General features: G+C 61.7%; 52 protein-coding genes (1 of these 52 only partly in view). 25 read left to right on the top strand and 27 right to left on the bottom strand.

Annotated elements, in window-relative coordinates; translation table 11 throughout:
- The 3 genes from IWX87_RS13755 to lspA form a co-directional block, all read left to right on the top strand.
- Positions 1 to 588: the 3' portion of a bifunctional riboflavin kinase/FAD synthetase gene (locus IWX87_RS13755; protein WP_196864094.1), read on the top strand. The gene continues 423 nt to the left of window position 1, outside the view; the window shows 588 of its 1,011 coding nt (coding positions 424-1,011); its start codon lies beyond the left edge, outside the window; it ends in the stop codon at positions 586 to 588.
- Positions 589 to 711: 123 nt separating this feature from the next.
- The gene (gene ileS / locus IWX87_RS13750) at positions 712 to 3,561 is read left to right on the top strand and encodes an isoleucine--tRNA ligase (protein WP_196864093.1); all 2,850 of its coding nucleotides are present in this window, start codon (positions 712 to 714) and stop codon (positions 3,559 to 3,561) included.
- A gap of 74 nt (positions 3,562 to 3,635) precedes the next feature.
- Positions 3,636 to 4,100: a signal peptidase II gene (lspA, locus tag IWX87_RS13745; RefSeq protein WP_196864150.1), complete on the top strand. Its 465-nt coding sequence runs from the start codon at positions 3,636 to 3,638 to the stop codon at positions 4,098 to 4,100.
- A gap of 489 nt (positions 4,101 to 4,589) precedes the next feature.
- Here the strand turns inward: lspA and IWX87_RS13740 are convergent, their stop codons facing one another.
- Positions 4,590 to 4,994, bottom strand: a complete 405-nt coding sequence (locus IWX87_RS13740; RefSeq protein WP_196864092.1) for an RNA-binding protein — start codon at positions 4,992 to 4,994, stop codon at positions 4,590 to 4,592.
- 528 nt (positions 4,995 to 5,522) lie between these two features.
- On the opposite strand from IWX87_RS13740, the gene IWX87_RS13735 reads away from it, so the two are divergent.
- Entirely contained in the window at positions 5,523 to 7,181 is a 1,659-nt protein-coding gene (locus tag IWX87_RS13735; protein WP_196864091.1) for a Na/Pi cotransporter family protein, read from the top strand.
- A gap of 149 nt (positions 7,182 to 7,330) precedes the next feature.
- On the opposite strand, the gene IWX87_RS13730 is transcribed toward IWX87_RS13735, so the two are convergent.
- From IWX87_RS13730 to IWX87_RS13720, 3 genes are all read right to left on the bottom strand, one after another.
- The gene (locus IWX87_RS13730) at positions 7,331 to 8,746 is read right to left on the bottom strand and encodes a DUF1501 domain-containing protein (protein ID WP_196864090.1); all 1,416 of its coding nucleotides are present in this window, start codon (positions 8,744 to 8,746) and stop codon (positions 7,331 to 7,333) included.
- Positions 8,747 to 8,764: 18 nt separating this feature from the next.
- Positions 8,765 to 10,216: a DUF1800 domain-containing protein gene (locus tag IWX87_RS13725; RefSeq protein WP_196864089.1), complete on the bottom strand. Its 1,452-nt coding sequence runs from the start codon at positions 10,214 to 10,216 to the stop codon at positions 8,765 to 8,767.
- Positions 10,217 to 10,343: 127 nt separating this feature from the next.
- Complete coding sequence (locus IWX87_RS13720) at positions 10,344 to 11,339, bottom strand: quinone oxidoreductase (protein WP_196864088.1); 996 nt, start codon at positions 11,337 to 11,339, stop codon at positions 10,344 to 10,346.
- Positions 11,340 to 11,478: 139 nt separating this feature from the next.
- Between IWX87_RS13720 and IWX87_RS13715 the strand changes: the two genes are divergently transcribed.
- The 3 genes from IWX87_RS13715 to IWX87_RS13705 all read left to right on the top strand — a co-directional run bounded on the left by IWX87_RS13715 (position 11,479) and on the right by IWX87_RS13705 (position 15,242).
- Positions 11,479 to 12,378, top strand: a complete 900-nt coding sequence (locus IWX87_RS13715; RefSeq protein ID WP_196864087.1) for a DMT family transporter — start codon at positions 11,479 to 11,481, stop codon at positions 12,376 to 12,378.
- Positions 12,379 to 12,488: 110 nt separating this feature from the next.
- Complete coding sequence (locus tag IWX87_RS13710) at positions 12,489 to 12,932, top strand: hypothetical protein (RefSeq protein ID WP_196864086.1); 444 nt, start codon at positions 12,489 to 12,491, stop codon at positions 12,930 to 12,932.
- Positions 12,933 to 13,040: 108 nt separating this feature from the next.
- The gene (locus IWX87_RS13705) at positions 13,041 to 15,242 is read left to right on the top strand and encodes a S8 family peptidase (RefSeq protein ID WP_196864085.1); all 2,202 of its coding nucleotides are present in this window, start codon (positions 13,041 to 13,043) and stop codon (positions 15,240 to 15,242) included.
- On the opposite strand, the gene IWX87_RS13700 is transcribed toward IWX87_RS13705, so the two are convergent.
- From IWX87_RS13700 to IWX87_RS13645, 12 genes are all read right to left on the bottom strand, one after another.
- On the bottom strand, positions 15,180 to 15,857 hold the full coding sequence (locus IWX87_RS13700; RefSeq protein WP_196864084.1) for a rhomboid family intramembrane serine protease: 678 nt from the start codon (positions 15,855 to 15,857) through the stop codon (positions 15,180 to 15,182). The genes IWX87_RS13705 and IWX87_RS13700 overlap by 63 nt on opposite strands.
- Positions 15,858 to 15,898: 41 nt before the next feature.
- The gene (locus tag IWX87_RS13695; RefSeq protein ID WP_196864083.1) at positions 15,899 to 16,693 is read right to left on the bottom strand and encodes an SDR family oxidoreductase; all 795 of its coding nucleotides are present in this window, start codon (positions 16,691 to 16,693) and stop codon (positions 15,899 to 15,901) included.
- A 77-nt stretch (positions 16,694 to 16,770) separates the two neighbouring features.
- Complete coding sequence (locus IWX87_RS13690; protein ID WP_196864082.1) at positions 16,771 to 17,712, bottom strand: DMT family transporter; 942 nt, start codon at positions 17,710 to 17,712, stop codon at positions 16,771 to 16,773.
- A 226-nt stretch (positions 17,713 to 17,938) separates the two neighbouring features.
- Complete coding sequence (locus IWX87_RS13685) at positions 17,939 to 19,450, bottom strand: tripartite tricarboxylate transporter permease (RefSeq protein WP_196864081.1); 1,512 nt, start codon at positions 19,448 to 19,450, stop codon at positions 17,939 to 17,941.
- A gap of 12 nt (positions 19,451 to 19,462) precedes the next feature.
- On the bottom strand, positions 19,463 to 19,951 hold the full coding sequence (locus IWX87_RS13680; RefSeq protein WP_196864080.1) for a tripartite tricarboxylate transporter TctB family protein: 489 nt from the start codon (positions 19,949 to 19,951) through the stop codon (positions 19,463 to 19,465).
- 242 nt (positions 19,952 to 20,193) lie between these two features.
- The gene (locus IWX87_RS13675; protein WP_196864079.1) at positions 20,194 to 21,705 is read right to left on the bottom strand and encodes a tripartite tricarboxylate transporter permease; all 1,512 of its coding nucleotides are present in this window, start codon (positions 21,703 to 21,705) and stop codon (positions 20,194 to 20,196) included.
- 8 nt (positions 21,706 to 21,713) lie between these two features.
- A complete protein-coding gene (locus IWX87_RS13670; protein ID WP_196864078.1) occupies positions 21,714 to 22,202 on the bottom strand; it encodes a tripartite tricarboxylate transporter TctB family protein in 489 nt (162 codons plus the stop codon).
- Between the two features lie 135 nt (positions 22,203 to 22,337).
- On the bottom strand, positions 22,338 to 24,140 hold the full coding sequence (locus IWX87_RS13665) for a GspE/PulE family protein (protein ID WP_196864077.1): 1,803 nt from the start codon (positions 24,138 to 24,140) through the stop codon (positions 22,338 to 22,340).
- 42 nt (positions 24,141 to 24,182) lie between these two features.
- The gene (locus tag IWX87_RS13660; protein WP_196864076.1) at positions 24,183 to 24,947 is read right to left on the bottom strand and encodes a spermidine synthase; all 765 of its coding nucleotides are present in this window, start codon (positions 24,945 to 24,947) and stop codon (positions 24,183 to 24,185) included.
- A 58-nt stretch (positions 24,948 to 25,005) separates the two neighbouring features.
- Complete coding sequence (locus tag IWX87_RS13655; protein ID WP_196864075.1) at positions 25,006 to 26,067, bottom strand: site-specific integrase; 1,062 nt, start codon at positions 26,065 to 26,067, stop codon at positions 25,006 to 25,008.
- Positions 26,064 to 26,684 (bottom strand): DNA-deoxyinosine glycosylase, encoded by a 621-nt coding sequence (locus IWX87_RS13650; RefSeq protein ID WP_370583903.1) that lies wholly within the window; start codon positions 26,682 to 26,684, stop codon positions 26,064 to 26,066. Before IWX87_RS13650 ends, IWX87_RS13655 begins: the two co-directional genes overlap by 4 nt.
- A complete protein-coding gene (locus IWX87_RS13645) occupies positions 26,678 to 27,526 on the bottom strand; it encodes a TatD family hydrolase (protein ID WP_196864074.1) in 849 nt (282 codons plus the stop codon). Before IWX87_RS13645 ends, IWX87_RS13650 begins: the two co-directional genes overlap by 7 nt.
- 278 nt (positions 27,527 to 27,804) lie before the next feature.
- On the opposite strand from IWX87_RS13645, the gene IWX87_RS13640 reads away from it, so the two are divergent.
- The 4 genes from IWX87_RS13640 to IWX87_RS13625 all read left to right on the top strand — a co-directional run bounded on the left by IWX87_RS13640 (position 27,805) and on the right by IWX87_RS13625 (position 32,070).
- Complete coding sequence (locus IWX87_RS13640) at positions 27,805 to 28,764, top strand: S1C family serine protease (protein ID WP_196864073.1); 960 nt, start codon at positions 27,805 to 27,807, stop codon at positions 28,762 to 28,764.
- A gap of 21 nt (positions 28,765 to 28,785) precedes the next feature.
- The gene (locus IWX87_RS13635; protein WP_196864072.1) at positions 28,786 to 29,808 is read left to right on the top strand and encodes a MoxR family ATPase; all 1,023 of its coding nucleotides are present in this window, start codon (positions 28,786 to 28,788) and stop codon (positions 29,806 to 29,808) included.
- 191 nt (positions 29,809 to 29,999) lie between these two features.
- Positions 30,000 to 30,986 carry a DUF58 domain-containing protein gene (locus IWX87_RS13630; RefSeq protein WP_196864071.1) on the top strand — a complete coding sequence of 329 codons (987 nt, stop codon included), beginning with the start codon at positions 30,000 to 30,002 and terminating at the stop codon, positions 30,984 to 30,986.
- A gap of 31 nt (positions 30,987 to 31,017) precedes the next feature.
- A complete protein-coding gene (locus tag IWX87_RS13625; protein ID WP_196864148.1) occupies positions 31,018 to 32,070 on the top strand; it encodes a VWA domain-containing protein in 1,053 nt (350 codons plus the stop codon).
- A 94-nt stretch (positions 32,071 to 32,164) separates the two neighbouring features.
- On the opposite strand, the gene IWX87_RS13620 is transcribed toward IWX87_RS13625, so the two are convergent.
- The 6 genes from IWX87_RS13620 to IWX87_RS13595 form a co-directional block, all read right to left on the bottom strand.
- Positions 32,165 to 32,353, bottom strand: coding sequence for a hypothetical protein (locus IWX87_RS13620; RefSeq protein ID WP_196864070.1), 189 nt, complete (start codon positions 32,351 to 32,353; stop codon positions 32,165 to 32,167).
- Between the two features lie 60 nt (positions 32,354 to 32,413).
- Entirely contained in the window at positions 32,414 to 33,439 is a 1,026-nt protein-coding gene (locus IWX87_RS13615) for a patatin-like phospholipase family protein (protein ID WP_231374796.1), read from the bottom strand.
- Between the two features lie 159 nt (positions 33,440 to 33,598).
- Complete coding sequence (locus tag IWX87_RS13610) at positions 33,599 to 34,915, bottom strand: hypothetical protein (RefSeq protein WP_370583902.1); 1,317 nt, start codon at positions 34,913 to 34,915, stop codon at positions 33,599 to 33,601.
- Between the two features lie 38 nt (positions 34,916 to 34,953).
- Complete coding sequence (locus IWX87_RS13605; protein WP_196864068.1) at positions 34,954 to 35,703, bottom strand: hypothetical protein; 750 nt, start codon at positions 35,701 to 35,703, stop codon at positions 34,954 to 34,956.
- Between the two features lie 60 nt (positions 35,704 to 35,763).
- Complete coding sequence (locus IWX87_RS13600) at positions 35,764 to 36,339, bottom strand: hypothetical protein (RefSeq protein ID WP_196864067.1); 576 nt, start codon at positions 36,337 to 36,339, stop codon at positions 35,764 to 35,766.
- A 14-nt stretch (positions 36,340 to 36,353) separates the two neighbouring features.
- Entirely contained in the window at positions 36,354 to 36,629 is a 276-nt protein-coding gene (locus IWX87_RS13595; protein WP_196864146.1) for a DnaJ domain-containing protein, read from the bottom strand.
- A gap of 318 nt (positions 36,630 to 36,947) precedes the next feature.
- On the opposite strand from IWX87_RS13595, the gene IWX87_RS13590 reads away from it, so the two are divergent.
- The gene (locus IWX87_RS13590) at positions 36,948 to 37,442 is read left to right on the top strand and encodes a hypothetical protein (RefSeq protein WP_196864066.1); all 495 of its coding nucleotides are present in this window, start codon (positions 36,948 to 36,950) and stop codon (positions 37,440 to 37,442) included.
- Positions 37,443 to 37,534: 92 nt separating this feature from the next.
- Here the strand turns inward: IWX87_RS13590 and lolD are convergent, their stop codons facing one another.
- Together lolD and IWX87_RS13580 are read right to left on the bottom strand one after the other, a co-directional pair.
- Positions 37,535 to 38,221 (bottom strand): lipoprotein-releasing ABC transporter ATP-binding protein LolD, encoded by a 687-nt coding sequence (gene lolD, locus IWX87_RS13585; protein ID WP_231374804.1) that lies wholly within the window; start codon positions 38,219 to 38,221, stop codon positions 37,535 to 37,537.
- A 220-nt stretch (positions 38,222 to 38,441) separates the two neighbouring features.
- Positions 38,442 to 39,698: a lipoprotein-releasing ABC transporter permease subunit gene (locus IWX87_RS13580; protein ID WP_196864065.1), complete on the bottom strand. Its 1,257-nt coding sequence runs from the start codon at positions 39,696 to 39,698 to the stop codon at positions 38,442 to 38,444.
- Between the two features lie 60 nt (positions 39,699 to 39,758).
- On the opposite strand from IWX87_RS13580, the gene IWX87_RS13575 reads away from it, so the two are divergent.
- The 7 genes from IWX87_RS13575 (at position 39,759) to IWX87_RS13545 (ending at position 47,453) form a co-directional block, all read left to right on the top strand.
- Positions 39,759 to 40,745, top strand: coding sequence for a hypothetical protein (locus IWX87_RS13575; protein ID WP_231374795.1), 987 nt, complete (start codon positions 39,759 to 39,761; stop codon positions 40,743 to 40,745).
- A gap of 40 nt (positions 40,746 to 40,785) precedes the next feature.
- Positions 40,786 to 42,528, top strand: coding sequence for a single-stranded-DNA-specific exonuclease RecJ (gene recJ / locus IWX87_RS13570; RefSeq protein ID WP_196864063.1), 1,743 nt, complete (start codon positions 40,786 to 40,788; stop codon positions 42,526 to 42,528).
- Positions 42,529 to 42,997: 469 nt separating this feature from the next.
- Positions 42,998 to 43,861 (top strand): 3',5'-nucleoside bisphosphate phosphatase, encoded by an 864-nt coding sequence (locus IWX87_RS13565; RefSeq protein WP_196864062.1) that lies wholly within the window; start codon positions 42,998 to 43,000, stop codon positions 43,859 to 43,861.
- Entirely contained in the window at positions 43,858 to 44,763 is a 906-nt protein-coding gene (locus IWX87_RS13560; RefSeq protein ID WP_196864061.1) for a DMT family transporter, read from the top strand. The genes IWX87_RS13565 and IWX87_RS13560 overlap by 4 nt, the downstream gene beginning before the upstream one ends.
- A gap of 10 nt (positions 44,764 to 44,773) precedes the next feature.
- Positions 44,774 to 45,409, top strand: coding sequence for an L-threonylcarbamoyladenylate synthase (locus IWX87_RS13555; RefSeq protein ID WP_196864060.1), 636 nt, complete (start codon positions 44,774 to 44,776; stop codon positions 45,407 to 45,409).
- A 34-nt stretch (positions 45,410 to 45,443) separates the two neighbouring features.
- A complete protein-coding gene (locus IWX87_RS13550) occupies positions 45,444 to 46,112 on the top strand; it encodes a site-2 protease family protein (RefSeq protein WP_196864059.1) in 669 nt (222 codons plus the stop codon).
- Between the two features lie 21 nt (positions 46,113 to 46,133).
- Positions 46,134 to 47,453 (top strand): tryptophan--tRNA ligase, encoded by a 1,320-nt coding sequence (locus IWX87_RS13545; RefSeq protein WP_196864058.1) that lies wholly within the window; start codon positions 46,134 to 46,136, stop codon positions 47,451 to 47,453.
- A gap of 220 nt (positions 47,454 to 47,673) precedes the next feature.
- On the opposite strand, the gene IWX87_RS13540 is transcribed toward IWX87_RS13545, so the two are convergent.
- The gene (locus tag IWX87_RS13540; protein WP_196864057.1) at positions 47,674 to 47,859 is read right to left on the bottom strand and encodes a CsbD family protein; all 186 of its coding nucleotides are present in this window, start codon (positions 47,857 to 47,859) and stop codon (positions 47,674 to 47,676) included.
- A 227-nt stretch (positions 47,860 to 48,086) separates the two neighbouring features.
- On the opposite strand from IWX87_RS13540, the gene IWX87_RS13535 reads away from it, so the two are divergent.
- The 4 genes from IWX87_RS13535 to IWX87_RS13520 all read left to right on the top strand — a co-directional run bounded on the left by IWX87_RS13535 (position 48,087) and on the right by IWX87_RS13520 (position 52,388).
- Positions 48,087 to 48,824 carry a GntR family transcriptional regulator gene (locus IWX87_RS13535; RefSeq protein WP_196864056.1) on the top strand — a complete coding sequence of 246 codons (738 nt, stop codon included), beginning with the start codon at positions 48,087 to 48,089 and terminating at the stop codon, positions 48,822 to 48,824.
- 74 nt (positions 48,825 to 48,898) lie between these two features.
- Complete coding sequence (locus tag IWX87_RS13530) at positions 48,899 to 49,870, top strand: tripartite tricarboxylate transporter substrate binding protein (protein ID WP_196864055.1); 972 nt, start codon at positions 48,899 to 48,901, stop codon at positions 49,868 to 49,870.
- Between the two features lie 113 nt (positions 49,871 to 49,983).
- Positions 49,984 to 51,369: an MmgE/PrpD family protein gene (locus IWX87_RS13525; RefSeq protein ID WP_196864054.1), complete on the top strand. Its 1,386-nt coding sequence runs from the start codon at positions 49,984 to 49,986 to the stop codon at positions 51,367 to 51,369.
- Positions 51,366 to 52,388 carry a D-2-hydroxyacid dehydrogenase family protein gene (locus tag IWX87_RS13520; RefSeq protein WP_196864053.1) on the top strand — a complete coding sequence of 341 codons (1,023 nt, stop codon included), beginning with the start codon at positions 51,366 to 51,368 and terminating at the stop codon, positions 52,386 to 52,388. The genes IWX87_RS13525 and IWX87_RS13520 overlap by 4 nt, the downstream gene beginning before the upstream one ends.
- Positions 52,389 to 52,604: 216 nt before the next feature.
- Here the strand turns inward: IWX87_RS13520 and IWX87_RS13515 are convergent, their stop codons facing one another.
- Entirely contained in the window at positions 52,605 to 53,345 is a 741-nt protein-coding gene (locus IWX87_RS13515) for a response regulator transcription factor (RefSeq protein WP_196864052.1), read from the bottom strand.
- Entirely contained in the window at positions 53,342 to 55,387 is a 2,046-nt protein-coding gene (locus tag IWX87_RS13510) for a PAS-domain containing protein (RefSeq protein WP_196864051.1), read from the bottom strand. Before IWX87_RS13510 ends, IWX87_RS13515 begins: the two co-directional genes overlap by 4 nt.
- Positions 55,388 to 55,568: 181 nt before the next feature.
- Here IWX87_RS13510 and IWX87_RS13505 point away from each other — a divergent pair, with 181 nt between their 5' ends.
- Positions 55,569 to 57,209, top strand: a complete 1,641-nt coding sequence (locus IWX87_RS13505) for an acyl-CoA synthetase (protein ID WP_196864050.1) — start codon at positions 55,569 to 55,571, stop codon at positions 57,207 to 57,209.
- Between the two features lie 118 nt (positions 57,210 to 57,327).
- A partial coding sequence (locus IWX87_RS13500; protein ID WP_196864049.1) for an FAD-binding protein occupies positions 57,328 to 57,441 on the top strand: 114 nt, incomplete at its 3' end.

The raw sequence follows: 57,441 nt of genomic DNA, 5'->3' as shown, positions 1-57,441 counted from the left end.
ATGCTCGACGCTGCCGGCAACCGGCTGGGGTTCGATGTGGCGCGAATGAACAGCTATCAAGTGAGCCAGACGCGCGTGTCCAGTTCGGCGGTTCGCGATGCGCTGGCGCAGGGCGACATGGCCCGTGCTGGCAGCCTGCTGGGACGGCCTTACAGCATTTCGGGCCATGTGGTGCACGGGCGCAAGCTGGGGCGCGACCTGGGGTTTCGCACGCTCAACCTGCGCTTTGCACACTGGAAACCGGCAGCCAGTGGAATTTTTGCAGTACTGGTGTATGGCCTGGACAACCAGCCCCTGCAAGGCGTGGCCAATCTGGGCATCAGGCCCTCGATCAATCCAGACGATGTCAACGGTGGCCGCGTGCTGCTGGAAACGCATTGCCTCGACTGGCCAGCCAGCCTTGGCGCGGAAGGTGCGTACGGTAAAATCATCCGCGTGGAATTGCTACATAAACTGCACGATGAATTGAAATACGACGGTCTTGACAGCCTGACAACAGGCATCACCAAAGACTGCGACGACGCACGGGCATTCTTCATTTCGATGCAACTCGAAACCACCCGTCAGACCATGCGCGACCGAATTTAGACGATCCCGACGCGACCGCCTTCGCCCTTTGTTTTTTGTCTGCAAACGGCGCGCCTTCTGTCCTGCCCTGCGTCTGGGCCACTTCAGGCCGCCCTCCCCTAAAAGCGCTATCAAAGTACCCCCATGTCTGACCAAAAAACCGATTACCGCAGCACCTTGAACCTGCCTGATACGTCCTTCCCTATGCGCGGCGACCTGCCCAAGCGCGAGGCTGGCTGGACCCAGGAATGGGAAGACAAAGGCATTTACAAAAAGCTGCGTGCCGCGCGCTGCGGTGCTGAAAAGTTTGTGTTGCACGATGGCCCGCCGTATGCCAACGGGCAGATCCACATCGGTCACGCGGTCAACAAGATCCTGAAGGACATGATCGTCAAGGCGCGCCAGCTCAAGGGGCTGGACGCCGTGTATGTGCCGGGCTGGGACTGCCACGGCCTGCCGATTGAAAACGCGATTGAAAAGCTGCATGGCCGCAGCCTGCCGCGCGACGAAGTTCAGGCCAAGAGCCGCGCCTTCGCCACCGAGCAGATCGCCGGCCAAATGGCCGACTTCAAGCGCCTGGGCGTGCTCGGCGAATGGGACAACCCCTACCGCACGATGGATTTCGGCAACGAGGCGAATGAGATCCGCGCGCTCAAACGCATCATCGAACGCGGTTTTGTCTACCGCGGTCTGAAACCTGTGTACTGGTGTTTCGACTGCACCTCGTCGTTGGCCGAGTTCGAGATCGAATACGCTGACAAAAAATCGCAGACGCTCGATGTCGGCTTCAAATGCGCCGAGCCGGAAAAGCTTGCCGCCGCCTTTGGACTTGAAAGCTTGGCAAAAGATGCATTTGCGGTCATCTGGACCACCACCGCCTGGACCATTCCGGCGAACCAGGCGCTGAATCTGAACCCGGAGCTGGACTACTCCCTGGTCGATACCGAACGCGGTATCTTGCTGCTGGCTTCTGTACTGGTCGAGAAATGCCTGGAGCGTTTCCAACTCACCGGCATCGTGCTGGCCACGACGCAGGGCAAGAACCTGGCGCTGTTGAACTTCCAGCATCCGTTTCATGACGTGGGCGATGAGGGCGGCAACTACAGCTACCGCCGTCTGAGCCCGGTCTTTGTGGCCGACTACGCCACCGCCGACGACGGCACCGGCATCGTGCATTCCTCGCCGGCTTATGGCGTGGAAGACTTTAACTCCTGCGTCGCCAACGGCATTGCCACGGACGACATCCTGAACCCGGTTCAGGGCAATGGCCGTTATGTCGATGAACTGCCGTTCTTTGGCGGCCTGAACATCTGGAAAGCCGCGCCGCTGGTGATCGACAAGCTGCGCGAGCATGGCCGGCTGTTCGCCACACACGACATCGTTCACAGCTACCCGCACTGCTGGCGCCACAAGACGCCGGTGATCTACCGGGCCGCCGCGCAGTGGTTCATTCGCATGGACGCAGAAACGCCGGGTACGCAAGGCGTTTTCGCCAGTGACAAAGCCGAGAAAACCCTGCGCCAGCTGGCTTTGGCAGCCATCGGCGACACCCGCTTCTACCCGGAAAACGGCAAGCTGCGCCTGCAAAGCATGATTGCCGGACGGCCCGACTGGTGCATCAGCCGCCAGCGCAACTGGGGCGTGCCGTTGCCGTTTTTCCTGCACACTGCCACTGGCGAGCTGCACCCGCGCACCATGGAAATCATGGACCAGGCGGCCGACATGGTCGCTGCCGGCGGCGTGGAAGCCTGGAGCAAGGTCAGCACCGTCGACATACTGGGCGAAGCCGACGCCGCTCAGTACACCAAAGTCAACGACATTCTGGACGTGTGGTTTGACTCGGGCACGACGCACGACCATGTGCTGCGCCACAGCCATAACGTGCAGTCAGGCTGGCCGGCGGATTTGTACCTCGAAGGCCATGACCAGCACCGGGGCTGGTTCCACTCGTCGCTGCTGACCGCCTGCGCCATGTACGACAGCGCACCCTACAAGGGCCTGCTGACGCACGGTTTCACCGTAGACGGCAAGGGCCGCAAGATGAGCAAGAGCGAAGGCAATGTGGTCGCGCCACAAGCCGTCAGCGGCAAGCTGGGCGCCGAGATCATCCGCCTGTGGTGCGCCTCGACCGATTATTCGGGCGACCTGGCGATTGACGACAAGATCTTGGCGCGCGTGGTGGATGCCTACCGCCGCATCCGCAACACGCTGCGTTTTTTAATGGCCAACGTCAGCGACTTCGACCCGGTGCGGGACGCTGTTCCATTCGACGAGATGCTGGAAATCGACCGCTACGCCCTGAGCCGTGCATCGCAGTTGCAAGCCGACATCCTGGCGCATTACGAGGTCTATGAATTTCACCCGGTGGTCAGCAAACTGCAAATCTACTGCAGCGAGGACCTGGGATCGTTCTACCTCGACATCCTGAAAGACCGGCTCTACACGACCGGCCCCAAGTCGCTGGCCCGGCGCAGTGCGCAGACTGCGCTGCACCAGATCACGCATGCCATGCTGCGCTGGATGGCGCCGTTCCTGAGCTTTACAGCCGAGGAGGCCTGGAAAATTTTTGGTATGTCGGAATCGATCTTTATCGAAACCTATGCCAAATTCCCTGCGCCTGATGCGACGCTGCTGGCCAAATGGTCACGCATCCGCGAGCTGCGTGACGCGGTCAACAAGGACATCGAGACCCTGCGCGCCGACGGCAAGGTGGGTTCATCATTGCAGGCCAATGTGGCGCTGCAAGTCAACGCCGACGACCATGCACTGCTGGCCAGCCTGGGCAATGACCTGAAGTTCGTGTTCATCACTTCTGCTATTGAATTAATAGCTGGGGACGAAATACAGGCGAGCGTAAGCACCAGTATTGACACCAAATGCGAGCGCTGCTGGCATTACCGGAGTGATGTCGGCATTGACCCGGCGCATCCGACGATCTGCGGCCGATGCACCAACAATCTGTTTGGCTTGGGCGAAGACAGGAAGTTCGCATAATGGCCACCCGCATAGCGCCCAAGGCCGGAACAGGCAGCCGGACAAGCTTCAAGAAAACGTCCACCACGACCGCCATGCTTCCGTGGCTCGGCCTGGCGCTGATTTTGCTGATCGCCGACCAGTTCACCAAGGTGCTGATTCTGGGCTACTACCGGCTGGGCGATGCGACCTACATCACCAGCTTTTTCAACGTCGTTCGGGTGCACAACACCGGCGCAGCTTTTTCGTTCCTGGCCTCCGCATCAGGCTGGCAGCGCTGGTTTTTTACCGGTATCGGCGTGGCGGCGGCAGTGTTCATTGTCTGGATGCTCAAATCGCATCCGGGACAAAAATTGTTTTCGTTTGCCATGGCCTGTATTCTGGGCGGCGCTATTGGCAATGTAATTGATCGCACGTTGCACGGTTACGTGGTGGATTTTCTGGATTTCCACTACGGCAACTGGCATTTTCCGGCGTTCAATGTAGCTGACAGCGCCATCACCATCGGTGCCATCTGTCTGATTCTTGATGAGCTGCTAAGGGTGCGCCGGGCCAAATAAGCTTCATTTCTCAGTGCGTCACCTTGCCGTACGTGGCGGCAGGATGACTGGACAGTTGAAGCGAACAGCTGGTCGCCGTCAATGCGCCGAATCGCGAAGTCCTGGCCAATGAAATTTCCGCCGTACAGGCAACGTCTGATAACAGCGCCGTTGGGCAACCCGCGCACTTCTGCTTCATGGGCTCGCGTGAATTTTTAGAGCGAAATCAACCTGACTGGCTTTTCCAGTCAGGTTGATTTCGCTCTAGCGATTTCGTGAAGATGGTCTCAAGCGTGTAGTTCCACGGCGCTCAGGCCCACCTTTCCATCCGGGTGGCCTGTCCTGTTTCTCATCAAATTCTAACAAGGCAACTTCGGTAACACGGTTTTTTTTACAAAACAAAAAAGGCTCAAAAACCTAAGTTTCGGAGCCTTTTTTACTTTGCTCAGTGCAAGACCGAGAAAGCTGTTGCGTAACGGCATTGCTGCCGTTGACTGCGGGTTGCAGGGCTTAGTAGCCGCCGCGACCGCCGCCGCCGCCGCCGCCGTAGCCGCCACCGCCGGAGCGATCACCGCCGCCGCCGCCGTAGCCGCCACCGCCGGAACGATCGCCACCACCGTAGCCGCCGCCACCGCCGCCGAAGCCGCCGGTACGTGGAGGACGTGCCTCCATTGGACGGGCTTCATTGACGGTGATGCTGCGGCCGCCAAGCGACTGGCCGTTCATGCCGGCGATTGCAGCTTGCGCTTCGGCATCGCTGCCCATTTCGACGAAACCAAAGCCTTTTGAGCGGCCGGTGTCGCGCTCCATCATGACTTTGGCGCTGGTGATAGAACCAAATTCGCCAAAAGACTGTTGCAGATCTTCGTCACGTACCGTGTATGGCAGGTTGCCGACGTAAAGTTTGTTGCCCATGGGGGACTCCTTAAAAACACATAAAAACAAAAGCGATTGGGTCCCGAAAGCACAACACACCCGAAAAGTACCGCCGTAGCGCGCGAAACGAACCGATCACCTGTCCTGAGCACGTAGATTTCCTGCGCGCACCCCCTGATTATGCGTCACGAAACCCAAGGCCCTACAAACAAAAAGTTCTTTGCGTGCATTGCAGGGTTTGAAACTTTAGCGTTACCGCATTCATAACCCTGCGACACATGAATGCTGTCGATGGTCAGGAAGAGTTTTGCCCTGCTGCCCAGTTGATATTTATACGCTTCAATTTTGTGCCTTGGGCGTCTTTTACGACCATGAGCGCACTTATGGCATGAATGCACGGCGTCAGTCATTGCGACTTGTCGAGTGCAGGCATTGCGTATGCAAACCGACCCAATTGCGCCACACCCACCGAAACATTTGCTGGCCTGCGATAACATAATTTATCCACCATATGTGCCAAGCCACATTTGAGGAGGAAACTAGAACGCTGCGACCAACCTGAAGTCTATGAAGCATCTTTTGAATTTATTGGCCGCAATTGCCCTGTTGGTATGGGGAACGCACCTGGTGCGCACCGGTATCCTGCGCGTGTTTGGCGCAAACTTGCGCCAGATACTGGCGCGCAGCATCAGCAACCGGTTCACAGCGGCATTGTCCGGCGTCGGCGTGACTGCGCTGGTGCAGTCGAGCACTGCCACGTCGCTGATCGTTTCCTCCTTTGTCGGCCAGGGCCTTGTGTCGCTGCCACTGGCGCTGGCCGTGATGCTCGGTGCCGACGTTGGCACCAGCCTGATGGCGGTGGTGTTTTCGTTCGATCTGTCCTGGCTGTCGCCGCTGTGCATTTTCGTGGGGGTGGTACTTTTCATATCGCGGCCTGAGACCAATGCAGGCCGTTTTGGCCGGGTGCTGATCGGACTGGGCTTGATGCTGATGGCGCTCAAACTGGTCAGCGTGTCCACGCAAGTGCTGACCCAGGCACCTGCCGTGCGGGCGCTGCTGGAATCGCTGGGCAGCGACTTGCTGCTTGAAATCACCGTAGGGGCTTTTCTGGCGGTGGTGTCCTATTCAAGCCTGGCCGTGGTCTTGCTGACGGCCACGCTGGTTAGCACCAATGTGATTGCCAGCGATGTGGCATTGGGACTGGTGCTGGGCGCCAACCTGGGCAGCGGCTTGCTGGCAGTGATCACCACGGCGCGCTCGGCCATCGAGGTGCGGCGGGTGCCGCTGGGCAACCTGATGTTCAAGGTGCTGGGCGTGACCATGGCCGCGCCTTTTGTCGGCCTGTGGCTGCGTCATGCACGGCCGTATCTGGGCGAGCCGGCCAGTGTGGTGGTGATGTTTCACCTGACCTTCAACCTGCTGGTAGGAATAGCGTTCATCGGCTGGACACAGGTCATCGCCGGCTGGGTTCAAAAGTTGCTGCCCACGCCGCCAAAAAGCAGCATCGGCAACCGGCTGCCGCATCTGGACCCGTCGGCCCTGGCCACGCCTTCGCTGGCCATTTCCTGCGCCGCCCGGGAAGCGCTGTACCAGGCCGACATGGTGGAAACCATGTTGCGTGGCATGCTGGAAGTGATCCGCAAGGACGATTTGAAACTCGCTGAAGCGTTGCGCAAGATGGACGACACGGTCGATGCACTGTACTCGGCGATCAAGTACTACCTGACCAAAATCTCACGCGAAGCGCTGGACGAGGAGGAAAGCCGGCGCTGGACCGACATCATCAGCTTCACTATCAACATGGAGCAGATCGGCGACATCATCGAGCGGGTGCTGCTCGACATCGAGGACAAGAAGATCAAGCCGCGCCGGCAGTTTTCAGAAGCCGGCATGGCCGAAATTGTCGAGCTGCATGAGCGGCTGATTGACAACCTGCGCCTGGGCATGAGCGTGTTTTTGAATGGCAACGTGCGCGATGCGCAAAAGCTGCTCGAAGAAAAAGCGCGCTTTCGCGACCTGGAGCGCGCCTACGCCACCAGCCATCTGGGCCGGCTGTCGGCCAACACATTGCAAAGCCAGGAAACCAGCTCGCTGCACATTGACCTGATCAGCGACCTCAAACGCATCAACTCGCACATCTGCTCGATTGCCTACCCGATCCTCGATTCGGCCGGTGCGCTGGCCCCTAACCGGCTGCGGCCAACTGCGCTGCTGGACAAAGCTTGAACCTGCTTCTTTTTTAATAGCGGCTTACGCTCGCTGCTATTGCGCAAGAAGGCTTTTTCATTAATATTTTCTTTGTGAGGTCCTTTTCCGGGGCTTGTTTGCGTATCAGACCGGCTACCAACCCGGTGCGGGCCGATGCGCTGCCGCACTCAGGCCTTTTTCAGCAATCCATCCAGCCGACGGTCCCAATTGCTGTTCGGCAAAACATTCGCCAGCTGGGAATCACCGAGGTTAAAGGTGCGACGCAGCACCTGCGCCAGCACGGCGCGGTAATCGTGGTGCGCCGGCAGGTCGCGTCCTTCATTGAGGTTGCCATGGGCCAGCCCGGTCCAATCGCCATGCCAGCGCCCGCCCGCCACGTTATTGCCAATCAGCCACAAGGCATTGCCAAAACCATGGTCGGTGCCGCGCGTGCCGTTTTCGGCGCTGGTGCGACCAAACTCGCTCATCACCACGATGACATCGCCGGGTTCTGCAAACACCTGCCGCAGCTGCGCAATGCCACGCGCCAGATTGCCCAGGTTGTTGGCCAGTTGCCCGGTGGCAGCGCCCTGGCTGGCATGGGTGTCCCAGCCGCCGGCAGATAAAAAACCCAGTCGCAGACTGCGGTCGTTGCGCATCAGGGTGCCCAGATGCTGCGCATCAAGTTGCAACCCGACGGGGTCAGGCGCGCCGTTGCTGGCGGCAACCATTTGCGCTGACCGCATTTGGAGGTTGGCCGGCGCGCCGTCACGGTCCAGGCCGCGGTCTGGCATGCGCTGGGCGGGCTGCATGGCCATATCACGGCTTGCATCGGCCATCACTTTTTCGGATGCCAGTTCTTTTGCGCTTTGCATGCGACTGTCCGCACCTTGCCGGAACGCCATGCTCAGGCTGTCATTGCCGCCATACAGGTCCAGCAGGGCCTGGCGCGTCTTGTCGTTGGCCAGCACACCGGTTTTCTCTGCGGCCTGGCCGCGTGGAATCAACTTGACGGGAGCCGGTCCGCCCAGAATGACCGGATTGGCTTCGCCGACACCAATCGCCACGGCGCTGTCGTTGCCGGATGCATCAACGGCATTGCCCGTCCGGCCCTCAAGTTCGGCCATTGTGTTGAGCCAGCCCGGCGAACTGCTGGTTTTGCCTGTCCTGGCAATTTCCATCTGGTACTGGGCATCAAAATGCGACCGGTTCGGTACCGGAAGGCCTGCCGCCGGCACAAAGCCGAGCACGCCCTGTTGCCATAAGGGCAGCAGGGAGCCCAACGCAGGATGCAGTGCAAAGGTGTTGTCGAGCCTCAGGGCCGTTTGCGCCGTGCCGTCAGGCGCTGAAATCGCGATATTGGGACGGATGGCGTAGTAGTTCGCGTCGGCGTAAGGCACAAAAGCCGACAGGCCGTCGTAGGCGCCGCGCAGGAAAACCACCACCAGCCGACCGCCGCCAGCTACCGACTTTCCTCCCCTTGGTGCGGGCTGCGCCCACACCGGGTGCGAAACACTCGAGAGTGCCAGCGCGGACAGCGCGCCCAGACCGAGCAGGCTGCGGCGGCGCAGCATGGCTTCTACTGAAGAAATTGAGGTGTTCATGGTGGGAACGTTCCTGGTTTATTTGCGCATGAAGTCGGGGCTGCTCAGCATCAGGCCCGTGCGGATTTTTGCCGGCTCACGGGCAATACGCTCTTGTGTGGCCGGGCTCAAAAAAGCATTCAGGTACACCGGCTCGGCAATGCGCGCAGCCAGCCCCATGGCAAAGTCGGCTCGGCGCGTCAGGGCTTCGGGGGCCAGCCAGGTGGCGGCGTCGGTTTTGTAACCGTCGGGGGTCGGCCAGCCGTGCATGGGCTGGCCGGCCTGCGCCAGAAAACCCAGGGTTTGCGTCACGTCGCGCCGGTCTTTCACGCCGCCGCCGGCGGTCAGTGCCGAGCAGGCAAAGTCCATCGGGGTTTTGAAAAGCTGGTTGTCTGCGGCCCAGAATTCAGGCGACGACACCAGGGTGCGCATCACCGCGCGCATATCGCCCTGGCTGGCCAGAAAGGTTTGGCGCAAGCGCGCGACCAAGGCGGCAGGTGGCTTGTCTGCCACAAAAAAAGTCGCCAGACGTTCTGACACCCGCTGCGCCGTCGCCGGTTGGCGTGCCAGAAAGCGGATGGCGTCCTCGCCTTCCTGCTGGCCCTGGTTGGTGTAAGGCCGGCCCAAAAAAGTCTTGTCGCCCTTGTCGTGCAGCCGCTCGGCAAACCGGAAACCTTCACCGTCCCGCAGGTTGACCGTCCAGCCGGTCAGGATACGCGCCAGTTCATGCACATCGTTTTGCGTGTAGCCGCCGCCCACGCCCAGCGTGTGCAATTCCATCAACTCGCGTGCATAGTTTTCGTTCAGGCCGCGACTGTTGCTTTGCGCCTGGTCGAGGTAATACAGCATGGCCGGATGCCGGGCGCTGGCGAGCAGCAAGTCCTCGAAACGACCCAGCGCATGGCCGCGGATGACATTCACTGCGTAATGCCCGACAAACGGCCGCACATTGCCTTTGCCAACAAACACATTCAGGTGGTTGAACCAGAACTCGGTCATGCGCGCCAGCAAGGGGTTTTCCAGCGCTGGATCACTGCAGGCCATGACGCGCCAGGCGGCCGCACTTTGCGCCATGTCGCGGCTGAACACGGGTGCATCGGCTGCCGGTGGTGAAAGCGGAATTTGGCCGGAAGCATCGGGCACGGCCTGCGCCCGCAAGATTTTGCGGGACTCGCGTTCCGCCTGAAAGTCACGCGCAATGTCACCCAGAGGCGCATTGATCCGGGCCAGTTCGGGCGGAATGGCCGGTGCCTGCTGGCTGGCGGCATAGGCCGCATCAATCTGGCTCAATGCCCATGTCCGGGGTGCCATGGCTGCCGTCTGGTCAGGCGTGGGGGCATACCACAGCCGCGAGGTGGCGCGCCATACGGCAGGAGGTGCACTGTCGGTTATACCGAGAGGCAAGGGGCTGGTTTGTGCGTTTGCCAGCAGGCTGGTCAGAGCAGCAATGGTGGCTGTTACCAGGCGGCTTGCGATGAAAGGGTTGTGCATGTAAATCTCCTGCCAGCATTTAACGCACGGGCAGCTGTAAACGTTACATTAAAAAACAGCTTTACACAGATTTACCGCAGGCGCTGAACCGCTTCCAGCGCGGCCTTCAAGCACTGAAATGACGCAGCTATAGCGTCAGGATGGTGCAGCCCGTCGTCTTGCGCGCTTCCAGCGCCCGATGCGCCTCGGCCACATCGGCCAGTGCAAAGCGCTGGTCGATGCGGATCTTCACCTTGCCGCTGACGACCATCGCGAACAGGTCGTCGGCCATTTCCTGCGTGCTTTCGCGCGTGGTGATGTGACTGAACAATGTCTGGCGCGTCACATACAGCGACCCCTTGGGGCCAAGAATGCCGGGCGAAAAAGGCGCGACAGGGCCGGACGCATTGCCAAAACTCGCCATCAGTCCGAAGGGCCGCAGGCAGTCGAGTGAACGGTCGAACGTGTCCTTGCCAACCGAGTCATAAACCACTTTCACGCCTTGACCGTTGGTGATTTCCTTGACGCGGGCGACAAAATCTTCTTTTGCATAGTTGATGACAAACGCCGCGCCATGTTCTTTTGCCAGCGTGCATTTCTCATCCGAGCCGGCCGTTCCGATCAGTTGCAGTCCCATGGCCTTGGCCCACTGGCAGGCAATCAGGCCGACACCGCCGGCAGCAGCGTGAAACAGCACAAAATCACCCGCTGTCAACCCGCCCTGCGGCTGGGTGCGGCGCAGCAGGTATTGCGCAGTCAGGCCCTTGAGCATCATGGCCGCGCCGGTCTCGAAGGAAATCGCGTCGGGCAACTTGCACACGCATTTGGCCGGCATGACGCGCACTTCGCAGTAACTGCCCGGTGGCTGGCTCGCATAGGCGGCGCGGTCGCCGGGCTGCAGATGCGTCACGCCCTCGCCAACGGCGTCGACAATGCCCGACGCTTCCATGCCAAGCTGCAGCGGCATCGGCAACTGATAAAGACCACTGCGTTGGTACACGTCGATGAAGTTCAGCCCGATGGCCTTGTGACGGATGCGGATCTCACCGGGGCCTGGTTCACCCACCTGCACCTCCACCAGCTTGAGTTCTTCGGGGCCGCCGTGCTGGTCGATGCGGACGGCTTGGGAGGTCATGACGGTCATCAGGTATTCCTTGGAGTGGTCGTTGAGTCAGAGAGGCGCTGAGCCGCCATGGTGACACGAATCGCCGCCCGCCGCTGACGGGCGCTGCGCGCCAAACGCCTGTGCAGAAACCGCCACGCAGATTGGTAAAGTCACGACCATGAATCAACGCCTGACCCCCGCCACCGCCCTGCTGCTGACGCTGCCGCCCCTGCTGTGGGCTGGCAACGCAGTGGTCGGCCGCCTGGTTCATACGCTGATTCCGCCGATGACGCTGAACTTCCTGCGCTGGACGCTGGCGTTCGCCATCTTGCTGCCACTGGCCTGGCAGGTGCTGCGCCCGGGGAGCAGCATGTGGGCGCAATGGAAGCGCCTGTCCATGCTCGGCCTGCTGGGCATCGGCTGCTACAACTCGCTGCAATACCTGGCGCTGCAGACCTCGACACCGCTCAACGTGACGCTGGTGGCGTCCAGCATTCCGGTATGGATGCTGGTGGTGGGCGCTGTCTTTTTTGGAAAACCCGTGTCGCGCCAACAGGCAGCCGGGGCGCTGCTGTCGGTGGCCGGGGTGCTGGTGGTGCTGTCGCGCGGCCAGTGGTCGTTGTTGCTGGAAGTGCGCCTGGTGCCGGGTGACATCTATGTACTGCTGGCCACGCTGGCCTGGGCGTTTTACAGCTGGTTGCTAGCACAGCCTATGGAGCCGTCTGAGCTTCGCAGCAGCTGGGCTGCCTTTTTGATCGCACAGGTCTTGTTTGGCCTGGGCTGGTCAGGCTTGTTCGCCGCAGGTGAATGGGCGCTGGTGGACGCGCGCATTCAATGGGGTTGGCCGCTGGCGGCGGCGCTGCTGTATATCGCCATCGGACCGGCCATCATGGCCTATCGCTGCTGGGGACTGGGCATGCAGCGGGTCGGGCCGGCGATTGCAGGATTTTTCACCAACCTCACGCCGCTCTTCGCCGCGCTGCTGTCAGCGGCCTTTCTGGGCGAGTTGCCGCACCTCTACCATGGGCTGGCTTTTTTGATGATCGTCGGCGGAATCGTGGTGTCGTCGCGGCTCTGAGGTTAGCGCTGCATTCCCGGATTTTGAGTGCACTGTGTTGAAGGGCTAAATACCTTTTTTTTATATTACATATTGCTCCTAATTTAACTTTTTAATTAATAATAAAAAATATGAAAGCATGTATTTACAAAGTTGAAGGCTGTAAATATCGGTCGAAAAAAGGATTTTCCTACTTTCGAATGTGGGGGACTATCGCTGCAATTTCTTTAGCTTCGGTGGCACTGAGTGCATGCAGTTCTAGCAATTCAGCTTTTGCAACGCCTCCAATGCAAAAGGATTTGCTGCTTCATTCGGTGGATTCAGACATTGCAAAACCTATGCGCGTGATTGTGAAATTCAGGCAAAGGGTGCCTTACAGTGACGAGGCTTTTTTACAAGACATTGCCCAGCATATTCACGCACGCATCGCGTACATCTCCAGCGTGTCGCTTGATACCCATGTTTATCAAGTAGAGCCCCAGAACGGCCAGAGCCAGGCTGAAGTCCTGCGAAGCCTGGCAACTATCCCGTCGGTACTGCGGGTCGAAGCAGACGCCATGGCACGACCCTCCTGAATTTGCACAACCAGGCGGCAGTGAAGTGAATCTGCGGTGCATTGAGCATGCGACGAGCCACACGCAAACGCACCATTTTTTTCGTCCTGGCTCCCTGAAGAAACAAAAATGAAAATCAAACCGAAACATTTTGGCGTTACCACCATTGCGCTGTCCATCGCGTCGGTTAGCGCCGTAGCCACAGCCCAGTTGCCACCGCCAGGCAAAAACTTTCAAAAGGCACAGGCCACGGCATTTGCCGGACCACTGCAAACCGAGCGCCAATTTAACCGCCTGATCATCAAGTTCAAGGACGGAGCCACCACCCGCGCAGGCGTGTTTGACTTTCATGCGGCGCGCAGTCAGGTGGAGACGATGGATACCAGCGCGGCAATGAAATCAGTCAATGCGGGTGCGGCGGGCTTGTCTTACTTGAAGTCGGTAACGTCACAAACACACGTTGCCGTCACTGGCCAAAAACTGAACCGTGCGGAACTGTTTGCGCTGGCCAAACAAATAGAGCAAGACCCGACAGTAGCCTATGCGGAAATTGACGAAATTGTTTATCCTTCCTTCATGCCAAATGATCCGAGCTACCAATCGGGTCAACAGTGGCACTACCAAGCCCCGGCGATTTCCCCCGGCGGAGCCAACCTACCGGCCGCCTGGGACAGTTCGACGGGCGCTGGAGTAGTGGTGGCTGTGATTGACACGGGTTACAGGCCACACGCAGATTTGGTTGCGAATATTTTGCCGGGTTATGACTTCGTCAGTGACCTCGCCAAGGCCAACGACGGCGATGGTCGCGACAGCGACGCTTTAGACCCCGGAGATTGGGAATTGGCCGGCGCCTGCACAAAAGGCTCACCTTCCAGCAACAGCAGTTGGCACGGCACCCATGTGGCCGGCACGATTGCGGCAGTCACCAATAACGGTATGGGGGGTGCGGGCGTGGCGTTCAACGCCAAAATACTTCCAGTGCGCGCGCTTGGCACCTGTGGCGGTTTTTCCTCTGACATTGCCGCTGGCATGCAGTGGGCCGCAGGGCTGAGTGTGCCCGGTATTCCGGCCAACCCCAACAAGGCCAAGGTGCTGAACCTCAGCCTGGGTGGCACAGGTTCTTGCGGTAACACCTTCCAAGATACCGTCAATGCTGTACGCGCAGCTGGTAGCGTGGTGGTGGCTGCCACGGGCAACAAAGGCTTGATTGGCATCGGTTCACCCGCCAATTGCACTGGCGTGGTCGCAGTGACCGCGCATACCAAGTTGGGCGACAACGCCAACTACAGCAATATCGGCCCAGGAACTACCATCAGCGGCCCTGGCGGTGGGTTCGGCTCCTTGATACGGGGTGATGGCGCATTGGTGTATTCCACTCTGAACACAGGAACTACCGTTCCTGGTGCCGACAGCTACGCGGGATACGAGGGCACCAGCATGGCTGCGCCACACGTGGCAGGGATCGCGGCTTTGCTGGCGAGCCTGCAACCCGCGATCACACCGGACACTTTGAGCTCGGTAATGACCAACTCGGCCCGGTCGTATCCGGCAGGCACGTTTTGCACGACCCGCACCGACTGCGGCGCCGGCCTGGTCGATGCCAAGGCCGCCATCGACCGCCTCAACTCGATGGCGCCCACAGTAGCCGCATCACCCAATCTGGTTGGTGTTCGAACCACGGGATCGACCATCAGCTTCTCGGCGAACGCCTTGGCGGGAACCAGCGGCAACACGAACTTCAGCTACCAATGGACGCAACTTGCAGGTCCTGCCGTGAACCTGGCCAGCGACACGACCTCCAGCACTTCCTTTGTCGCTCCTGCTCCTGGGGCCAGCTACACGTTCAAGGTAAAAGTCACTGATGGTGCTGGATTAACCGCCTCGAATCAAATCACCTTCATGTCCAACACCGCGCCGGTTCTTGTTCCGATTCCAGCTCAAATTGTGGTGCAAGGCGCTAACCTGAGCTTTACCGCTGCGGCTACTGATACAGAAAATAATCCTGTGGTGTTTGTAGCCAGCGGTCTGCCTGCGAGCACCAGCCTGGATCCGGCCACTGGCATGTTCACCTGGAATGAGGCCGGCCCCGCGGGGAGCTATACGTTCACCATTACGCCGAATGACGGCATTTTCAGCGGGGTTCCGCAAACGGTGTCGATCACTGTCAAAGCACCTGTTACTACTACTACAACAACAGCAGAAGCCAGCAGTGGTAGTGGTAGTGGCGGCGGCGGAGCGATGAGTTGGCTTGATGTTTTTGCCCTGTTGTCACTGACTGGGTTTGGACTTTACTTTGGTCGCCAGCACGGCACGGGCGGCCATAAAAAATAACACCATTCCCATGCCACCTAGCGCCCCCGCCACGTGGGCCGGGTGGTAAACCGGAAAGCTCCATCCGTTCAGCGGCGCTTCTCGTGTGCTGTCTATTTGCAGCCAGAGTTTCAAGGCCATGACGCCCAGCACGGCAAGGGCAGCAATGCAGGTCAAGCGTGTCGCAGATGCTGTGGCCGCATCAATCATGCTGTCCTCGGGTTGGCTAAACGGACAGGCCGTCCACGCCATGCTCACGGCGTTGCCAGCCAGTAACCCGTGTAATGCCCCGGAAGCCCCGGCGTAGTAACTGCAGTTCGGATCAAGCGCAACCACAAGCGCCACGCCGGCATAACCACCGCACAACGCCAGCAGCTGAAGCCGCCAGCGAACCCACGATCCGCTTGCAAAAACGATTGCCACCAACGCAAACACATTGCCCGCGGCATGCCAGCCGCTCAAATGCACCCATTGCGAAGTGACCAGCCGCCAGAACGCGCCCTGCTCAAAGCTGTCCCTCGAAAATCGAAAGTGCTCAGACGCCCCTGGCCAGAACTGCAACCCAAGCATGACCACCACGAAAAAAACAGCAAAACCCAGCAGTTCCATGGCATTGCCCGTCGGCCGACCTGCCAAAGATCGACTTACCGCTGCGCTGGCAGCCACAGTCCGAAACTTCAAAACGTTCCCGGAAACGCCCCGCCGTCGGCCAGCACGTTCTGGCCTGTCATATAGGCCGCCTGCTGGCTGCACAGGAAAGCGCAGATGGCACCGAACTCATCGGGTGTGCCGTAGCGGCCTGCAGGGATTTGCGCCTGCTGCGTGCGGCGGATTTCTTCCACGCTCTTGCCTGACTTTTCGGACGCGGCGCGCACGGTGGTGGCAATGCGGTCGGTGTCGAACTTGCCGGGCAGCAGGTTATTGATCGTCACGCCTTGCGCGGCGAGTTGGGTGCGGGCCACGCCAGCGACAAAACCGGTCAGGCCGCTGCGCGCACCGTTGGACAGGCCCAGGATGTCAATCGGTGACTTGACTGAACTGGAAGTGATGTTGACGATGCGGCCAAAGCCGCGCGCGGCCATGCCATCGACCGTCGCCTTGATCAGCTCGATGGGAGTGAGCATGTTGGCATCGACCGCCTTGATCCAGGCGTCCCGGTCCCAGTCACGAAAGTCGCCGGTTGGCGGGCCGCCGGCATTGGTGACCACGATATCGAATTCCTTGCGCAGCGCGAATACAGCAGCGCGGCCTTCGACCGTGGTGATGTCTGCAGCCACAAATTGCACGTTAGCGCTTGCTGGCCGAGCGTTGTCAGCTATCAATTTATTGGCCGCTGCTTCCAGCACTTCGGCGCCGCGTGCCACGATCAGCACATGCACGCCTTCGCGCACCAGCGCTTGTGCGCAGCCAAAGCCCAAGCCTTTGCTGGCGCCGCAGACCAGCGCATATTTACCGGCAATTCCCAAATCCATGTTGATTCCTTAAAAAGCGTGAGATCCAAAAACTTCCATGATACGAAGTCTGGCCCTTTGGCGTTGATCTGTAAAAGCTAGCGCGCCGCCCGCGTGAAGACAAAAATCCCGGCAATCACCAGCACTGTGCCGGCAGCTACCCATGCGGTGAACGGCTCGCCCAAAATGACCACGCCCATCAGTATGGTGGACAGCGGGCCGATCATGCCGGTCTGGGCGGCCAGGCTGGCGCCGATGCGTTCAATCGCCATCATCACCATCAGCACCGGCACGGCGGTACACAGTGTGGCGTTCAGCAATGACAGCCAGATCACCTCGGGCGCCACCACTGCGGCGCTCATGGGGCGCAACAAAACGAATTGCAGCAAGCAGCACAAACAAGCCACGCTGGTGGCCAGGCCGACCAGACGCATCGAGCCCAGGCGCTTGACCATCTCGCCGCTGTACACCAGGTACAGCGCATAACTGATGGCACTGAAGAACACCAGCAGCGCACCCCAGGCGGCTTCGCTGCCCTGCAACTTGATCTCGTGGCCAAAGACCAGGGCCACGCCGGCATAGCTGATACCCATGCCGATGAGGTGCAGCGGCGCAATGCGCCGCCGGTAAAACACCAGGCCCAGCAGCAGGACCAGGGTCGGATTGAGGTACAGAATCAGCCGCTCCAGCGAGGCGCTGATATAGGCCAGACCGGCAAAGTCCAGGAAACTGGCCAGGTAGTAGCCGGTAAAGCCCAGCCAGACCACACCCAGCCAGTCCTTGCGGGTCAGCGGCGGCTTGCCCCGGCTGGCCCACCAGGCCATCAGTGCAAAAATTGGCAGCGCAAACAGCATGCGGAACATGATCAGCGTGACGGCATCCACGCCATAGCGGTAAGCCAGCTTGACGATGATCGCTTTGCCGCTGAAGGCAATCGCGCCAAAACTCGCCAGCAGCAACCCTGTTGCTATGCTTTTGGGAGCTACTTGAGCTTTATCTGATTGCGCTGGAGGCCTATTTGATTCAGAAATATTGTTCAAGGTGTGTGTTATTCACGACGGCTAGGCAACCGAAAAATTTTGCATGTCGCAAGTCCCCAAGTTTGGCACGGGCCGGGCGGCGGGCGGCATCTAGCATTCGGGCGGCGCTCCACGTCATTGACGAAGGCCGGCCAGTCCCCGGCGGCTTGTCGCTGTGAATTGGCCGCGTCCATGAAAAACGGCACCCGAAGGTGCCGTTTTTGCAGTGGCCGTCAGGGCGCCAGCATCATTCTTCGACGAAGGCTTCTTCGCGCTTGTTCTTCACGGCCGGAAGCAGCACGATCACCAGCATCAGTACCGCAACTGCCAGGAGGCCGGCAGAAATCGGACGGGTCACGAACACGCTCCAGTCGCCGCGCGACAGCAGCAATGCCCGGCGCAGGTTCTCTTCCATCATTGGGCCCAGGATGAAGCCCAGCAGCAAGGGGGCGGGTTCTGCCCCCAGCTTGACAAAGATATAGCCAATGATGCCGAACAGACCCACCATCCACACGTCCCAGGTGTTGTTGTTGGTCGAGTACACGCCGATGGCGCAGAACAGCACGATGGCCGGGAACAGGTAGCGGTAGGGAACAGTCAGCAGCTTGATCCAGATGCCGATCAGCGGCAGGTTCAAAATCACCAGCATCGCATTGCCGATCCACATCGAGGCGATCAGGCCCCAGAACAGTTCGGGATTGCTGGTCATGACCTGCGGGCCCGGCTGGATGTTGTGGATGGTCATGGCGCCGACCATCAGCGCCATCACGGCGTTGGGTGGAATGCCCAGTGTCAGCAGCGGAATGAAGGAGGTCTGCGATCCGGCGTTGTTGGCCGACTCGGGAGACGCCACACCACGGATGTTGCCTTGGCCGAAAGGCACTTCGCCCGGCTTCATCTTCATCTTTTTTTCCAGCGCATAAGCAGCAAAGGCCGACAGCAAGGCGCCACCGCCGGGCAAGATTCCCAGCGCGCAACCCAGGAAAGTGCCGCGCAAAACGGCAGGCGTCATGTCCTTGAAGTCCTGCTTGGTCGGCCATAGCCCCGACACGCCAGCGGTGAACACTTCGCGCTCACTCTCTGGCTGGGCCAGGTTGCTGATGATCTCGCCGTAGCCAAACACGCCCATGGCGATCACCACGAAGCCGATGCCGTCGGTCAGTTCCGGAACGTCAAAGCTGAAACGCGCCACGCCCGAATTCACGTCCGTACCGACCAGGCCAAGCAGCAGGCCCAGCACGATCATGGCGATGGCTTTCAGCAGCGAACCCGACGCCAGCACCACGGCACCAATCAGGCCCAGGGTCATCAGTGCAAAGTATTCGGCCGGGCCAAACTTGAAGGCCAATTCGGTCAATGGAGGCGCGAAGGCCGCCAGAATCAAGGTACCAACGCAGCCTGCAAAGAAAGAACCCAGACCGGCAGCCGCCAGCGCCGGTCCCGCACGGCCTTTTCGGGCCATCTGGTAGCCGTCAATGCAGGTGACAACCGAGGACGATTCTCCCGGTAAATTGACCAAGATAGCCGTGGTCGAGCCGCCATATTGGGCGCCGTAGTAAATACCGGCCAGCATGATCAGCGCAGACACCGGCGGCAGTGCGTAGGTGGCCGGCAGCAGCATGGCGATGGTCGCCACCGGGCCGATGCCGGGCAGCACGCCAATCAGCGTTCCCAAAATACAGCCTACCAGGCAATACAGCAGGTTGATCGGCGTGAAGGCCACGCCGAAACCCAATGAAAGGTGTTCAATCAGTTCCATTTTTAATTCTCCTTAGCCGGTGATGAACTCGGGCCACACTGGAAACTGCAATTTCAGCGCAATCACGAAAGCAAGGTAACTGCCCACGGCAAGCACCGTGGCCAGAATGAACGTGGCCTTGAACTTCCAGCCTTCTTCAGCCATGCTGGCAATGAAGGTCAGCGCATAAATGGCAATGATCAGGCCCATTGCTGGGATGCCAAAGTACGGCAAGCCGGCAAGCAGCGCACCAAACACCAGATTGGCCAAAATCACGAAAAACAGCGGCTTCCAGGCCCATTTGCCAATTTTGTCGCCACCCATGGTTTCAACCACCAGCGACTTGAAGGTGATGGCCGCGCCCAGGATCGTCATCAGGACACCCAGGTAAAGCGGGAAGTAACCTGGCCCCATGCGCGCACCGTTACCCACGTTGTATGTCGTGGCCCCCCAGGCAAACGCCACCCCGACGCCCATAAACATAAGACCGGAAAAAAAGTCTTTTTGACTCTTGATATTCACGGTTTGTCTCCTTTATAAAAAATTGAACCTGCATCTCAATCTTTCATTGTGCTTTCAATTACCAGCACAAAAAATGTGGCTTTCACTTATGTACAGAGTGATCTAAAGAGACCTCGGCGCAACCAAATTCAGCGGTGGAGTTGGCGCTCAAAAAATATCCATGCCCTGCTGACACAAAAAAGCCACCCCAAGGGTGGCTTTTTCAAGGTCAATGCGCACGCCTCTTGTGCGTGCTCGCAACTTCACTCTTCAACGAAAGCTTCTTCCCGCTTGCTTTTCACTGCGGGCACCAGCACGACCAGCATCAGCAACACGCAGGCCACCAACAGACCGGCAGAAATCGGACGGGTGGCAAAAGTGCTCCAGTCCCCGCGCGACAGCAGCAGCGCCCGGCGCAGGTTTTCCTCCATCATGGGGCCCAGAATCAGGCCCAGCAACAAGGGCGCCGGCTCGGCGCGCAGTTTGTGGAAGATATAGCCCACCACGCCAAAAAACCCCACCACCCAGATGTCCCAGGTGTTGTTGTTCGTCGAATACACACCAATCGAACAAAACAGCACAATTGACGGAAACAGGTAGCGGTAAGGCACGGTCAGCAGTTTGATCCACATGCCGATCAGTGGCAGATTCAGGATAACAAGCATCGCGTTGCCAATCCACATCGAGGCAATCAGGCCCCAGAACAACTCGGGGTTGCTGGTCATGACCTGCGGGCCGGGCTGGATGTTGTGAATCATCATGGCGCCCACCATCAGCGCCATCACCACGTTCGATGGAATGCCCAGGGTCAGCAGCGGAATGAAAGACGCCTGAGCACCTGCATTGTTGGCCGCTTCGGGGCCGGCAACGCCGCGAATATTGCCCTGGCCAAACGGCACTTCACCGGGACGACCCTTGACTTTCTTCTCAATGGTGTAGGCGGCAAAAGCCGACAAGGTGGCGCCGCCACCCGGCAAGATGCCGAGCGCACAACCAAGCGCTGTTCCGCGCAGCACGGCGGGCACCATGTCCTTGAAATCCTGCTTGGTCGGGAACAGGCCCGCCACCTTGATGTCAAACACCTCGCGCTGGGTTTCGCGCTGCGCCAGATTGCTGATGATTTCACCGTAGCCAAAAATACCCATCGCAATCGCCACGAAGCCGATGCCGTCGGTCAATTCGGGAACGTCAAAGCTGAAGCGTGGCACGCCAGAGTTCACGTCGGTGCCCACCAGGCCGAGCAGCAGGCCCAGCAAGATCATGCCAATGGCCTTGAGCAGTGAGCCCGAGGCCAAAACCACCGCTCCGATCAGGCCCAGCAGCATCAGCGCAAAATATTCGGCGGGACCAAACTTGAAGGCCACTTCCGTCAGCGCAGGCGCAAAGGCGGCGATCATGACGGTGCCCACGCAGCCCGCAAAAAACGACCCCAGTCCGGCAGCTGCCAGCGCCGGCCCTGCCCGTCCTTTTTTGGCCATCTGGTGGCCGTCAATTACCGTGACCACCGACGACGACTCGCCAGGCAGATTCACCAAAATGGCCGTGGTCGAGCCGCCATACTGCGAGCCATAGTAAATACCGGCCAGCGCAATCAGCGCCGACTCGGGCGGCAGCGCGTAGGTGGCGGGGAGCAGCATGGCGATGGTCGCCGCCGGGCCAATGCCCGGCAATACGCCGATCAGTGTTCCCAACAGGCAGCCAACCAGCGCGTAGATCAGGTTGATCGGCGTGAATGCCACGCTGAAACCCAAGGACAAATTTGCAAGCAGATCCATTTTTGTCCTTATCCGGTGATGAATTCAGGCCACACCGGAAATTGCAGCGCCAGCGCCAGTACAAAAACCAGGTAACTGCCAATGGCCAGCGCGGTGGCCAGCATGAACGTGGGCACGAATTTCCAGCCGGCTTGCGCCATGCTGGCAATAAATGTCAAAGCGTAAATCGCCACGATCAGTCCGAAGGCAGGCACATCCAGACTGCGCACACCGGCCAGCAATACGCCAAACACAAAGTTGGCGGCAATCACATAGAACAGCGGGCGCCATGCCCATGCGCCGATCTTGTCCTCGCCGGGGGCGTCTCCACCCAGCGCATTGAAAGTAACCACGACCCCCACCAAAGCCATCAAAGCACCCAGCATCAGGGGAAAATACCCGGGTCCCATGCGCGCGGCGTTACCCACCGTGTAGTTGGTGGCACCCCATGCAAATGCCACGCCGCAGACCATGAACATGACTCCCGAATAAAAATCGGGTTGACTCTTTATGTGCACTATTTGTAGCCTTTGTGTAAAAAATGAATCTGCATATTGTGCAGGCAACAATTTTTTCACTTCAGATGGCTTACCCCTAGCTGACAAAAAAATATTAAATTCAGCAGATTTCCATTTTCAGCAGATGGGGGCAGATCAGGAAAGAGAGGGCGTGGTCGCGAGGATTTCTTCGATGGTGGTCAGGCCTTCGGCGACTTTCAGTGCACCGGCCAGACGCAGCGGCCGCATGCCTTCACCGATCGCCTGGCGGCGCAAGGTGTCGATGTTGGGCTCTTTTGAAACTTTGTCCTTGAATGCTTCCGTCACGGTCAGCAACTCGTACAGCCCCATGCGTCCCCGGAACCCGGTCATCCGGCAATCAACGCAGCCCACCGCTTTATAGGGCAGGTAGCTGCCCGTGATCTGCCAGGGCTTGACCATTTCGGCCAGCGTTTCACGCTTGGCATTTTCGTCAGGTTGGCGGCACTGGCTGCACAGTGTGCGCACCAGCCGCTGGGCCAGCACGCCGAGCAGCGTGGCGTTGATCAGGTAGTTCGGCACGCCAAGTTCCATCAGCCGCGAGACCGCCGACGGCGCATCGTTGGTGTGCAATGTGCTGAACACCAGATGACCGGTGAGCGCCGCCTGCACCGCCATTTCGGCAGTGGGCAAGTCGCGAATCTCGCCGACCATGATGATGTCCGGGTCTTGCCGCATCAGCGAGCGCAGTCCTTCGGGAAAGCCGAAGTTCAGCATCGGCTGGACCTGCGTCTGGTTGAAGGCGGGTTCGATCATCTCGATCGGGTCTTCGATCGTGTTGATATTGACCTCTTCGGTGGCCAGCCGCTTGAGCGTCGAATACAGCGTCGTGGTCTTGCCCGAGCCGGTCGGCCCGGTCACGAGCACGATGCCGTAGGGGCGCTTGACCAGCTGCTCCCAGCGCTCGGCGTCGTGCAATGAAAAACCCAGCGCATCGAGGTTCTTGACCGTCGTGTCGGGGTCAAAAATGCGCATCACCATTTTTTCGCCAAAGGCCGTCGGCAGCGTGGACAGGCGCATCTCGATTTCTTCCCCGCGCGGGTTGCGGGTCTTGATGCGGCCATCCTGCGGCCGGCGCTTTTCGACCACATCCATGCGGCCGAGCAATTTGATGCGCGCCGTCATGGCATTGTGGACGGCCATTGGCAGCTGGTACACCGGATGCAGGATGCCGTCGATGCGAAAGCGGATCACGCCCTGCTCGCGGCGCGGCTCCAGGTGGATGTCGCTGGCGCGCTGGTCAAAGGCGTACTGCCAGAGCCAGTCCACCACCTGCACCACGCCCTGGTCATTGGCGTCGAGCTGGCGGTTGCTCTTGTTCAGCTCGACCAGCTGCTCGAAACTGGCCGAACCCGAGCCGCCGCTCGACTTGAGTGCGGCCTTGACCGATTTGGCCAGCGCAAAGAATTCGGCCGTGTACTTGCTGATTTCCAGCGGATTGGCCACCACCAGGCGCACGCTGCGCCGGGACTGGCGCTCGACCTCGGGCACCCAGTCGGTGACGAACGGGTCAGAGGTGGCAATCACCAGCTCCTGCGGCGTGACCTGCACCGGCAGCACCTTGTGGCGCTCGGCATACACCGCCGACATGGAGTCAGCCACCTTGCCCACATCGACCTTGAGCGGGTCGATGCGCAAATACTTCAGTCCCGCACACCCGGCCAGCCACTCGCTGATGGCTTCGGCATCCAGCGGCTTGCCATCCTGGAGCCGTTTCATGCCGATGCTGGCCAGCCTGACGACCGGATGCTGGGCGCTTTGCACCTGAGAACAGCGGGCGATGGTGCGCTGGGCATCGGCGGTGCTGATGAGGCCATCCTCACCCAGCCATTCAACCAGCTTGCGCCAGTCCAGATGCCCGGCATGCAGCCTTCCAAAATCCGGATTCAAGGGGGGTTTTTGGGGATGCGCAACGCTCATGAAGGACTCTTCAACACAGGGTTTGTTAAAAAAAATGGAAAGTCAAAACACCGGCCTGAAAAGCCGCAGCCATTTTTTGGCCGGCAAGTCCCAGCGCGACTCAATGATGCCGGCGCGCTGCAGCAACTCCTCGCGCTCCGGCCGCGTCGGCTCGAACTGGGCCAGCACCACGGTGTTGCCCTCGCGCGTCGGCCGGAAGGCCCAGATCGACTCGGGACCAAAGGCTTCGGCCATTTTGACCAGCGAGGCTTCGTAACTCGAATCGCGGCCAAACAGGTTGACTGTCATCACGCCGCTTTCTGTCAACAGTTCGCGGCAGTTGGCATAAAAATCGGCATCGTCGAGTACTGGCGCGGCCGCTTCATGGTCGTACAGGTCCACATGCAGTAAATCAACCGTGCCACGGTGCGCTGGTTTTTTGATTTCATCAGCCGCATCGGCTTCGATAACGCGAAGCCTTGAATCGTCGCGCGGCAGCTTGAACCAGAGCCGGCAGGCGGTGACCACCTGCGGGTTGATCTCGATGGCGGTGGTTTTCATGCGCAGCTTTTTGTGGCAAAACTTGGTCAGCGCCGCCGACCCCAGCCCGAGCTGCATCGCCTGCTTTTTGGCCACCGATTCGGCGTCCAGGAACAGCAGGCCGGCCATCATGCGCTGCACATACTCCAGCTCGATGTCATAAGGCGCGTCCTTCAGCATCGAGCCCTGCACCCATTCGGTGCCCAGATGCAGAAAGCGCACATCGCCGAAGTCGGAAAAGTTGACTTCGGGCAGGACCCGGGCATTAGGATTTTCTTTGGTTGACATGGCAGCAATCGAGGGAGTTTTTTAGTGCAAGCGCCACAGGCGCAACCCCATTTTCACCTCATGCCAGCGGCGCGTCCGAATCGGCTGTGTCGGCGGCATGCACATGCTTGCGCAGGCGCAGCAAGGCCTGGGCTTCTCGCAGGCCGGCGCGGACCAGGATGTCGTCGTCGGGCAGGCCGGCGTCCAGCCAGCGCACGATGCATGAATTGCGCAGCGTCATCGGCCCGGCATGGGCCAGCACGGTGTCGGGGTAGCGCGGCCCCAGGGTATTGCTCACATGCCGGTTGGCCAGGTGAAACAGTGCGCGCGGCGTCAGCCGGCCGGCCTTCTTGCGCGAGACAAACAGCGGCGTGCCGGCGTCCTGCGGCAGCGGCAGCGTGGCGCGCACGGTGAGCCAGGCCAGCACGGCGGTGCTGGCTTCTACAGGCAAGGTGATGCGCCGGTCTTGCGCCTTGCGGGCACCGCTCAGGTCGAGCATCACCGCCGGTGCTTCTCCGCCGGGCGCTGTTTCCTCAGTGGGCCAGAGTTCGGCCACACCATGGCTGGAACCCAGGCGGGGATGCTGTACATCGCCGATGTCCAGCCCCGCCAGTTCGGCCACCGTCAGGGCCGACTGCATCATCAGGCGCAGGATCGCCTGGTCGCGCACTTCCAGCCAGGGCTGGTCCTGCGGCGGCGGGTCGATGGGCGGCGCCACGGCCTGCAGCAGTGCATCCCAGTCAAGCGCATGGAACACCAGCGAATCCATCTGCTCGGTGGCCGACACCGACGCGCCCGCGTCCACCGGGTTGTCAGCCACCCAGTCCTGGGCCTGGGCAAAGGCATAAATTTTCTTCAGCACGCGGAAGTAGCGGCGCTGCGTCACGGTGCTGACATGCAGCATGCCGCGCGCCTGCCCGCGCGGGCTCAGTGCTTCAAGGTAGGCACGCACGTCGATTGACTTGGCCTCGTTCCAGGCCAGCGGGCCGTGCGTCGTCAAATACTCGGTCCAGCCGGTCCAGAGTGAATGGTAGGACGCCAGCGAGCGTGGCGACAGGCCGCCCTTGCGCTGGGTGGCGCGCTCCAGCGCCCAGGCCTTGAAAACGTCTTCAGTGGTGAGGGGAAACGGAAGTTTGCTCATTGCTTGTCGGTCAATCCATGTTGCTCAAAAACCTCGCGCCAGGCGGAGAGCTTGCGCTCAAACGACCAGGACGCATTGGCCGGGCTGGTCGATGGCAAGCGGTGAAATAGTACCCCCACGCTTTTCACTTCGTGTAATGCGCTGCCCCCCGAGGGGGCTGCTGCGCCTGCAGTCCGGCAAAGCCGGTCCTGCGGCCCCTGCTTGGCCACAGGGGATGCCGGGGTTGTCAGCGCAGCACTGACATGGCGCGCATGTTTAAAGCTTTCGCCGCCGTTGTGCGCAATCGCCAGCAGGTCGGGGCACCAGCAGCGCAGCTGCGAAAAATCATTCACCTGCGGCTGGCGGATGCGGCTGTCCAGGCTGCCTTCTCGCTCGCAGGCGGCATACACGTCCCACAGGCCCAGACCCCTGTCCAGCAGCCACTCGCTACGTATTTTATAGCTATTGGCACCCGTAGGCATTGCGCAAGAGGGCCAAATGGCTTGCAAAATTGCCCAGAACCGGTTTTGCGGATGGCCATAGTATTGCTGCGCCGCCAAAGAGGCCACGCCGGGAAAACTGCCCAGAATCAACAGCCGCGTGTTGCCGGACACCAGCGGCGCCATGCCGGTCAGCACGGCATCAATGCCTGGAGCTTGGGAAAAGCCTGCAGCGCATTGGCCGTGGTGGCCCGCGCCAGCGCTTCGGGCGTCAAGCCGCGAAGCTGCGCCAGCACGCCGGCAATGCGTGGCAGTTCGGCCGGCTCGTTGCGCCCTTGGCCCTGCCCGTCCTGCCGCTGCGCTGCAGTGCGGTAGCGCCAGTGCGGCGGAATGTCAGGCGAATCAGTTTCCATGACCAGCGCCTCCAGCGGCAGGCAACTGGCCAGACGCCGGATCTGCAGCGCCGAGTCAAACGTCACGTTGCCACCAAAACCGAGCTTCAACCCCAGCTTGATGAATTCAGCCGCCTGCTGCTCGCTGCCGTTGAAGGCATGGCCAATGCCGCGCCAGCCGCCCCCGGGCTTGAGATCGCGCAGGTGCTTGAGCAGCTTGTCGGCCGAACGCCGCACATGCAGCATCACCGGCAGGCCGTGCTGGCGCGCCAGCTTGAGCTGCTCGCGGTAGAAAAATTCCTGCCGCTCGCGCATCGGGCTTTGCTTGAGCGCCGGCTCGAAATAATCCAGCCCGATCTCGCCGACCGCCACCAGGCGCGGATCGTCCCGGCGAAGGTGCAATTCCGCATCCAGCGCCTGCAGGTCGGCCTCCTGCGCGCCGGGCACGCACAGCGGGTGGATGCCCAGCGCATAGCTGTCCGAAAAGCGATGCGCCAGCTGCCGGACCGCCTCGAAGTTGCCCACCGCCACAGCCGGCAGCACGCAATGCGCCACGCCTTCGGATGCAGCGCGCGCGCGCATGTCGCCCCGATCGGCGGAAAACTCTGCGGCGTCAAGATGGCAATGCGTGTCAATCCAGAAGGTCATGAAAGTAGTGGTGAAGGGACGGGCCTGTATTGGCTTGGTCCTGCATGTTGACATACAAAGGGAAGCTGCATAGCGCCTGTTTTTTTCAAAGCAAATGCCGCACAGGGTATGGCATTGCCACGCCAACCCGTGCTTCTTGAGACCAGTTGAAACAAACCGAAAGCGCTTGTTTCAACAATCCCCTGGCAAGGCTTTGAGTGAGTGCAGCAAAGCAGAAATCATGATACGGTGCATTTTTTGTCCCGCTGGTTTCTCCACATTACCCCACAGGTGAACGGATGCGCAGGCCTGCCCTTTACAGTAGTTCCCAACGCCAGCGTCCTGCGCCGGTAGGTTCAAACACCGACGGGCCTGCAACGCCAAACGGTGCTTCGCAGGCGCCGCCAGAAGACAATCGGACAGGTCAGCCTCAATCAGTTGCCACTCGCCTCCTGCGGCACCTGTCCCTTCACAACATCCACCTGCTGTGGTCGGTGGTCGGGTTGCTGGCACTGCTGCTGGCGATCAGCTTGTTCTCTTCGATGCAGCCTGGCGCCCGCAAGCTGACCCAGAAGGACATCAACGCCGCCGTGCTGAAGACCCTGGAAACGACCGTGCTTCCCTCGCCAGCGGTCAAAGCCTACGAAGCCATCATTCCGTCGGTGGTGCGCGTGACCGGGCTGGGCAAGCCAACCAAGGACAAGGACAGCGACGAACATGCCGACCGCAGCGTGGGCACCGGTGTCGTCATCACGGACAAGGGCACCATCCTGACCAACCTGCATGTGGTGCAGGGCGCGCAAACCATCAAGCTCACCTTTGCCGACGGACTGGAATCCACCGCCAGCATCACCGGCGTGCAGCCCGAGAACGACCTGGCGGTGCTGCAGGCGCACAAGATTCCCGACGACCTGATGGCTGCCACGCTGCGCTCGACATCCGACCTGGCGCCGGGCGACGGCGTGGTGGCCGTGGGCTATCCCTTCGGCATTGGTCCGTCGGCCTCCAGCGGCATCATCTCGGGGCTCAAGCGCAGCTTTCGCTCGCCTGACGGACAACAGGTCATCACCAACCTGATCCAGTTCGATGCCGCCGCCAATCCCGGCAATTCGGGCGGCCCGCTGGTCACCCTGGAAGGCGAGGTGATCGGCATCGTCACGGCCATCTACAACCCTAACGGTCAGCGCTCTTTTGTTGGCATCGGTTTTGCAGTGCCGATTGAAAACGCCGCCTCGGCCGCCGGGATGACTCCTTTTTGACGTGTTTTGAAAGGTTTTTTCATGGATTCGAACCATTTTGAGCATTCGGCGGCTGCCAGTCACGACACCGCGCAACTCATGGAGCAGATCCTCTACGAGGTCAAGCGCGTGGTGGTCGGGCAGGACCGGTTTTTGGAACGCGTCATGGTTGCCATCCTGGCGCAAGGCCATCTGCTGGTTGAAGGCGTCCCCGGTCTGGCCAAGACGCTGACGATCAAGACGCTGGCGCAAACCATCAACGGCCAGTTCAAGCGCATCCAGTTCACGCCCGACCTGGTGCCCGCCGACTTGGTGGGCACGCGAATCTACAACCAGAAAACCGGCGAGTTCACGACCTCGCTGGGCCCGGTGTTCACCAACCTGCTGCTGGCCGACGAGATCAACCGGGCGCCGGCCAAGGTACAGAGCGCGCTGCTGGAGGTGATGCAGGAGCGGCAGGTGACGATTGCCGGCATAACGCACCACGTGCCCGCGCCATTCCTGGTCATGGCCACGCAAAACCCGATTGAAACCGAAGGCACCTACCCGCTGCCCGAGGCGCAGGTGGACCGCTTCATGATGAAGGTGGTGGTCGACTACCCCTCCGACGAGGAAGAGTTCGTCATCGTCCAGCGCGTCACCGGCCCGGCGGTGTCGGTGTCGGCCGTGGCGACTACCCTGCAGCTGGCTGCGCTGCAGGCCGAGTGCCGGCGCGTCTATGTCGATCCGTCGCTGGTGCAGTATGCGGTTCGGCTGGTGTCGGCTACACGCAACCCGGGCAGGCATGGCCTCGATGAGCTGGCGCGTTTCATCACCTTCGGCGCCAGCCCGCGCGCCACCATCAACCTCACCGAAGGTGCACGCGCCCTGGCCATGCTGCGCGGCCGCAGCTATGCATTGCCCGAAGACATGACCGACCTGATCCCCGACGTGCTGCGCCACCGCCTGGTGCTGTCGTACGAAGCGCTGTCGGAAGGCTTTTCCGCCGACCGGATCGTGGAAAAAATCATGGCCAGAATCCCGCAACCCGCCAAGCCGCTTGCGCATGAAAAACTTGCGGCCTAGAGTGATGAGCCCCCATGCTCCGCCGCTTCGCGGGTCGCTGCCCCCCGAGGGGGCCGCCCCGCCTGCGGCCCGAGTACTTAACCCCCACGCTCCGCCGCTTCGCGGGTCGCTGCCCCCCGAGGGGGCCGCCCCGCCTGCGGCCCGGCAAAGCCGGTTCCGTGGCCGGTGCTTGGACAATCGGGGAATTTGCCATGCCTAGGCTTTCACACGCTGTACCACCACCGGTGGCGCCAGCCCCTGCCGAAAGCGCTGACCATCTTCTGCGCCGGCTCGAATGGACGGTATTGCGCCGGCTGGACGGGCTGCTGCAGGGTGACTACCGCACGCTGTTTCGCGGCACTGGCATGGACCTGGCGGACCTGCGGGAATACCAGTTCCATGACGATGTGCGGCATATCGACTGGAACGTCACGGCGCGGCTGCAACAGCCGCATGTGCGCGTGTTCACCGAAGACCGCGAGATGAGCGCATGGTTTTTGCTGGACTTGAGCCCGTCGATGGATTTCGGCTCCGGTGAAATCGCCAAGCGCCAGGTGCTGACCGACTTCGTGGCCGTGCTGGCGCGCTTGTTGACGCGCCATGGCAACCGTGTCGGCGCAATGCTCTACGGCGCCGGCGTCGATACCACGCTGCCGGCGCGCAGCGGCCGCCCCCATGTGCTGAACCTGCTGCACACCCTGCGGTCGCGGCCGCAAACGCCCAGCGCGGGTCCGACCCGCCTGCATGAACTGCTGGCGTCGGCCGCCAACCTGGTACGCCGCCGCTCAACCGTGTTCGTGGTGTCCGATTTCATCACCGAAGCGGGCTGGGAAGCGCCGCTGGGGCAACTTGCCCAGCGGCATGACGTGGTGGCGGTGCGCCTGCTCGACCCGCTGGAACTCGAATTGCCCGACCTGGGCCTGATCCCGATTGTCGATGCCGAAACCGGCGAACAGTTGCTGGTCGATACCCACGATGCCGGCTTTCGCAAACGCTTTGCGCGCATCGCGGCCCAGCGCGAAGCCGACCTGCGCCAGGCGCTGGGAAATGCGGGCGTTGACACGTTGGAACTTTCAACCGACGACAACCTCGCCGACGCCATCCTGCGTTTTACCGACCTGCGCAAACAACGCAGCCGCCTGTCCGGCGCTTCTGGAGCGGCAGGCCGTCTGCCGGCCCACCTGGCCCGTGCAGGCTGAACAGCGTGGAAACATCACCATGACACTTCCCATGACTTTTCTCTGGCCGCAGTTCCTGTGGCTGCTGCTGGCCCTTCCATTGCTGGTCGCCGTGTATCTCTGGCTGCTGGGCCGGAAGAAAAAAATGGCGCTGCGCTATGCCAGCCTGTCCATCGTGCGGGAAGCCATGGCAAAGGGCCAGGGCTTTCGCCGGCACATCCCGCCGCTGCTGTTTTTGCTGTCGCTGGCCGCCATGCTGGTGGCATCGTCGCGCCCGTTCGCCGTGGTGACGCTGCCGTCGCAAAACGAAACCATCATCCTGGCGATGGATGTGTCGGGCAGCATGCGGGCAACCGACGTGCAGCCCAACCGGCTGGTGGCGTCGCAAAATGCCGCCAAGGCTTTTCTGGCCGACCTGCCGCGCAGCGTGCGGGTCGGCGTGGTGGCCTTTGCCGGCACCGCCGCCGTGGTACAACCGCCGACCTTGAGCCGTGAAGACCTGACGACGGCGATTGACAAGTTCCAGCTGCAACGCGGCACAGCCATCGGCAACGGCATCGTCGTGTCGCTCGGCGAGTTGTTTCCCGACGCCGGCATCGACCTGGAAACGCTCGAAACCGGCAACGACCGCAAGCGCGGCCTGTCGCTCGACCAGGCCGGCAAGAACGACGCCAGCAGCAAAAAACCATTCACGCCCGTCGCACCCGGCTCCTACAGTTCGGCCGCCATCATCCTGCTGACCGACGGCCAGCGCACCACCGGCGTCGATTCGCTCGACGCGGCCAAGGCAGCGGCGGACCGGGGTGTGCGGGTCTATACCGTGGGCGTCGGCACGGTCGAAGGCGAGACCATCGGCTTTGAAGGCTGGTCCATGCGCGTCAGGCTCGACGAGGAAACCCTAAAGAGCATTGCCCGCGCCACCCAGGCCGAATACTTTTATGCGGGCACGGCGGGCGACCTGAAAAAGGTCTACCAGACGCTCAGTTCCCGCTTGACGGTGGAGAAAAAGGAAACCGAGATTTCCGGGCTGCTGGCCTTGGTCGCTGCCCTTCTGGGCTTGCTGTCAGCCGGCCTGTCGCTGCTCTGGTTCAACCGGATTCTCTGACGCCCTTCAAGCCATTCTTGGCAGGCGTTTTCAAGAGAAATAAGCCGTTTTCGCAATACGGGCGGGCGTAGTCAGCTATTTTTTTAATAGCATCCTACTTTTTTGCCGATTTCTTCCTTTTGGGGGCCGCAGCCTTGGGCATCAGCGCATCAGTCCAAACCTTGGTCGCCTGACGGGTGTTCTTGGCGGCTTCGCGCTTGACGGCGGCCGTGGCCTGGGCGCGGGCCGATCCGGCGATCTTGTTGGCGCCACTCAAAAACATGCTCATAAACGGATTTTTCATGACCGCTACTCCTTAAAAAATGGACGGCTTTTTCATTGGCCACTTCAATAGCCTTCACTTTCAGTAAAACAATTCAGCCAGATCGACGGTGGAACGCTTGCCAATGTCGCCATGATTCGCTTCCAGCCAGGCCTTGGCCCGCTGGCGACCCATATTTTTCAGCAGTTCAAAAAACTCCATGTTGGCCGCAAGCTTGGTTTCGGTCTTGAACGCATTCATTTGTTCCGGCGCATCGATCACATGGAAATTCAGGCGAACCAGTCGCCTTTCGATCCTTCCGACAGGAAAAAACGATTCGCTGGCGTAGTCACGGGCATGGGCAAACATGCGCATTTCCCGCAGAAAGGTTGAATTGAAAGCCAGTTCAAGTACGCGGTCCTTGATTTCCTGCACGCTGTTCGGCGTGCGCTGGTATTTCAGGGGGGTGAGCAGAACCATCAGAATATCCGCGCTCTTGCATTCGTAAACCAGCGGAAAAACCGCCGGATTGGCCGCATAACCGCCATCCCAGTAGGGCTCGCCTTCAATGACGACCGACCGCGCCATCTGCGGCAAGCAGGCAGAGGCCAGAATCGCATCCGCGCTGATTTCCGGCGAGCGGAACAGCCGGACCTTGCCTGAGTTGGCGTTGGTCGCGGCAATGTAGAGCTTGACCGGGCTGTCGCGTCGAAGGCGCTCGAAGTCCACCTGCGCCAGCAAGATCTTGCGCAGCGGGTTGACATCGAAGGGATTGAGTTGTTGCGGCGAAAAGTAATGGGCAAACTGCAACATCATCTTGAAGGCCGGCACCAGCTTGACATCCTGCCCGTCCCTGGACGGCGTGGCAATTTCAAACGGCAGGCTTTCCGCCACCTGGCGCCAGAACGCCTGCAGCGCGGCCCGCGCACCTTCGCGGCCACCGGTCATCAGGCCCTGCGCTAAAACGATGGCATTCATGGCGCCGGCACTGGTGCCGCTGACACCTTCGAAGCCGGTTCGGCCGTCTTCCAGCAACTGGTCGAGAACCCCCCAGGTGAAGGCGCCATGTGCGCCACCGCCCTGCAGGGCGAGGTTGATGGTTTGCTGGCTGCGTCTTCCAAAAAGCAAAGTGCGTCCTTGTCGGTGCTTGCACGCCAGGCCTGAGTTTCAGACAAAGCATGCGACTATGTTGCAGTGCAGCATAGCATTGCAGACCGGGAGTCACTGCGTCAGGAATTTTCCTGAAATCCCGACAGGCAAGCACCCGGCAACGCTGCGGACACCGGTTCAGGCGATGACATGGCATTCGCGCCGCAGCAACGCCAGGGCATCCTTGCGCGCATAGGTCGAATCGCTTTGCAGCGTCGGGCCGGCCTCTTCGACAAAGTCCTCCCACAACTGCAGATACGCGTCCTGGTGCTCGGCAGGCGCATGGTCAACGATGTACTGGCTGGCCAGATCGGGCCTGAACCCCGGCTCGGCACCTGGCTTTTGAATCTTGCGGACCAGTGCTGCAGCGGCTTTTTCAGTCAGGACGGTTTTGGGCGTGGCACCGGCGGCCACACACAGCAGCAGCGTCAACAGCGAGCCGTCGTCGCAGTTGCCACCCGTCACCTTGTCCCAGGCAAGGGAGACCGACTGCTCGTGGTAATGCATCTCGCTGGCGATGTCTTCAATCCAGAAATAGCGGCCGAGCAATGGCGCATGGTGGTGTTCGCTGTCATTGGCAAACAGCGCCCGGGCGCTCAGCGCGCTGTCCAAAATTTGTGGCAGGTCGGCCAGCACGGACTGGCGCACGGCCTGCACCACGTCCCGGAATTCATCGGGCAAGTCCTGCGGAATCGTCAGGGACAGCGTCTGCGCACGGGCACTGGCGGCCTTTTGGGTCTTGGCGTCGGTGAGCGCCCGGGCAGCCTGGTATTTCTTGCGCAGGTCGGCCACCATTTTTTCAAACTCGACCCAGTCCGGCATTTCGGTGTGCCGCGTGGCCAGCGCCAGCAAGGCGCTGCGGATCACCGCTTCGGCATGGGTGTGCGCCTCTTCCAAGGCGTCGATGTTCAGGCCGAGTTGCCCGGCCAGCCAGACGGCGGCTTCTTTCTCATGCTGGATCGGCTGGCGACGGGCCAGTTCGGCCTGGTAATCGGCCAGGCTTTTCAGCGACCATTCGGCCAGCCCTTTGGGCGGGCCACCGGCATCAAGGCTGCTCTCCAGACTGGCATGAAAACCCGTGCTTTCGGGCAGCGCAAGCAAGGCGCGGAGCATGTCCGAGCCAGCCTTGGAGCGCGACATGAAGGAATGGTCGCGCAGCAACTCGGCGGCCTGCCGCAGGTCGCCGCCACTGGTGCTTTCGAGGGATAGGCTGACCAGGTTGACGATGCGGTCCCTGGCCTTTTCAATGTCCGGACGCAGGAACTCGTTGCCGAAATAGCGCGCAATCTGCACCATGCCCTTGGGCGCATCGGTACGGATGGCGTCGAGTTTGTGGCTGTCGAGCATGCCGTTTTGCACGCCAAACTGCAGCGCTTTTTCAAAAAACGGCCGCGCATCGTAGAGCGAAACCGACGCAGCGGAAGCAGTGGGCGCAGAGGAATCTGAAGCGTTCATCGTCATGGTCAAGGCGTGCGGTCTGGGCGGCAAGCGCGTCAGATGGCCGATTCCTCGTCCGAATCGCGAGCGACCGGCGTGGCCTTGCCCCGGTCGGTGTCGCCGGTCTCGACCTTGCCGTCGTCTTCGTCATCCAGCGACTCGTCGTCCTCGGCTCCCAGGTCATGGGCACGCGCCTTGGCCCGCAACACGGTGAGCATCTCGATGAACAGGTCCGGGTTCTGGTAGCGCAGCAGCCAGGCCAATTCCATCCAGTCGTGGTCGGCCACCTCGTCCTGCTCGACCTGTGGCCGTTCATAGCTTCTGGCCTGCAGGTCGGCTTTCGAGATCAGCTCGCCGGTGTCTTTCATCGCGTCAAAGCTGCCATTGAAGGCAAAGGCCTCGATGCGGTCCCATTTGTCGGTGAAGTAGTCGGCCAGCGCTTCGCTGCCGCCTTCCAGGTCGCCAATGGCGTTGATGAACGTCAGCGGGTCGGCGTCCTCGCGGAAGATGATGGCGTTCATCATGCCGCGCAGATGGGTTCGCGTCAGGTCCTTGTACTGCTTTTCAATCACCACGGCGCGCGCAAACTGCTCGGGCGTGACCAGCAGGTTGACGATGGATTCCTTCGAGTTGTCGTACTCGCGGATGACCGCCAGGATGTCCTTGGCCGGCAGCATGTCGAGCACGACCATCAGCGCGGCATCCCCCTGGGCATCGGCCAGTTCGACCAGCGCGGATTCGGCGCCGACGATGTCGCCAGCGGCAATGAGAAGCTGGGTTTTTTCAATCAGGGCGAGATGGTTCATAAAGGCTTGAAGTCGCTTGGTTTGGTTTTTTGACGGTGCATGCAGAAATACAGCGGGTAATCAGTCCTTGTGGTCAAAGCCCTGACCTTCAAGCCAGCTGGCGCCTGCTTCCTTGCGGTCCCGGGCGTCGCCGCGGACTTCATCGCTTTCGTGGTCGTTGAAATCGTCAAAGCCATCGCTGTCGTCGTCCTGATCGCTGTCATCGTCCTCGTCGGTGTCCTGCCCGGCGAATGCCTTATCGGAATTGTCCGGCTTGTCCGCCATGTACTGCAGGCCCGCCGCCACTGTCAGGAACCATTCGCCAGCAGGCGCCTTGAGGATAATTTGGCTCAGGTCGCGGGCCCACGGCGTCAGCTCGATGCCCCCGCACACGTGGGCCCAGTCGGGCAGTTCATCGGCTTCACGGCTGAGCAGGTGCTCCATCAACGCAGGCTCGGTGAAGCGCAGGCCCTGGTGAAAAATGACCGCCACCATTTCAGGGCTGAGTTCCATCATTTGCACCAGAAAACCGATTTCCTTGCGCTTTTCGCCCAGTCGCTGACGCAGCACGTCGCGCCCGTCGGAGTCAAACGTCAGGTCGTCCATTTCAGCGCGGTAGGCTGTGCGCAGGTTGCGGAAAAACGGGGAAATAGTCATGTTGCGCTTAGTTTTCAGAGCAGTGAATTGAAATAGTTTTGCCAGATGTCCTGCGCTGTTTCCAGCGGACTGTCGAGCAGGTTGCGCCGCCGGTTGTCATCGTACGCCTGGCGCCTGTCGTGATCGGACAGCACTTCGTAGGCCTGCTGCACGGCGCGAAAACGTTCTGCAGCATGCGGCGCCGCATTTTTGTCCGGATGCCAGTACGACGCCTTCTGGCGAAACGACTTTTTGATGTCGGCCAGCGTCGCAGCGCTGTTGAGCCCAAGGGTGGTGTAGTGGTCCGTCATGCGTGGGGTGATTTCGTCCTGGAACGGGAAGTGGCGCACTGGCGGGGCCTGCTGCCACGACCTTGCGGCTGAAGGTTCCACCGCAATGCGCGAAGCCGGTGATTATGCTTGAGGCGCAGGGCGCCAGCGGGTATGCGGCGGGACGCCCACGGTTCATGAAGGTCAAGCCCGTGAGCAGATCCCGGCCAGCCCCAGCACCGGCCTGCACTTGAATTGCAAAGGCCATGTAAAGCCAGTCAACTGCATCCGGATGCGCTTCGTTAACAGACCAGATGCAACAAAAACGCTGCATCGATTGATTTTTAACAAAGGCTTACCATGAACAAGTTACTCGCTTCCCTGATCGCCGGTCTGTTTGTTTCGGGTGCATTTGCCCAAGTGTCTGTAGCACCTGTGGTCACGCCGGCCACGCCCGCAGTTGTGAAAGCAGAAGCCAAGGCTGACAAAGCCACTGTCAAGGCCGTCGCCTCTGAAGCCAAAGTGGACGCCAAGGCCGACGCCAAGGTTGAAAAAGCCGAAGTGAAATCTGGCAATGTCAAGGCAAAAGCACATGCCGAGTCCACCGACAGCAAGTCAAAAGCCCATGCCAACGTTGCCAAGGCCGATCCCAAGGACAAGGTAGCGGCACAAGCCAAGGCCGAAAAAGTCGATGCCAAGGCCGACGCCAAAGCTGACAAGGCCATGGTCAATGCCACCGCCAAGACCGACAAGGTCAAGGTTGACGCCAAGGCTGACAAGGCCAATGCGGCATCGGCCACCACCGCCGTGAAAGCCGAAGGCAAGGCAGATGTGAAAGCTGCCGCCGTCAAGTAAGCGGCTTTTGCACTCTCGAAAAAGACAGGCATGGCCTGTCTTTTTTTATGGCTGTGCCCTTTTCCCAGCACCGGCCATAAAGACTTGCGGGCTCACCCTGCCTCCGACAGCTTCCCCAATACCAGCCGCAATTGCCGCCCGCACCGCGCCGCCAGCGCCTCGTCGTGTGTCACCACCACAAACGCCGTGCCGTGTTCGCGGGAGAGCCTGAGCATCAGCTGGAATACCCCGTCGGCCGTGGCCCGGTCGAGGTTGCCGGTGGGCTCGTCGGCCAGCACGCAGGCAGGCTGCGTCACCAGGGCGCGGGCAATCGCCACGCGCTGGCGTTCACCGCCTGAAAGCTCGGAAGGGCGGTGGTGAATCCGGTCTTCCAGCCCCACGCTGGCAAGCATTTTGCTGGCGATTTCCGAGGCTTTGGCACGGTCCAGGCGCCGAATCCACAGCGGCATGGCAACGTTGTCCAGCGCGCTGAACTCGGGCAGCAAATGGTGGAACTGATAGACAAAACCCAGGTGCAGGTTGCGCAACTCACCCTGCGCGGCAGGCGACAGACTGGACAAAACCTGGCCTTTCAATTCGACCTGCCCGCTGGTCGGCGCGTCGAGCCCACCCATCAAATGCAGCAAGGTGCTTTTGCCCGAACCCGAGGTGCCGACAATGGCCAGCGTCTCGCCGCGATGCACCTGCAGGTCCACGCCCTGCAGCACCGTCACGTCCAACCGGCCTTCGGTGAAACGCTTGGTCAGGCCAATGGCGCGCAGCACGACTTCGCCTTGCAGTTGGGCGGGTTCGGGTTCCAAGCCCCGCCCCTGCAAGTCGGGGACGCGGATCTGGCTTTGCCAGTCCGCAGGCGCAGCGGCCCCCTCGGGGGGCATGGGAGCGACGCTCTGCGGCATCCCCTCCCCACCAGTAGGGGCCGCGGAACCGGCTTCGCCGGGCCGCAGGCGCAGCGCCCCCTCGGGGGGCAGCGAACCACACGAAGTGGGGAGCGTGGGGGTCTTATTCATAGCGAAGCGCCTCTGCCGGGTTCACGCGGCTGGCGCGCCAGCTCGGGTAGATGGTGGCCAGAAAAGCCAGGATCAGCGAAATGACAACGATCGGCATGATGTCGCTGTACTGCGGCTCGCTGGGCATGCGGCTGATCAGGTAGATGTCCTTGGGCAGGAAGTTGGCGTTCAGCAGCCGCTCCAGCGCCGGCACGATCACATCGATATTGAAGGCCACCAGCAGCCCCAGCAGCAGGCCGGACAGTGTGCCGATCACGCCGACCATCGCGCCCTGCACCATGAACACGCCCATGATGCTTTTCGGGCTGGCGCCCAGCGTGCGCAAAATCGCAATGTCGGCGCGCTTGTCGGTCACCGTCATCACCAAGGTGCTGACCAGGTTGAAGGCCGCCACCGCCACGATCAGTGTCAGGATGATGAACATCATGCGTTTTTCCAGCTCGACGGCGGCAAACCAGGTCTTGTTTTGCTGCGTCCAGTCGCGGATCAACAGGTCGCCGCTCAGGGTTTTCGACAGCGCCAGCGCCACTTGCCGGGCCTGGTGCAGGTCTTTGAGCTTGATGCGGATGCCGGTCGGCCCCTCGAGCCGGAAGATCCGCGCGGCGTCGTCCTGGTGCATCATGACCAGCGCCGAGTCGTATTCAAAATGCCCGGAGTCAAACGTGCCCACCACCGTCATCTGTTTCAGGCGCGGCACGACGCCGGCCGGCGTCACCTGGCCGCTGGGCGCGATCAGTGTCACGCGGTCGCCTTCGCGCACGCCCATGGCACGCGCCAGTTCACCGCCCAGCACCACGCCGAATTCGCCGCTGACCAGCTTGGGGAAAGCGGTTTTTTCCAGTTCCACCGCCAGATCGGTCACCTGCCCCTCCAGCGCCGGGTCGATACCCCGGACCAATGTGCCTTTCATGTCCTCGCCGCGCGCCAGCAGGGCCTGGGCAGCTATGAATGTTGCAGCGCCGACGACATTCGGATTGGCGCGAATCTCAGCCAGCGTTTTTTGCGGATCGGCCAGCGCGCCGCCACCGGGTGCAAACACCTCGATGTGCGAGATCACGCCCAGCATGCGGTCGCGCACTTCTTTCTGAAAGCCGTTCATCACGCTGAGCACAATGATCAGTGCCGCCACGCCCAGCCCAATGCCCAGCATGGAGACGCCTGAAATGAAGGAAATAAAACCGTTTCGCCGGGTGGCGCGACCAGCGCGGGTGTATCGCCAGCCCAAAATCAGCTCATAGGGGATTTGCATGCCAGCGATTGTGGCATCCCGGACAATAGGCCGATGCGCCTTGACTCGACCCCCCATTTATTGATTCCCTTTGCTGCCTGCAGCGCCGAAGCCTGGCTGCCCACGCTGCAATCGCTGGCGCCCGACAGCTTCAAGCGTCTGGGCCAGTTGTTGCAGGGCATGAAGCTGGTGCAGACCGATACCCGCGATGCCGAATCGCTCTCGCCGCCGCATGAACGCGCCCTGGCCCGCGCCCGGGGCCTGGCCACGCTGGACACGGCCGATGGCCTGCTGCCCTGGGCTGCCAGCGAAGCCGTGGAGCAGTTGCAAGCCGGCGCTGACAAGGCCTGGGCCTGGATCACGCCGTGCCACTGGGCCATGGGCCACCTGCATGCAACGCTGACAGACCCGGCCCAGCTTGCATTGCGGGAAGACGAATCGCGCAGCCTGCTGGCGCTGATGCAACCCTATTTTGAAACCGACGGCATCACGCTGCATTATTTGGCACCGGGGCGCTGGCTGGCCGAGGGCGAGTTGTTTCGTGGCCTGCCGACAGCCTCGATTGACCGGGTGCTGGCGCGCAATGTGGACGCGTGGCTGCCGGACACGAAAAGCGCCGCGCCCTTGCGGCGCCTGCAAAATGAGATGCAGATGCTGCTTTACACGCATCCGTCCAATGACGAGCGCGAGGCACGGCGCCAGTTGCCGGTCAATTCGTTCTGGATCAGCGGCACCGGGGATTTGCCTGCCGAACCTGGTGCGGCTTCACCCGCAGTAGAGAAGGCGCTGAACAACACCCTTGGCGAAGCCCAAGCCAGCGCGCCGCGCAGCCTGGCCAATGCGGTTTTCCGGGAAGACTGGGCTGCCTATGCGCAGGGTTGGGCCGCATTGGAGGCAGGCGACATGGCTGCGCTGCTGGCCCGGCAGCAACGCGGCGAATCGGTGCGGCTAACCTTGTGCGGCGAAAGCAGCGCCCAGACCTTCGAGACACACCGCACCGGGTTGTGGAGAAAAATGTCAAGCCTTTTTAGCCCTTTGCGCCCACTGGACGTACTCAAGCAGCTATGAAAATCATAGTCATCTATCCAACTGATTCGAGACCCGCACCATGAAAATACAGGTACGCGACGTGCCCCCGCGCAGCGTCTGGGCACTGCAGCAGGCCGGCATCCACCCCTTGCTGGCGCAGTTGTATGCCGCGCGCGGTGTTAACGGCCCTGACGAACTCGACGACGGACTGGCCCGGCTGCTGCCGCCGCCGTCGCTCAAGGGAACCCACGAAGCGGCCGTGCTGCTGGCCGATGCCATGGCCGCCGGCCAGAAAATCTGCGTCGTCGCCGACTACGACTGCGACGGCGCCACCGCCTGCGCCGTGGCGCTGCGCGGGCTGAAACTGCTGGGTGCCCGGCACGTCAGCTACCTGGTGCCCGACCGCATCGTTGACGGCTACGGCCTGACCGCGCCGATTGCCGAGCGGGTGAAGGCCACCGGTGCGGAGGTGCTGGTGACGGTGGACAACGGCATTGCCAGCATCGACGGCGTGGCCCGCGCCAGGGCGTTGGGCCTGCAGGTGCTGGTGACCGACCACCATTTGCCCGCGCTGTTCAACGAGCAGATTGGCCTGCCCGACGCCAATGTGATCGTCAACCCGAACCAGCCCGGCTGCACTTTTGAGAGCAAGTCCATCGCCGGCGTCGGCGTGATGTTTTACGTGCTGCTGGCATTGCGGGCCGAACTGCGCACGCGCGGCGTGTTTGACGCGGCCCATCAGCCCAAGCTCGACACGCTGCTGCCGCTGGTGGCACTGGGCACGGTGGCCGATGTGGTGAAGCTGGACGCCAACAACCGCCGGCTGGTGGCGCAGGGCCTGAAGCGCATCCGCGCAGGCGCGCTGCCTGCCGGCATTGCCAGCCTGTTCAAGGCCGCCGGCCGCCAGGCACCCACGGCGACGACTTTCGATTTCGGCTTTGCGCTGGGCCCGCGCATCAATGCCGCCGGCCGGCTCGCCGACATGACGCTGGGCATTGAATGCTTGACCACCGACGACCCGGCACGGGCCGACGAGCTGGCGCAGATGCTCGACGGCATCAACCGCGAACGCCGCAGCATCGAGTCCGGCATGCGCGAACAGGCGCAACTGGCGGCCGACGCGATGATCGACGAGGACGAGGAGCCCCCCCCGGCGATTGCCATTTTCGACCCCGATTTTCACGAAGGCGTGGTCGGCATCGTCGCCTCGCGCATCAAGGACAATCTGCACCGTCCGACCTTTGTGTTCGCCGCCAGCCAGGCGCCGGGCAAGGAGCATGAGCTCAAAGGCTCGGGCCGCTCGATTCCGGGTTTTCATCTGCGCGATGCACTCGACCTGGTCGCCAAGCGCCATCCGGGCGTGCTGCTGCGTTTTGGGGGTCATGCCATGGCCGCCGGCTGCACGATTTCAGAGGAACATTTCGAGCAGTTCGAGCATGGGCTGCAACAGGTCGCTAGAGAATGGCTGGACGCGGCCACCTTGATGCGCCGGCTGGACACCGACGGCCCGCTGGCGCCCGAATACCGAAGCGCCGACGTGGTCGACACGCTGCACAGGGAAGTCTGGGGCCAGGGCTTTGCCGCACCGACCTTCAGCGAAGAGGTCGAGGTGGTGTCGCAGCGGCTGGTGGGGGACGACAAGCATTTGTCGCTGAAGCTCAAGCACCGGGGCGAGCCGGTGGACGGCATCTGGTTCGGCCACACCGAAACTTTGCCAGCGCGTGTGACGCTGGCGTTCCGGCTGGATACCAATGAATGGAAAGGCATCCGGCGCGTGCAGTTTCTCATTGAGGCAGCAGAAATCCAGTCGCCCAGGCCATAAAGGATTTGTCCGACGATTTTTCAGTCAGGCAGCCTACATCTGCCCATCACCGTGGGGGTGATGATCGGCTTTATAAGGAGCCCGCACCGGAGCGTCCAGCCTACCAGAGGGGAAATCATGAACACCATCATTTACATCGTCGGCCTTGTCGTCATCATTGGCGTCGTCCTGTCTTATTTCGGTCTGCGCTGAAAAGCTCGAAAAGCCATGCGCAGGGGTGCTTGTCCATCAAACATTTCCTTCCCGTGCCGGGTTTGCGCCAAAGTTGTTGGTTATTAAAAATCCAGCGGCAATGACCGTTCGGGCTGCGCCCATCCCGATTTTTTGCCTGACCCCGGCGCTTTCCACAGCACTCCTGTTCCATTTTTGGTCAAGCCAACACTCGCCAAGCCGTGGTTATGTTCCAAACGCATCGGGAAGAAAACCGGGCACTCCGGCGCCAACTCTTCATAAAGCCTAAAATTAGGCTGTGAAACCGCAAAATATCCTGAACGCCGACCTGCATTGCCACTCGATCGTGTCTGACGGCACCTTGACCCCCGAAGCACTTGCAGAACGCGCCAAAACCAATGGCGTCGAGTTGTGGGCGCTGACAGACCATGACGAAGTGGGCGGCCAGCACAAAGCCGCCGCCGCCGCCAAGGCGCAAGGCATGGCCTACCTGACCGGCACCGAGATTTCCGTGACCTTTGCCGGCGAAACGGTTCACATTGTGGGCCTGGGCTTCGATCCTGACGACGCCGCACTGAGGCAAGGCCTGCACAACACCCGCAACGGCCGCGAACAGCGCGCCCGGGAAATGTCGGACTCGCTGGCCAAGGCGGGCATTCACGGTGCTTTTGAAGGCGCACTGAAATTCGTTGGAAATCCTGAACTGATTTCGCGTACCCACTTTGCCCGTCATCTGGTGGAATCCGGCGTTTGCAAGGATACCTATGAAGTCTTTCGCAAATTCCTGACGGAGGGCAAGCCCGGTTACGTGCCGCATCGGTGGGCGACCTTGAAGGATGCTGTCACCTGGATCACACAGGCGCAGGGCATTGCGGTGATTGCGCACCCGGGCCGCTACAACTTTTCAGCCAATGCCGAATATGCGCTGTTCACCGAGTTCAAGGCGCATGGCGGGCGCGGGGTGGAAGTGGTGACCGGCAGCCATACCAAGCAGGAATTCATCAAATACGCCGAAACGGCCAAGGAATTTGGCTTGGCGGCCTCGCGCGGCAGCGACTTTCACAGCCCCGATGAAAGCCATACCGACCTGGGCACCCTGCCCTTCCTGGCTGGCGACCTGACGCCTGTGTGGGAACTGCTGGCTGGCCGCATCCAGGCATGAGCGGCGCGAGCAGGACACCTCCCAACATGCTGGCGGGGATTGCACTTCTGGTGGCAGCGGTGGCCTGCTTTGCCGTGCTGGACACCACCACCAAGATCATTTCGCTGAGCGTGCCGGTGTTCATGGCGGTGTGGTTTCGCTACGCCTTTCAGGCCATTGCGACCACTGTCGCCATGCTGCCTTCGCGTGGCTGGAGTTTGCTGCGCACCGCGCATCCGAAATTCCAGTGCCTGCGTGGCGTGCTGCTGCTGACGACGAGCATGTTTGCATTTTTCAGCCTCAAACACATGCCGGTGGGGGAGTTCACGGCAATTGTCATGATCACGCCGCTGGTCATCACGCTGCTGGCATCGCTCACGCTGGGCGAGCGGGTGTCGGTGCTGCGCTGGGCGCTGGTGATTGGCGGCTTCGTCGGCACGCTCATCATCATCCGGCCAGGCGGAAACCAATTCAGCTGGGCCATGCTGCTGCCACTGGGCCTGGTGATTTCCCATGCCTGGTTCCAGATTCTGACCAGCCGGCTGGCGCGCACTGAAGACCCGGTCACCATGCATTTCTACACCGGCTGGGTTGGCACGCTGCTGGCGTCGCTGGCCTTGCCGTTTGCCTGGACTTCGCTGGACTCGTGGACGCTCTGGGCCGGCTTGGCGTTGATGGGACTGATGGGCACCGTCGGCCATTACATGATGATCCTGGCCTATGCCAGAGCACCTGTTTCTACCCTGACGCCTTTTTTGTATGCCCAGATCGGCTTTGCCATGCTGGGTGGGTGGCTGGCGTTTTCCCATGTTCCCGATGACCTGTCGCTACTCGGCATGGGCATGATTGCCGTGTGCGGCGCCACCGGCGCATGGCTGGCCGTGCGCGAAAGCCGCGTCCTCATCCAAGCCACAGAATCCTGAAAGTTTTGCCATGGCACAGTTATTTGAAATGCATCCCGACAATCCGCCGGTGCGCCTGCTCAAGCAGGCGGTGGCCCTGATCCAGCGCGGCGGCATCGCCGCCGTGCCGACCGATTCGAGCTATGCGCTGGTCTGCCAGTTGGACGACAAGGCGGCAGCCGACAGCCTGCGCCGCATTCGCGGGGTGGACGACAAACACCACCTCACGCTGCTGTGCCGGGACCTGAGCGAGCTGTCCAACTACGCGCGGGTCGACAACAAGCAGTTTCGCCTGATCAAGGGCGCGACTCCCGGCCCCTACACCTTCATACTTGAAGCCAGCAAGGAAGTGCCGCGCCGCCTGAGCCATCCGTCACGCAAGACCATCGGCCTGCGCGTTCCCGACCACAAGACGCTGCAAGCGCTGCTGGAACTGCATGGCGGCGCCTTGCTGGCCACGACCCTGATTCCGCGCGGTGAAACCGAATCCATCAGCGACCCCCAGGACATCCCCGGCCCGCTGGAGCGCGAGCTCGCCGCAGTGATCGACGCCGGCGCCTGTTACAAGGAAGCCACCACGGTCATCGACCTCACGCCCATGGCCGACGGCGGCGACCCGGTGGTGATCCGGCAGGGCCGGGGCGAGTTGGCACCACTGGGGCTCTGAGGCAGGGTCAGTAGGGGTCTGACACAATCAGGCTATGGACATTGCCAACCTGATTCAAACCATCGCCATTTATGCACTTCCCGTGCTGTTCGCCATCACCATCCATGAAGCCGCGCATGGTTACGCGGCGCGCCATTTTGGCGACAACACGGCCTACGTGCAGGGCCGCATCACACTGAACCCGCTCAAGCACATCGACCCGGTGGGCACGATCCTGATGCCGCTGATGCTGTACTTCGCCACTTCGGGTGCTTTTTTGTTTGGCTACGCCAAGCCGGTTCCGGTGAATTTTGGCGCCCTGCGCAACCCCAAACGCCACATGGTCTGGGTGGCGCTGGCCGGTCCGGCATCGAACTTTGCGCAGGCCATTTTCTGGGCGCTGATGCTGGTGGGACTGGCGGCCATGGGCATCCAGGAACCATTTTTCCTCAAGATGGCGCAAGCCGGCATTCTGGTTAATCTGGTGATGTGGGCCTTCAACTTGTTCCCGCTGCCGCCGCTGGACGGCGGCCGCATTCTGGTCGGCTTGCTGCCCTGGAAGCAGGCGCAGATGGTTTCGCGCCTTGAACCCTGGGGCTTTTTCATTGTCATGGGCCTGGTGCTGGTCGGCGTTGTCGGCACCTTCTGGCTGCGTCCGCTCATGACCTTCGGCTACGGCCTGATCAACCTCCTGATTTCTCCACTGGCGTTTTTGCTGCGCTGATTTTTCATTTTCATTTTCCGCATGACCTCCACTTCTTCCGCTCCGCTTCATCGTTTCCTGACCGGCATCACCACCACCGGCACGCCGCATCTGGGCAATTTTGTCGGCTCGATCCGCCCCTCGGTTGCGGCCAGCCGCCTGCCCGGCGTGCAGAGCTTTTATTTTCTGGCCGACTACCACGCGCTGATCAAGTGCGGCGACCCGGCGCGCATCCAGCGCTCGACGTTAGAGATCGCCGCCAGCTGGCTGGCCGCCGGGCTGGACCCGGAACGCGTGATGTTCTACCGCCAGTCCGACATCCCGGAAATCACCGAACTAACCTGGCTGCTGACCTGCGTCACCGGCAAGGGCGTGCTGAACCGCGCCCATGCCTACAAGGCCTCGGTGGACAAGAACGATGCTGCCGGCAATGACCCGGATGCCGATGTGACGGCCGGCCTGTTCATGTACCCCGTGCTGATGGGCGCCGACATTTTGATGTTCAAGGCGCACAAGGTGCCGGTCGGGCGCGACCAGATCCAGCACATTGAAATGGCGCGCGACATGGCGCAGCGCTTCAACCACCTGTATGGCGACCACTTGGTGCTGCCCGAAGCAGCCATCGAGGAATCGGTCGCCCTGCTGCCGGGCCTGGACGGCCGCAAGATGAGCAAGAGCTACGACAACACCATTCCGCTGTTCACGCCGCGCGACGCCTTGCGCAAGCTGATCGCCGGCATCGTCACCGATTCGCGTGCGCCCGGCGAAGCCAAAGCCACCGAAGGCTCTGCGCTGTTCCAGATCTACCAGGCGTTTGCCAGTGAAAGCGAAACCGCTGGTCTGCGTCAGGCCTATGCCGACGGCATGGGCTGGGGCGATGCCAAGCAGATACTGTTCGAGCGTATCGACCAGGAAGTCGCGCCGATGCGCGAGCGCTACCAGGAACTGATCGCCACTCCGCAGGAAATCGAAAAGCTGCTGCAAGCCGGCGCCGAAAAGGCACGGGCGGTGGCGGCGCCATTCATGGGCGAATTGCGGCGCGCCGTGGGCCTGCGCAACCTGGGTTCTTCAGCCCCGGCGGCGAGCAAAAGCAAGGCAGCCAAAGCAGCTGCCCCGGCTTTCAAGCAATACCGCGAAAAAGACGGCAGGTTCTACTTCAAACTGCTGGATGCGCAGGGGCGCTTGCTCTTGCAAAGCCTTGGATTTGCCGCCCCCAAGGAAGCAGCGCTTGCAATTTCCACCTTGCAAAAACAGGGTTCAGGCGCACTGGCTGAATTGCAAAACATGCTTGAAGCGACGCCAGACCTCAGTCCCGGCAAACTCGATACGGCGCTGGCTTTCTTCAGCGCTTCGGAAGACTGAAGCGCGCTTCAGTCTGGTGCAAAGGTAAAAAGGCCGGTTGAAAAACCGGCCTTTTTTGTGGCTTGAAAGAATTGCTCTGAATTTTCTGGCTTTAACCCTGAAAATTCAATCACTGAATATGCTTTTATTGCCAATCAGCGCGAGCAACCAGCGGCAGGTCAAATAGCAGAAACCGAAAAATGCCACTGGCTGCGTCAATGCAAGCCGGTGCGGATTAGCATCAGACCTTGTCGATCTTGTCTTTCACGACTTCCTTGGCGTCGCCCACCTTTTTCTGGGTTTTGCCTTCAGCTTGCTTGGCCATTCCCTTGGCTTGCTGCTCGGTGCTGCCGGTCATCTCGCCCGCTTTGGACTGCACCTTGCCTGCAGCATCCTTCATGGCGCCCTTGACTTGATCCTTGTTCATGTCGAAATCCTTTTCCAAGTTGATGATGTGTTCAGGCTAATAGCGCGTGGTCATCCAGAAAACAGGGATTTGGCGCAAAAACACGTGGGCAACTTCCTACAGGAAAATGACGTGAATAAAAGCGATTGATTTGTGATGCAAAGACTTGCAGCACCCGCTCAGGCATTCATCAAAAAATGGGCTTTTCTTTTTCGTATACGATATAACAAATACAAATTTGGATGCCCATGCTGCCCTGGTTCACCGAATCCCCAGCCGACCGACTGGTTGACGTCCGCGACACCTCGCTGTCCAAGCTGGTGCGCGACGACATGCTGGCGCTCATTCTGAAAGGAGAACTGGTGCCCGGCCAGCGCATCAACGAGCCCGACGTGGCCAGCCGGCTGCAGGTGTCGCGCGTGCCGGTGCGCGAGGCCTTGCGGGCGCTGGAGAGTTCCGGGCTGGTGGTGTCGCGCAAGCATTCGGGCGTTTTTGTGCGCCAGTTGCAGGCTGTTGAAATCCGCGACCTTTATCAGATGCGCGGCCTGCTCGACGGCTTTGCCGGGCGCTGCGCGGCCAGCTTGCCAGACCGTGAACGCCACGCGCTGGCAGCCTTTCTGGACACATCGGTCCATGCCATGCAAGAGGCCGCCAGCCAGCATGACGTGCAGCGCTACTACGGTGGAAACCTGCACTTTCACTGGGCCATTGTCGAGTCGGCGGGCAACGGCCAGCTGATCGACAGCTACCGCGGCATCGTGCAAAAGCTGCACCTGTCGCGGCTGAAAAATCTCGCGCAAGACCTGGGCATGCAGGCATCGATGCACGAGCATGTGGCGATCGTACAGGCGATTCAGGACAGCGATCCGCTGCGCTGCGAGGCCCTGATGGCGCACCACGTGGGTGACGCCTATGCGCGACTGCGCGACGCAGCCCTGCCGCCACGGCTGCAAACCACCCTGCCAGCAGCATCAATTTCTGAATAAGAAGCAGCCACAAGACCGGCCCCAAGCCGGCAGCGGCATCCATCCACCTGTCAATCACTCACTGGAGACAAACCATGAAACGACGCACCCTGTTGCAGGCAGCCCCTGCACTCCTCTATGCCCCCGGCCTGGCCTTTGCGCAGACGCCCTACCCGGGCAAACCGATCCGCTATATCGTTCCGGTGTCGGCGGGCGGCGGCAGCGACATGGTCGGGCGCACGCTGACCGAGCGCTGGGGCAGCCTGCTCAAGCAGCCTTTCATCGTCGACAACCAGGGCGGCGGCGGCGGCGTGATTGCCGCGCAGACCACGGCGCGCGCGGCACCCGACGGCTACACACTGATGCAGGGCTATGTGGCGACGCACGGCACCAGCCCGGCCACGCGCAAACTGCCCTATGACGCGGTCAAGGACTTCACCGCCATCGGCATGATCGGCGCGACGCCCAACGTGCTGGTGGTCAATGCCAGCCTGCCGGTCAAGACAGTCAAGGAATTCATCGACTACGTGAAGAAGCACCCGGGCCAAGTCAGCTACGGCTCGGCCGGGCAGGGCTCGCTGACGCACCTGACCATGGAGCTGTTCAAGCAGCAGATCGATTCCTTCATGGTGCACATTCCCTACCGGGGCGTGGCGCCAGCCTTCACCGACCTGATCGGCGGGCAGACGCAGGCGATGTTTCCGGGCCTTGCTGCCGCCATTCCGCACATCCGCTCGGGCCGGGTGCGCCCGCTGGCCGTCACCGGCTTGACACGACACCCGCAGTTCAAGGACCTGCCGACGCTGGACGAGTCGGGTTTCAAGGGTTTCGATGCGCAGCAGTGGTACGGCGTCGTGGGGCCGGCGGGCATGCCGGCACCCATCGTCAAGCAACTGAATGAAACCCTGGCCACCGTGCTCAGGGCGCCCGACCTGCGCGAGAAGCTGGCGGTCGAGGCGATCGAGCCCATCGTGATGTCGCCGGAAGAATTTGCGGCCTTCATCAAGACCGACATCGCGCGCTGGACCAAGCTGGCGAAGGAACGCAAGATCGAGCTGGACAGCTAAGTTTCAAGCCAATAAGCGTCTTTGCGCATGCTGCTATTGCATAAACAGCTATGTTTTTTATAGCATATTAGTCACATCATAATTCTCCATCTCTTTTCAGGAAAAACCACTTCATGGCCCGCAACACCCAGGTCGCCGCCGACCACCACGCCCCGCCCGTCACGCAGATCCTGGCTGAATTCGTCGCCAACCACCCCGGCTTTCTGTCGGGCGGCTGGAGCGACGCCGTGGACCACGAGGCGCACCGCACCTTCATGAACTGGCTGGGTTGCGCCGTCGGCGCCGCTCGCCACGAGGCGGCAGACGCGGCCGTCGCGGCCGTCATGTTCCTGCAGCCCGCGCCCCAGGCCACGCTGCCCGGCCGTGCGGAAAAGGTCGACATTGCCAGCGCCGCGCTGGTCAACGGCATCACCTCGCACACCTTCGACTTTGACGACACGCACCTCAAGACCATCATCCATCCGGCCGGGCCGGTGGCGTCTGCCCTGCTGGCCCTTGGCGAGCACACAGGCGCCAGCGGCCGCGAGCTGCTCGACGCGCTGGTGCTGGGCATCGACGTGGCCTGCCGCGTCGGCAATGCGATGTACCCGGACCACTACGACCGGGGCTGGCACATCACCGGCTCCACCGGCACGCTGGGCGCTGCCGCCGCGTGCGCCCGCCTGCTCAAACTCGACGCCGGCAGGACCGCCATGGCGCTGGGCATTGCCGCCTCGCAGCCGATTGGCATGCGCGAGCAGTTCGGCACCATGACCAAGCCGTTTCACCCCGGCGCCGCCGCGCGTGCCGGCCTGATGTCCGCCTTGCTGGCCGCCCAGGGCTACACCGCCAGCCCCCGGGCGCTGGAAGCGCCGCGCGGCATGATGCAGACGGTGTCCACCAAGAACGACTGGCTGGAAATCACCGACGAACTGGGCAAGCGCTTTGAAATCTCCTTCAACAGCTACAAGCCCTTTGCCTGCGGCATCGTGATCCACCCGAGCATCGACGCCTGCGTGCAGCTGGGCCGCCGGGGCGTGACGCCCGACCAGGTGGAAAGCATCGAGCTGAAAGTGCATTCGCTGGTGCTCGAACTCACCGGCAAGAAGGAACCCGCCGACGGCCTGCAGGCCAAGTTCAGCGTCTACCACGGCTGCGCGGCAGGCCTGACGTTTGGCCGGGCGGCAGAAGACGAGTTTTCCGACGCGGTGGTCAACCGCGCCGACATGGTGGCGCTGCGCCGCAAGGTGGTGGCGACGGTCGATGACTCGATCGACGAGGCCAGTGCCGATGTCACGGCGGTCCTGAAGGACGGCCAGCGCGTGCATGTGTTTGTCGAGCATGCCATCGGCTCGCTGCAAAACCCGATGACCGACGCCAACCTGGAAGCCAAATTCCATGGCCTGTCGGACCCGGTACTGGGCGCGGCCGCCAGCCGCGAGCTGATCAGCGCCTGCTGGAACCTGGCCGCTGCCGATGGCGTTCGCGCACTGGCCGCGCTGGCGGTGCCGCAGGCATGAACGCGCCGGTGAACCCGGCCGTGCCAGGCGCGCGGCCCAGCATCGTCGTCGTCGGCGATGCCGAGCAGGCGCTGCGGCGGCTGGTGGACTGGGCGCCGATCCAGGCGCTGGCCGACGTCACCCTGCACCACCAGCCCCTTAGCGGCGCGGCGCTGGTCGAGGCGCTGAAGGACGCCGATGCCATGGTGCTGGTGCGCGACCGCACGCCGTTCGACGCTGAACTGCTCGCCCAACTGCCCCGGCTGCGCTACCTGGTCTTCACCGGCACGCGCAACACCACGCTCGACCTGGCGGCGCTGGCGGCGCGCGACATTCCGGTCAGCCATACCGAATGGGGTCCGTCCAAGGAAAGCACCTGCGAGATGACCTGGGCGCTGATCCTGGCCGCCACCCGCCAGCTGGAAGCCCAAACTGCGCTGCTGCGCCAGGGCCAGTGGCGGCCAGACACCGCACGGCCGCTCGCTGGCGTGCTGCACGGGCAAACACTTGGGCTGATCGGCCTTGGCGAAATCGGCGGGCGCGTGGCGAGAGTAGGCCAGGCGCTGGGCATGAAGGTCATCGCCTGGAGCCCGCGCATGACGCCCGAGCGCGCCGCCGCGCACGGCGCCCTGGCCGTGCCGCTGGAAGAACTGCTGGCGACGTCGAAGGTCGTCAGCCTGCACCTGGTGCCCACCCCGGCGACGCGCCACCTGCTCAACGCGCCACACCTGGCCTTGATGCGGCCGGACAGCCTGCTGGTCAACACCTCGCGCTCGGCGCTGATCGACACCGGGGCATTGGTCAAGGCGCTTGAACAGGGCCGGCCGGGGTTTGCCGCGCTCGACGTGTTCGATGTCGAGCCGCTGCCGGCCGATTCGCCGCTGCGCCAGTTGCCCAACGCGCTGCTGACGCCGCACCTGGGCTTTGTCGCCGAACCGGTGTTTGCGCGTTTTGCCTCGGGCGTGGGCGAATGCCTGACGGCCTGGCTGGCAGGACAGCCGCTGGTGCGTGTCATGGGCGAAAGCGCCAGCGCCACCTGAGCGCTTTTTTGCTCCTTAATCAATAGCTGCTTGCGCATACCAGTCGTGCGCAAACGGCTTATTTTATGCAAAAATTTAACGACTTCGCTTCTTCGACTTGAAGCGCCGCCTTCTCTTTTGTCATTGCGGGTCAAGCCCGCAATGACAGAGGGGGAAAAAAAAGGCGTTTCAGCAATGCGCTCCCAAATGGAAGCCGGGCCGAACTTCCATCCCTCCCTACAACCACGTCACCTCGGCCGCCAGCAAATAGCCGGCGCCGTAAACGGTGCGAATGGTCGTCGGGTGCTGGGCGTCGGATTCGAGTTTGCGCCGCAGCCGCGACACCCGCACATCGACGCTGCGGTCGAGTGGCGACAGGTCGCGGTCGCCGCACAGCTGCTCGCGGTCCAGGATGCGGTTGGGCCGCTGCAAAAACTGCAGCAGCATGCGTGACTCGCCGGCGCTGAGCGTCCACTCCTCGCCGCCCGGCGAGGTCAGCAAATTGGAGTCGGCACGGAAACGCCAGCCGCCAAACTCGGCCATGTGCGAACGCGCCGGCGTTGGCGTTTGGGCGCCGGGCGCCTTGTCGCGGCGCCGCAAAATGCTGCGCACGCGAGCCACCAGTTCACGCGGCTCGAAGGGCTTGACCACATAGTCGTCGGCACCCAGCTCCAGCCCCATGACCCGGTCGCTGAGGTAGCCGCGCCCGGTCAGCACCATCACGCCGCAGGCATGGCGCGCCTGCAGCTCGCGCACCACGTCCATGCCGTCGGCGTCTGGCAGGCCCAGGTCAACAATGCACAGGTCGGGCACCCGCACCAGCAGCAGGCGGCGCAGTTCGGCGGCGGTGTGGCATTCGACCGTTTCGAAGCCAAACTCGCGCAGCGTGCTGCCGACCAGCCGGCAAATGTCGGGGTCGTCGTCGAGCAGGTAGATGCAGCGCGGCCCCTCCGGCTGGCGGAACATGCCGGCGGTCATGCGCCCAGGCCGTTCAACGCCTGCTGCAGTTCGGTGGCGGTGAACGGTTTTTTCAGCAGCAAAATACCGCCAGGCGCGCCAACGGGTGCGGCATCGCCGTCGGAATAGCCGCTGATCAGCAGGGCTTTCACATGCGGCGCGCGCTGGCTGGCTGCGCTGCACAGCGCCTGGCCGTCCATGCCGCCGGGCATCACCAGGTCCGACACCAGGATGCCGACGGTCGGCACGCTGGCCAGCAGCTGCAGGGCATCGGCCGCATGGTCGGCCTCGATCACCGGGTAGCCCAGGCCGACCAGTTGCAGCCGGATCACCCGGCGCACGTCGGGATCATCCTCGACCAGCAGCACCAGCGGTCGCTGCGCGCCGGGCCGGCCGGCCAGTGCCTGCGGGCCGGGCAGCGTTTCGGCTTCGAGGATTTCGTCGTCGGTGCACGGCAGCACCAGCGTGACCACGCAGCCTTCGCCCAGCGCGCTCTGGATGCAGATGCCGCCGCCCGACTGCTTGGCAAAGCCATACACCATCGACAGCCCCAGGCCGCTGCCCGAACCGAAACGCTTGGTGGTGAAAAAAGGCTCGGAGGCGCGCGCCTGCGTGGCCGCGTCCATACCAACGCCGGTATCGGACACGCTCAGCGCCACGTAGCAACCCGGCACCACGTCGAATTCGGCCGCCTGCGCGGCGCCAAGCACCCTGCGTGCGGCCTTGATCGTCAGTTGGCCGCCTTCGGGCATGGCGTCGCGCGCATTCAATGCCAGGTTGAGCAAGGCATTTTCAAGCTGCTGCGCGTCAGTCATGGCAAACACCGGCTCGTTCATGGGCGTGGCCGTCACGGCGACATGCGCCGGCAGCGTGCGCTTGAGCAGCAGCAATGTTTCGTTCACCATGTGGGCCATGTTCACCGAGCGCAGCGACAGCGGCTGCTTGCGCGAAAAGGCCAGCAGCCGCTTGATGAGCGCGGCGCCCCGGCGCGAAGCCTTCAGCGCCGGCAACACGTATTCGGCCATGTCGGGCTCGTTAGGGTAGCGCTGCTGCAGCGTGACCAGGTTGCCGATCACCACCGTCAGCAGGTTGTTGAAGTCATGCGCCAGCCCGCCGGTGAGCTGCCCGACGGCTTCCATTTTTTGCGCATGCACCAGCGCCGCCTGGGTGTTCTTCAGGTCGGTGATGTTGACCGACAGCACAAAGCAGCCCGCCACCCGGCCGTCGGCGTCGAACTCGGGCACCAGTTCGCTGCGCGCATACACCAGCCGTCCGCCGGGGCGGCGCATGGCGTATTCGTAGCTGACGCGCTCGCCCTTGAGCGCCTGGTGCACGTGGCGCGACACATCGGTATAGACCTCGTCGCCCAGCACGTCGCGGATGGCATGGCCCACCACGCCTTCCCGGACCGTGCCGAACCAGTCGGCATAGCCCTTGTTGGCATAGCGGTAGATTTCCTGGTGGTCGAAGTAGCCGATCAGCGCCGGCACGGTGTCGGTGATCAGGCGCAGGTTTTCCTCGCTGCGGCGCAATGCCTCGGTGATGCGCTGGTTGGCGTCGTCGGCGACGATCAGGCGCCGGTTGGTCGCCTGCAGTTCCTGCGTGCGCTCGGCCACCCGGCGTTCGAGCTCGACGTTGTGCTGCGCGATCTGCTGCTCGTGGCGCCGGCTGGCGGTGATGTCGGTGTACAGCGTGACAAAGCCGTTGTGCGGCAGGGGTTCGCCGCGCACCGCCAGGATCTGCCCGTCGGGCCGGTCGCGCTCGGTGTAGTGCGGCGTGAAATGCCGCGCCAGGCGCATGCGCTCGGCCACCAGTTCCTCGACATCGCCCGGCCCGTATTCGCCGCGCTCGGCGTTATAGCGCATGAAGGACTCGAAGGTGGCGCCGACAAACGCCATGTCCTCGGGGAAATCGAGCAGGCGCAAAAACGCTTTGTTCCAGGCGACGATGCGCAGGTTGCCGTCGATCACCGTCAGCCCCTGGTCAAGCCGGTCCAGCCCTGCCTGGAGCAACTCGTGCCGGTTGTGGGTTGGCTGGGGGTCAGGGGAAACGTGTGATGGCATGAAAGGCAGGCTCCGGCGGATTGGGCCATTCTAGGGCGCTGCCGCGCTGGCCGGATGGCCGCAATCATTCGATACATTTGCCCCGAAATTGCGCAACAGTCGGCTGCCATCATCGACTCCACCTCTTCACGGAGGACGCACTTCACGCCTGCCGAGGCGCCAAAACCAGGAGACTGCCGACATGCCCACGACCGCCTATGACCATGGACTCGAACGCAACAGCGCGAACCACACCGCGCTGTCCCCCATCAGTTTCCTGGAGCGGTCGGCACGCGTCTACCCTGACCGCGAATCACTGATCCACGGCGACACGCGCTTCACCTGGGCGCAAACCTATGCGCGCTGCCGCCGCCTGGCCAGCGCGCTGGCGCTGCGCGGCGTCGGCGTGGGCGACACCGTCGCGGCCATGCTGCCGAACACGCCGCCCATGTTCGAAGCGCATTTCGGCATTCCCATGCTGGGCGCGGTGCTCAACACCCTGAACACCCGGCTGGACGCCGAAGCGCTGGCCTTCATGCTCGACCACGGCGAGGCCAAGGTGCTGCTGACCGACCGCGAATTCTCGCCTTTGATCGAGCGGGCGCTCAACCTGATGCGCCAGCCGTGCCCGTTGGTCATCGACGTCGATGACCCGATGCACGAAGGCGGCACGCTGCTGGGCGAGATGGACTACGAGGCCTTTTTGCAGACCGGCGACGCGGCCTACGACTGGTCGCTGCCGTCCGACGAATGGAATGCCATCGCGCTGAACTACACCAGCGGCACCACCGGCAACCCCAAGGGCGTGGTCACGCACCACCGGGGCGCCTACCTGAACGCCGTGTCCAACGTGGTGACCTGGGAAATGCCGCGCCATTCGGTCTATTTGTGGACGCTGCCGATGTTCCACTGCAACGGCTGGTGCTTTCCCTGGACGCTGGCGCTGCAGGCGGGCGTCAGCGTGTGCCTGCGCAAGGTTGACCCGGCGCTGATCTTCTCGCTGGTCCGCGAACACCGCGTCACGCACCTGTGCGGCGCGCCGATTGTCTACGGCCTTTTGATCAATGCGCCGCAGGTGCTGCGCGCCGGCATTTCGCACCCGATTGCCGGCCTGATTGCCGGCGCCGCGCCACCAGCGGCCATCATTGAAGGCTGCGAGCGCATTGGCATCGACATCACCCATGTCTATGGCCTGACCGAGGTCTACGGCCCCGCCGCCGTCTGCGCCAAGCAGGCCGGCTGGGACAAATTGCCGATTGGCGAGCGCGCCGCACTCAATGCGCGCCAGGGCGTGGCCTATCCGATGCAGCAGTCCATCACCGTTCTGGACCCGGAAACCATGCGGCCGGTGCCCGCCGACGGCCAGACCATGGGCGAGATTTTCTTCCGGGGCAACCTGGTGATGAAGGGCTACCTGAAGAACCCGCAGGCCACGGCTGAAGCCTTTGCCGGCGGCTGGTTCCACACTGGCGACCTGGCGGTGGTGCATCCCGACGGCTACGTCAAGATCAAGGACCGCAGCAAGGACGTGATCATCTCGGGCGGCGAAAACATCTCCAGCCTGGAAGTCGAGGAAGTGCTGTACCGGCATCCGGCCGTCATGGTGGCTGCCGTGGTTGCCAAGCCCGACGACAAATGGGGCGAAGTGCCTTGCGCCTATGTCGAACTGTGCGATGGGGCCCGCGTCACCGAGGCCGAGATCATTGATCACTGCCGCGCGCAACTGGCGCGCTTCAAGGTGCCCAAGCAGGTGCTGTTCGGCACGCTGCCGAAAACCTCGACCGGAAAAATCCAGAAGTTCGTGCTCAGGAAGCAACTGCGTTCAGCGTCCGCCATGGAATGAAGGGCACGCCCTGGCGTAACGCATTGAAGCTTGCGGCATTGCACCGACAGTTGCTACTTAATTAATAGCTGCTTACGCACGACTGGCGTGCGCAAAAGACCTTTTTTACTTATAAATCATGATTCCAGCAGACATCCTGTCCCAGCACGGACCCCGAGAATCGATGGACTACGACGTGGTCGTGGTCGGCGGCGGCCCGGGCGGGCTGTCGGCGGCCATTCGCCTGAAGCAG

Source organism: Polaromonas sp. CG_9.7 (genome assembly GCF_015752205.1).
GTDB lineage: Bacteria > Pseudomonadota > Gammaproteobacteria > Burkholderiales > Burkholderiaceae_C > Polaromonas.
The sequence above is the reverse complement of the archived record's forward strand: the minus strand, read 5'-3'. Positions and strand labels throughout refer to the sequence as shown.

Bases quoted from the DNA above. Each gene is read 5' to 3' on its own strand.
- IWX87_RS13555 (WP_196864060.1), top strand. From the start codon at position 44,774: ATGGCACAGTTATTTGAAATGCATCCCGACAATCCGCCGGTGCGCCTG.
- IWX87_RS13535 (WP_196864056.1), top strand. From the start codon at position 48,087: ATGCTGCCCTGGTTCACCGAATCCCCAGCCGACCGACTGGTTGACGTC.
- IWX87_RS13705 (WP_196864085.1), top strand. From the start codon at position 13,041: ATGAAAATCAAACCGAAACATTTTGGCGTTACCACCATTGCGCTGTCC.
- IWX87_RS13640 (WP_196864073.1), top strand. From the start codon at position 27,805: ATGCGCAGGCCTGCCCTTTACAGTAGTTCCCAACGCCAGCGTCCTGCG.
- IWX87_RS13720 (WP_196864088.1), bottom strand. From the start codon at position 11,339: ATGACCGTCATGACCTCCCAAGCCGTCCGCATCGACCAGCACGGCGGC.
- IWX87_RS13525 (WP_196864054.1), top strand. From the start codon at position 49,984: ATGGCCCGCAACACCCAGGTCGCCGCCGACCACCACGCCCCGCCCGTC.
- IWX87_RS13595 (WP_196864146.1), bottom strand. From the start codon at position 36,629: ATGACGGACCACTACACCACCCTTGGGCTCAACAGCGCTGCGACGCTG.
- IWX87_RS13625 (WP_196864148.1), top strand. From the start codon at position 31,018: ATGACTTTTCTCTGGCCGCAGTTCCTGTGGCTGCTGCTGGCCCTTCCA.
- IWX87_RS13520 (WP_196864053.1), top strand. From the start codon at position 51,366: ATGAACGCGCCGGTGAACCCGGCCGTGCCAGGCGCGCGGCCCAGCATC.
- IWX87_RS13600 (WP_196864067.1), bottom strand. From the start codon at position 36,339: ATGACTATTTCCCCGTTTTTCCGCAACCTGCGCACAGCCTACCGCGCT.
- IWX87_RS13645 (WP_196864074.1), bottom strand. From the start codon at position 27,526: ATGACCTTCTGGATTGACACGCATTGCCATCTTGACGCCGCAGAGTTT.
- IWX87_RS13545 (WP_196864058.1), top strand. From the start codon at position 46,134: ATGACCTCCACTTCTTCCGCTCCGCTTCATCGTTTCCTGACCGGCATC.
- IWX87_RS13730 (WP_196864090.1), bottom strand. From the start codon at position 8,746: ATGAACACCTCAATTTCTTCAGTAGAAGCCATGCTGCGCCGCCGCAGC.
- IWX87_RS13540 (WP_196864057.1), bottom strand. From the start codon at position 47,859: ATGAACAAGGATCAAGTCAAGGGCGCCATGAAGGATGCTGCAGGCAAG.
- IWX87_RS13675 (WP_196864079.1), bottom strand. From the start codon at position 21,705: ATGGATCTGCTTGCAAATTTGTCCTTGGGTTTCAGCGTGGCATTCACG.
- IWX87_RS13660 (WP_196864076.1), bottom strand. From the start codon at position 24,947: ATGTCAACCAAAGAAAATCCTAATGCCCGGGTCCTGCCCGAAGTCAAC.
- IWX87_RS13505 (WP_196864050.1), top strand. From the start codon at position 55,569: ATGCCCACGACCGCCTATGACCATGGACTCGAACGCAACAGCGCGAAC.
- ileS (WP_196864093.1), top strand. From the start codon at position 712: ATGTCTGACCAAAAAACCGATTACCGCAGCACCTTGAACCTGCCTGAT.
- IWX87_RS13610 (WP_370583902.1), bottom strand. From the start codon at position 34,915: ATGAACGCTTCAGATTCCTCTGCGCCCACTGCTTCCGCTGCGTCGGTT.
- IWX87_RS13530 (WP_196864055.1), top strand. From the start codon at position 48,899: ATGAAACGACGCACCCTGTTGCAGGCAGCCCCTGCACTCCTCTATGCC.
- IWX87_RS13630 (WP_196864071.1), top strand. From the start codon at position 30,000: ATGCCTAGGCTTTCACACGCTGTACCACCACCGGTGGCGCCAGCCCCT.
- IWX87_RS13655 (WP_196864075.1), bottom strand. From the start codon at position 26,067: ATGAGCAAACTTCCGTTTCCCCTCACCACTGAAGACGTTTTCAAGGCC.
- IWX87_RS13725 (WP_196864089.1), bottom strand. From the start codon at position 10,216: ATGCACAACCCTTTCATCGCAAGCCGCCTGGTAACAGCCACCATTGCT.
- lspA (WP_196864150.1), top strand. From the start codon at position 3,636: ATGCTTCCGTGGCTCGGCCTGGCGCTGATTTTGCTGATCGCCGACCAG.
- IWX87_RS13635 (WP_196864072.1), top strand. From the start codon at position 28,786: ATGGATTCGAACCATTTTGAGCATTCGGCGGCTGCCAGTCACGACACC.
- IWX87_RS13620 (WP_196864070.1), bottom strand. From the start codon at position 32,353: ATGAAAAATCCGTTTATGAGCATGTTTTTGAGTGGCGCCAACAAGATC.
- IWX87_RS13685 (WP_196864081.1), bottom strand. From the start codon at position 19,450: ATGGAACTGATTGAACACCTTTCATTGGGTTTCGGCGTGGCCTTCACG.
- IWX87_RS13590 (WP_196864066.1), top strand. From the start codon at position 36,948: ATGAACAAGTTACTCGCTTCCCTGATCGCCGGTCTGTTTGTTTCGGGT.
- IWX87_RS13715 (WP_196864087.1), top strand. From the start codon at position 11,479: ATGAATCAACGCCTGACCCCCGCCACCGCCCTGCTGCTGACGCTGCCG.
- IWX87_RS13710 (WP_196864086.1), top strand. From the start codon at position 12,489: ATGAAAGCATGTATTTACAAAGTTGAAGGCTGTAAATATCGGTCGAAA.
- IWX87_RS13605 (WP_196864068.1), bottom strand. From the start codon at position 35,703: ATGAACCATCTCGCCCTGATTGAAAAAACCCAGCTTCTCATTGCCGCT.
- recJ (WP_196864063.1), top strand. From the start codon at position 40,786: ATGAAAATACAGGTACGCGACGTGCCCCCGCGCAGCGTCTGGGCACTG.
- IWX87_RS13735 (WP_196864091.1), top strand. From the start codon at position 5,523: ATGAAGCATCTTTTGAATTTATTGGCCGCAATTGCCCTGTTGGTATGG.
- IWX87_RS13510 (WP_196864051.1), bottom strand. From the start codon at position 55,387: ATGCCATCACACGTTTCCCCTGACCCCCAGCCAACCCACAACCGGCAC.
- IWX87_RS13740 (WP_196864092.1), bottom strand. From the start codon at position 4,994: ATGGGCAACAAACTTTACGTCGGCAACCTGCCATACACGGTACGTGAC.
- IWX87_RS13665 (WP_196864077.1), bottom strand. From the start codon at position 24,140: ATGAGCGTTGCGCATCCCCAAAAACCCCCCTTGAATCCGGATTTTGGA.
- IWX87_RS13515 (WP_196864052.1), bottom strand. From the start codon at position 53,345: ATGACCGCCGGCATGTTCCGCCAGCCGGAGGGGCCGCGCTGCATCTAC.
- IWX87_RS13560 (WP_196864061.1), top strand. From the start codon at position 43,858: ATGAGCGGCGCGAGCAGGACACCTCCCAACATGCTGGCGGGGATTGCA.
- IWX87_RS13695 (WP_196864083.1), bottom strand. From the start codon at position 16,693: ATGGATTTGGGAATTGCCGGTAAATATGCGCTGGTCTGCGGCGCCAGC.
- IWX87_RS13580 (WP_196864065.1), bottom strand. From the start codon at position 39,698: ATGCAAATCCCCTATGAGCTGATTTTGGGCTGGCGATACACCCGCGCT.
- IWX87_RS13550 (WP_196864059.1), top strand. From the start codon at position 45,444: ATGGACATTGCCAACCTGATTCAAACCATCGCCATTTATGCACTTCCC.